This is a genomic window from Cryobacterium sp. N22, from assembly GCF_002929555.1.
In the GTDB taxonomy this organism is placed as follows: domain Bacteria; phylum Actinomycetota; class Actinomycetes; order Actinomycetales; family Microbacteriaceae; genus Cryobacterium.
Window position 1 is genome coordinate 1 of sequence record NZ_PJJP01000017.1, and the last position, 54,445, is coordinate 54,445.

Consider the following 54,445-nt stretch of genomic DNA (forward strand, 5'->3'; position numbering starts at 1 on the left):
GCCTACGACCGGATCAACGGCATGGCCGGGAGCCTGAAAAAGACAGGTGACCCGACGCCAGCGGGCGCCGACTCAGAGATCGACGAGGAGCAGAGCAAGCGGAGCCTGGACCAGCTCCGCGCGGACATCACCCGGGCGCTGCTGCTGGACGGCATCACCCCCGACGGGATGGGAGCCGGGATCCGCGGCACGGTCATGATCACCGTGCCGGTGCTCACCCTGCTGGGCCTGAACGAGGAACCCGCCACCCTCGAAGGCTACGGGCCCATCTCACCTGAGGCTGCGAGAGAGATCGCCGGACACGCACCGAGCTTCACCCGGCTGCTGACCCACCCGGAGACCGGGGTGGTGCTCTCGCTGGGAAAGACCCAGCACAAGAACACCAAGGCCATGAAGAAATGGCTCCGGGTGCGCGACGAGACCTGCCGGTTCCCCGGCTGCTCCCGCCCGGCGGTCACAAGCGACGTCGACCACACCGACCCCTGGGCCGGCGGCGGCAGAACCGACTGCGACAACCTCGCCCACCTCTGCGAACCCCACCACCGGCTCAAGCACCTCAGCCAGTGGCGGGTGACCCAGGAACCCGGCGGCGTGCTGCTGTGGACCTCTCCCGGAGAACGCAGCTACCGCACTGACCCGGCCAACCCAATGGGACCACCCCGACCCCGGCCACCGGTGGTGGGGCCCAAAACCCGGAAGCCGACACCACCGGTACCGGACAACCCGCCGTTCTAGAAGCTAGAGGAGCAGCTTGAAACCCACATGGGAGGAGGCGAAGCCTAGGCGCTCGTAGAATCGGTGAGCGTCGAGGCGGGAGGCGTCGGAGGTGAGCTGCACCAGCCGGCATCCGCGCCCGCGCCCGTACTCAACCGCCCAGGTCAGCATCTCGCTGCCGAGGCCGTTGCCGCGCAGGGCCGCACTCACCCGAACGGCCTCGATCTGCAACCGAGTCGCCCCGGACCGGGCGAGCCCGGGCAGCACCGTGAGCTGTTGGGTGGCCACCACCTGCCCGGCGGGATCGTCGACGACAACGAGCAGCTGGTCGGTTGCTTCGTTGATCGCCTCGAAGGCAGCCAGGTAGGGCGCGAGATCCTCCGCCGCGGTGGATTCCTCAGCGGATCGCAGCTGGTCGTCGGCGAGCAGGCCCACTATCGCGGCCACGTCCTCCGCGCGAGCCCGTCGCAGGGTGAATGGTCCGCCGGGTAGGTCGAAAACAGCCTCAGTCATCCATCCAGCATGCCAGTGAGGCACGCCATTGCGCGCAGGAAACCGGCCGAAGCGCGGCCGCGTCCCAGCGTGCCGACAGGCAGGCGCCCGGATCGCCACCGCCCACCAGAGGTGGGTTGCGGCGATCCGGGCGCATGTGCCGGCTTCTCAGCCGATCAGTAAAGGCTTGAGAAGACCGGGGCGCCGTCGACCATTGTGACGTCCCCATCGATGTAGAAATCCACGGTGGCCTTTTCCGGTGTCGCCTGACCCCGGTAATCGGTGTTCGTGTAGGTCACGGTCGCCGAGCCACGTTTGTCCGTGGAAAGGTCCCACTCATCGTCGTACATACTGCCCAACGACGTCACGGCAGGTTCGTCGATGGTCCAGACGACATCGGTGATGGTGCCGTAATCGTAAACGCGGATCGGGCAGTCATCGGGGTCGAGGATCTTCTGAGCCGCACAGCCGGCCAGGTATTCCGCCACCTGCTCATCGACGCTCGAGGTGAACTTCGCGGTGGGTTCGAGGCTCAGCCGCGCGTCGCCTGTCACAGCAGAAAGTCCCGCCTGAACCGTCTGCGGCTCGGCTGAAAGCCACTCATCATCCCCGGCATTGGCGATGACATAGTCTCCGGGGAAGACCAGAAGATCGACGTATCCGATTTCCTGAGCATCGCTGCTCAGTTCGACCGTGGTGCCGTTGACGTCGATCTCGTCGATACCGGGCGAGACACCAATAGCCACGCTCGGCAGCCAGACCGGTTCCAGGTTCCAGTTGTCGAAGAACAGGGCCGTCGTGCCGGACTTCGTCAGCTCGTAGGCCGTTTCCTCCGTCACACCGTCCTGATCGATGTCCGCCGTCACAATAGCGGTGTCGCCGCTGGAGCCGAATTGGGTGATCGTGTACCCGGTGATCCTGCCCTCTGTCGCCTTGAGCACCGCGTCTGTGAGCAGAACCCGCTCGCCAGTTGACTCTTCGACGCCGCCGATAGCCAGGGCATCCGATGCGTCGCCGGCCACGATCGCGTCCAGGTAGCTTTCCACCTGGTTCTGCGGGCTGAAGACGACCTGGTTGATGATCGAAACGGCGACGGATGCCCCGAGAATGACGACGACACCACCACCGACAGCGGCGAGCACAATCCACACTCGACGCTTCTTCTCCGGGGTCATCGGCACGATGGCGCCATCGGCCTGCGGCTGCACCGCTGTCGGAGCGGCGCCGGCCGCCACGACGACGGGCTCTCCGGCGACGACGGGAGCGTCACTGACGACGGGCACCTTGACCGGTTCCGGCGGCACATACGTGCCGGGCACCGCGAACGGCACGCCGACCAGTCCGGTGATCCTGGCTGACCGGGTGAGGACGGCGGCGGGCAGGAGCTGCAGCAGAGTCGGGGCCACGAAGACCGCGACGACCTCGACGAGGGCACCCAGCGCAGCGAAGACGATGAACGTCCACGCGGCCAGCCCGACAACACCGGATGCGGCCGCCGCACCTTCGATCAGGGAAGCGGCACCCCCGAGAAGACCGTCGAGGCTCTCGCCGGCGCCAGCCGTGTCGACGCTCGTCCAGCCGGCGATGGCACCCACAATCGAGACGACGATGCCCACTACCGCAAATGACACCACCGTGGTCACCCACGACATGGCCGCCGACAACCTCAGCTGCTCGCGACGAAGACGCAGCACGGTACCCGTCACCAGGATGAGCAGCAGGTTGACCACCAGGATCAGCACCGTGGCCCAGCCGGGTAGCTCGGTGGGCATCCAGAAGCTGTTCGACGAGCCGGTCAGCCCACCCAGGGCGGCCAAGGAGCCGCCGACCGTGAGCGGTGCGAGGTTCACGAAGCCCAGGCCGTCGACCACCGCGGTCGGAAGCCAGAAGAACGCCGTCAGGAGCGCGTTGACGCCGCCGTTCACCACGGACCAGACCAGCAGCGCCACGGTGACCAGCACGGCGAGCACACCGAGGTGCAGCCCGACGACCGGCAGGGTCGACCGCACGGATGCGAACACCGAGGCGGCGGCCGGTGCCACGATGGCTGGCGTGATGCCGGCAGCAGCGCGGGCCACCCGGGCCCGGGCCACGTACGACGCGAGAGTACCCAGAACGAGTGCGCCGAGGAACGCCGTGAACGACGCCGAAGACGCCGTTCCGGATCCGGTCAGAAATCCGAAGTCGGTGTCGGATCCGTCACCGAGGGCATAGGTGAGCGGCGTGACGGCCGCGACGATGACCACAAGAAGCGCCAGGACCACACCGCTGAGTGCCGACAGCAACCAGCGGATGCCGCGCGTCCGGCTCGGCGCTATCCGTTCGTCCCTGCGGGCCACGAAGGCTGTGGCGATGATGAGGAAGGCGGTGACCAGCAGCGGAAGCCAGACCACGGAGACCGCGGCCGAGATTCCCATCACCGTGGCGCCGACGGTGAGCGTACCGGCGACGGCCAGGCCCACAATCTGAGCGGGCGCCTGGAAGGCCAGTCCCCAGTCGAGGGAGGCGTCAGCGGCGGCGACGAACACCAGCAGGGTGAACACCAGCGCCAGTAGCCAGGTAGCGGCGTAGACGACGACCGGGGCGACCGCTGCGGCGATGAACCGTTCGGCCGGGATGCCGCGCACCAGTGAGGCGACGCGGGTGCCGACGGTCGGGCCGGTCGGCGCCGGTGCGGTCGGCAGTGCGGCACCCGGAGTGCCGTACGGAGCCGCGACCGGGTCAGCGGGCGCGAGCGGCTCAGCGACCGGCTCCACGGCCGGCTCTGCGGCAGGTTCTGCGGCAGGTTCTGCGGCAGGTTCTGCGGCAGCGGCCGGTTCAGTGGCCACCGCGCTCTGGCCCGTATTGTCTGTGCTCGTTCCGGAATCGTCTCCGGAATCGGGTTTCCCACCCAATTGTGAATTGTCCATGCTTCCCCCAGTTTTCGTTTCGAAGCGTATCGCAAAAAAAATAGCTGGCCAGCGGCCAAGTCTGATCCCCGTGTAACGATCGGGACACCACTCGGCACGGGCACAATGGACGAATGCACATCACCGACGTCACCCTTGCCGATCTCGAGGCCGTCACCACGCTGTGGGAGGACGCCGGCCTCACCCGCCCGTGGAATCCCCCAGCCACCGACCTCCGTCGCGCGTTGGACGGAACAACATCCACAGTGCTCGGCGCCTTCCGCGACGGCAGGCTGGTCGGCACCGTGATGGTCGGCCACGACGGCCACCGCGGCTGGGTCTACTACCTCGCCGTCGCCGTGGATGAGCGCGGCACGGGCCAGGGCCGCCGGCTGATGGCGGCCGCCGAAGCCTGGCTCGTGGAACGCGGCGCCGTCAAGCTGCAGCTCATGGTGCGAGAGGCCAACACCGCCGTCACCGGCTTCTACGACCGGCTCGGCTACGCGGATGCCGACGTGCGGGTCCTCGCGAAACGGCTCGACTGATCTGACTCACCGATGGTCCCGGTGCTTGGTTTTCCACCGGGAGCGTGATTCGCTGGGGTCATGTCGAATCAGGGGAACCCACCCGACGAGCCGGTCGGCGCCACCGGCCTGCCGATGTTCCCGCTCGGATCGGTGCTCTTCCCCTACATGCCGTTGCAGCTGAGGGTGTTCGAGGAGCGCTACCTGATGATGCTGGCCAGCATCCTCGAATCGGAGCCCGCCGAGTTCGGTGTGGTCCTGATCGAACGCGGCCAGGAGGTGGGCGGTGGCGAGCACCCGTTCAGCACGGGTACCGTCGCGCAGGTGCTTGAGCTGGTGGCACCGGAGGGGTTCGTCGGCCTCGTCGCGCAGGGAGACCGGCGCATCGAGGTCGTCGAGTGGCGCCAGGACACCCCGTACCCGCAGGCCGTGGTGCGGGAGCTGCCCGCCCTGGTCTGGGACGACGCCCTCACACCGCTGCGGGTGCTCGCCGAGCAGACCGTGCGCCGCACCCTGTCCCTGGCCAGCGAGTTCACCGACGACGCCTGGTCGGCCAACGTCGCCCTGTCTGAGGACCCCGTCGAGGCCGCCTGGCAGCTGGCCGGTATCGCCCCGGTGGGTCCGCTCGACCAGGTCGCAATGCTGCGGTCCACCAGCATGGCCGGCCTGCTGCGCGCGATCTTCGACCACACCGAAGCGGCCGCCGACGCGTTCAGGGTGCCCGGCCCCGGCGAACTTGATGCGGATGACCTGGACACGGATGACCTGAACCCTGACGACCTGGACCCGGACGACCCGAACGCCTGAGGCTCGGGAGCGAGAAATTCGGCCACCAGCGGCCGACCGGCACCACGCCCGGTGCGACGCTGACCGCTGTTGAGCGCGGGAGCATTCCGGGGCAGCATGGGGGCATGCCCTCTCAACCGTCGTCCCCCTCGCCCTCCCGGTCCGTCGGCCTACCGGTCCCCCGCCACGACCGCTTCCCCGATGGGTCGGTCAAGGCCAGCGGCTTTGAACTCGACGGCAAACTCCACGGACACTGGGAGTGGTTCCGCATCGACGGTTCGCTGATGCGCTCAGGGGAGTTCGACCTGGGGCACCAGGTGGGCCTGTGGCGCACCTGGGACCGCACCGGGCGGCTCGTGAAGGAGACCTCGTTCGGCCCGTCCACCCCGGGCACCAGCCCCGCGGACCCCGCCACCCGTTGATGACATGGCCGGCATCGGAATCGGCACCGGCACCGCGTTCGACGCCGATGTCCTGATCGTGGGCGCCGGGCCCACCGGGCTCGCCCTCGCCCGCGAGTTGCACACCCACGGGGTCACCGCGATGATCGTCGACAGGGCGCCGGATGCCGTGCACGAGTCCCGGGCTCTGGCCATCCAGGCGCGCACCCTCGAGGTCCTCGCCCGCAACTCTCTCGCGGACGACCTCGTGACCGCCGGCAACCCGACCGGAACGCTGCTGTTGCACGGGCGCGCCCGACGCCGCCGCGGCAGCCCCAGCGCTGCGCCGGTACACGCCGCACCCGCTCACGCCGTGCCCCTGTTCGACGAGGCGCTCGGCGACACACGCTTCCCGTTCCTGCTCTTCCTCTCCCAGGCCGGCACCGAACGAGTGCTCGTCGATCGCCTGGCCGGCGCGGGCGTCGGCATTCGCCGGGGGCTCACCCTCACGGGCCTGACCCAGGACACTGACGGGGTCACCTGCACCCTCGACTCCCCCGGAGTTCCCACTCGGACCGTGCGCACCCGCTTCGTGGTGGGTTGCGACGGCGCGCACAGCGCGACGCGGCACCTGGCCGGCATCGGTTTCTCCGGTCGAGCCTTCCCGCAACGCTTCCTCCTGGCCGATCTGGAGGCCGACGGCCTGGAACCCGGCCGGGTGCACGTCTACCTGGCCGGAGCCGGTCCGCTGTTCCTGTTTCCACTCGGCTCGCCGGCCAGCTGGCGGCTGCTCGTGATGCTGCCACCGGGCAGCCGCACCGGCCCCGTCACACTGGCGCTCGCGCAGGCCGCCGTCACCCGCTACACCCGTGACACCATCAGGGTTCACCACCCGGTCTGGCTCACCGAATTCGCCATCAGCAGCCGGCTCGCCGACACTTTCGCCCGCGGCCGCGTGTTCCTGGCCGGCGATGCGGCCCACATCCACAGCCCGGCCGGCGCCCAGGGTATGAACACCGGCATCCAGGATGCGGTGAACCTGGGCTGGAAACTCGCCCTGGTCTGCCGGGGCGCAGCCGACCCGGCGCTGCTCGGGAGTTACGAGCGGGAACGGTTGCCGGTGGCCCGTTCGGTGTTGGCCACCACCAACCGTGCCTTCACGGTGGCGACCAGCCAGCACCCGGTGCTGCGGGGCCTGCGGGCCGGGCCGGCCGTGTGGGCGGCCGCGCTGCTGCTACGCAGCCGGGCGGCGCGACGCACCGGCTTCCGGCTGATCTCCGAACTGGGCATCCACTACCGGGGCAGCCCGCTGTCGGTGGAAGGAGCCCCGGCCGAAGGTGCACCGCAACGAGCACGCCCGCGCCTCGGCCGGGGGCCGCGGCCGGGCGAGAGATTCCCCCAACCGGGGATGGGGGTGGCGCCGGTGTCCCTCATCGGGACCGCAGCCGCCGGACCCGGCGCAGCACCGGGTCCGCCGGTGTTCAGGATGCTGCTCTGCGGACCGGCCGCGGAGTGGCCGGACACCCGGGTACGGGACTTCCAGGCACGCTGGGCACACCTGCTCACCGTGGAGCTGACCCCGTCCGCACCTCGATCCCGCTGGTCGGCCGCCCCACGCGCCGCCGCCACCTCGCGCCGGCGGCCCGGCCTCGTCCAGTACCTCGTGCGCTGGGACGGCTACGTCGGCTACCGGGCCGCCGGCACCGACCTCGACGGCGTCACCGCCTACCTCCTGGCGCTCGGCGCTCGGCCGCTCCCACCCTGACTCGGGGCCGCCTCGGCGGGGTCTGCACCGCGTCCGATGAACCAGTAGTAGCCATCGGCGTCCCGCCGCACCAGGTCGCCCGTGAGGTACCAGCCCCCGACGAAGCGTCGCCGGTACCGGGCGTCGTCCCGCAGGTAGCCGCGGAACATCGACGGCCAGCCGGCACGAAAAGCGAGCTCGCCGAGGGCATCCGGTTCGGTGACAAGGATCACGTCGCCGTCGTCACCGAGCACGACCCTCCCGTCGGCGTCGGTGGCCAGCACGGCGGCCTGTACCCCGGGCATCGGTCGGCCGAGCGCCCCGGGCCGAATCGGGCTACCCGGGAAATTCGCGAGCATGATCCCGCCGGTCTCGGTCTGCCGCCAGGTGTCGTGCACCGGCCGCCCGAAGGTTTCCTGGGTCCACTCCATGACCTCCGCATCGTGCGGTTCACCGCCACTGGCCACGTGGCGCAATGCCCGTAGGTCATGGGCGGCCGCCAGTGCGGGGCCGGCCGCCATGAGCATCCGCAGCACCGACGTTGTGGTGTACCACACCGACACCCGCTGGTCGGCGAGCACGCTGTAGATGCGCTCGGCGTCGGGCTCCCCCTCTACGATCAGCACGGTCGCGCCGTGGACCAATGGGGTGATCACACCGTGCGAATTGCCACTGACCCAGCCGGGGTCCGCGGTACTCCAGTAGACGTCATCCGGGTGCAGGTCGAGAGCGTAGAGCCCGGCGACATAGAGCGACGCGACGGCATCGTGCACGTGCACCACACCCTTGGCCGGACCAGTTGTGCCGCTGGTGAAATGCAGCATGGCCATGTCCTCGGACTGCATCGCCACGATGTCGCCGTACGGCGGGGCCTCGCGCATCAGTGCGACCAGGTCGACGGTGCCGGGGTCCGGTTCTCCGTCGGCATCGATGAGGAGCACCTGCACCAGCTCGGGCAGCTCTGACCGCACCGGAGCGACGGTCTCCCGGTACAACGCGCGCGTGGTCACGAGCGCCCGTCCCGAGCCGAGCTTCAACCGCTGGCGCCCCTGCTCGGGGTCGAAGCCGGAGAACATCGGGCAGAAGACGCTGCCGTTCTTGAGGGTGCCGAAGGCGGCCACGACGAGTTCGGGGATGCGACCACACAGCGAGAAAACCCTGTCGGCACGCTCGATACCGAGCCGCTGCAGCACACTCGCGAAGCGTCCGGTCTGCTCGGCAAGCTCGGCGTAGCTGAGCGCCTGAGCGGTGCCGTCGGTGCGCACGAACCGCAGCGCATCGTGTCCAGCGAGCGGTCCCGCCGCGTGGCGGTCCACGGTTTCGTGGGCGATGTTGACACCCCGACCGCCAGGCAGTCCCGACAGCGCCTGTCGCGCCCGATCCCAGCTGAACTCGGAATACACCCGCCGGTAGTCGCCCAGATTCGGCCGCACCTCGGACGACGCGGAAGGTTGGTCAACCGGACGCCGCGTCGGCGCGGGGTCTGAGGCGTTCGATCCTGCCGTCATGTCCCCATGAAACTCCTGCTCGGCCACCCGGCATAGGGGCTGTGTCGTCAGAGCAGCAGTGCGGTCAGCGCAGCAGGGTGAGGACGATCTGCAGCGCCACCAGGGCGAGCGTCGCTCCGGCCAGGACCAGCGCCGCGACGGAAAGGCCCCGACCTCTGGCTCCAGCGGGAATGACCCTGTAGGCCTGCAGGGTGAAGAAGAGACCGACGGCGCCGACGACCAGCGCGGGAACCGGGTATACGACGGCGACGATGAGCCCGAGCAGCGCGACCCAGAAGCCGGGCACCCGGCCGGGCGCCTTCGTCCAGTCTGCCTGCGGGGCGCCCATGGCAATGAGGCGGTTGCCGTCCATCTTGGCTCGGGGATCGTTCACTCTGGAGCTCCTTCGAGGGCCCGTTGGACCGGTTCGGCCGCGACCACTCTTCGCTGCCATTCTCCTGTATCCGGCGGCCCGGCGGGCGACAATCAGCCGCGGCGTCGTCCGGCGGCCGCTTCCCGCTCCAGAGGGGTGACGGTCGCCAGCGGAATGTTGAGGAAGTCGACCAGGGGTGCCAGTGCCCTGAACCGATCCACGACGGCATCGATGAAACCGTCCGTGAGGGCGACTTCTCCAGGCAGTCGGGCGAACAGCGCCCAGCTGCGCAGCCGCAGCAGGTCGGCGGCCGGATGCTCGGCGGGAAACCCCTTGGGGCCGCGGATGAGCGGCCGGCCGTCCAGCGGCTCCGCCAGCCGGGCCAGCGATGCGTCGGCGAGCAGGCTGCGCATCTCGTCATGGTGGTCGAGCAGGTACTCGCGGATCGCGTGCAGCTGGGGCGAGCCCGGCGCATAGGCACCGGCGGCCACCATCACGCCATGCACACCCACCTGCAGGAAGAATCCGGCACCGCCGACCTTCTCCAGGCCCTGCCGGGGCCAGTTCGCCGCCAGATGGGTCTTGTACGGGGTCTTGTCATTCGAGAACCGCACATCGCGGTAGATCCGCAGCATCGCCTTCGGTGCCGGACGCAGATAGTCGGCCGCGAACCCCGCCAGCTGCAGGTTGACCGCGTCGATCACCGCGAGCATCCGGGCCTTCAGCTCGGTCTCGTAGACACCCTTATGCTCCTCGAACCACTCACGGTTGTTGCGGTGTTCGAGCTCCTCGAGGAAGTCAAACGCCTGCTCGCTGAAATGGGGACCCACCTGCACGCTCCTTCGGTCACGTCCGACCATTCTCTCGCGGCCGCATCCGAGCGTGAAGAACTCCGGCACCGCCCACAGCCGCTGCGCGGAGCCGGCCTGGCGGTTATTTGGCCGCGGCGTCCTTGGCCGCGGCCTTAGCCGCCCGTTTGCTCTCCCGAACTTTGCCCAGCGACTCCGGGTCGACGATGTCGGCCACCGACCGCAACGACCCGTCCTCGCCATACGGGGCGGATGCCTCACGCCAACCGTCCGCGGTGACACCGAGCCGTTTGCCGAGCAGCGCGAGGAAGATCTTGGCCTTCTGCTCGCCGAAGCCCGGCAGGCCCTTCAGCCGGCGCAGCACCTCGGCACCGTCGGGGACCGCACCGTCCGCACCGGCCGCGGTCCAGATGGCGGCCGCGTCACCGTTCCAGTCCTGGGCGACCACACCGGCCAGGGTCTGCACCCGCGCGGCCATCGAGCCCGGGAAACGGTGCACCGCCGGGGTCTGCTTGAAGATCGCGACGAACTCTTCGGGGTCGTACCCGGCGATCACCGACGGGTCGAGGCCGCCGATCCGGTCCCGGATCTTCGCCGGACCGGCGAACGCGGTCTCCATGGCGATCTGCTGGTCGAGGAGCATGCCGAGCAGGAGCGCGAACGGGTCGTCGCTGAGAAGGGCGTCTGCGGCGGTATCGCCGGTGAGGTGCAGCGTCATCAGCCCAGTCTCGCACCGCCAGGGCAGATCCGCAGGGTGGGCTGCGGGTTGGCAGCGCGGCACCGGGGGGCCACGATGGCGACAACCGGAGTACCCCATCCGAAAGCACCGTGCAGCGAAGGGCCACCGGCAAGAGGAGGCAGACATGTTCGACATCCCCGCGGGCAGCGTGATGCGCAGCTGGACCGGTTGGATCCGGCCGGAGGATCGCGCCGCCTACGCGAGCTACATGGAACGCACCGGGCTGGCCGACTACCGGTCGACCCGGGGCAATCTCGGCGCCGCCACGCTGTTCCGCGACCTGCCGGACGGCCGGTGCGAGGTGCGCACGGTGTCCTTCTGGCGCCAGTACGCCGATATCGTCGCCTTCGCCGGCGACGACATCGACATGGCGGTGTTCTATCCGGAAGACGACGGCTTCCTCATCGAGCGCGAACTCACGGTGGCCCACTTCGACGTGGCCTGACCCCGGTTTCTTCGACGCACGGGCTCCCGTTTCTGCCGGTTCGGGCCGATCATGGCTGCATGGATTCCGTCGACGCCCTCTCCGAGATCGCCTTCTGGCTGGAGCGCGACCTTGCCCCGACCTTCAAGGTGCAGGCGTTCCGGCGGGCCGCCGCCCTCATCGGCGATCTGGACCCCGCCGAGCTGGCCGATCGGGTGCATGACGGCCGGCTGCGGGCGATGAAGGGCATCGGCGGCCGCACGGCCGAGGTGATCGGGCAGTCGCTGTACCGCCTGCCCGACTACCTCGACAACCTGCGCCAGCGCGGTGCCGAACCCCTCGCCGCCGGCGGCGCCGAGCTGCGCGGGGCGCTGCGCGGCGACCTGCACAGCCACAGCGACTGGTCGGACGGCACCACGTCGATCGAGCTGATGCGCTCCGCGGCGCGGCTGCTCGGCCGGGAGTACCTGGCGTTGACCGACCATTCACCCAATCTCACGGTCGCGCACGGTCTCAGCGCCGACCGGCTGGAGGAGCAGCTCGGTGTCGTCACCGAGCTCAACGCCGACGCGGCGGCCGGATCCGACCCGGTGCGGCTGCTCACCGGCATCGAGGTCGACATTCTCGAGAACGGCCGGCTCGACCAGTCGCCCGAGCTGCTCGGCCGGCTCGATCTGGTCGTCGCCAGCGTGCATTCGAAACTGCGCGAGGACTCCATCACGATGACCCGGCGGATGCTTGCCGGTGTCCGCGACCCGCACACCAACGTTCTCGGCCATTGCACCGGCCGCCTGGTGACCGGGTCGCGCGGCACCCGACCGCCGTCGAGTTTTGATGCCGAGCGTGTTTTCGCCGCCTGCGCCGAGAACGACGTGGCGGTCGAGATCAACTCCCGACCGGAGCGGCAGGACCCGCCGGACGACCTGATCACGCTGGCGCTCGAGGCCGGCTGCCTGTTCAGCATCGACAGCGACGCGCATGCCCCCGGCCACCTCGATTTCCTGGCCTACGGAGCCGAACGCGCCGCGGCCAACGGGGTGCCCGCCGAGAGGATCGTCAACACCTGGCCGGTCGAGAAGCTGCTGGCGTGGTCGCGGGCCGGCCGCTGAGCATCCGGCGGCACGCCCGGCGTTGGCCGCGCCAGCACCCGGTCAGGATGCTTCGATAGGTTGGATGCCTGCCAATCGGCTGCCCCGGCAACTCACGAGGAGCTCCATGCCCATCACCGTTCAAGGCGCGATCGCCCGCTCCAAGGGGGCTCCCGTGGAGCTCACCGACATCGTCATCCCCGATCCCGGACCCGGCGAGGTCGTCGTCGACATCGACACCTGCGGTGTCTGCCACACCGACTTCCACTACAAGGAGGGCGGCATCAACGATGACTTCCCCTTCCTGCTCGGCCACGAGGCCGCCGGCCGGGTGAGCATCATCGGCGACGGCGTCACCCACGTGGCCGTCGGCGACTTCGTCGTGCTCAACTGGCGCGCCGTCTGCGGCGACTGCCGGGCCTGCAAGCGCGCCGAACCCTGGTACTGCTTCAACACCTTCAACGCCAGCCAGAAGATGACCCTGGTCGACGGCACCGAGCTCAGCCCGGCGCTGGGCATCGGCGCGTTCGCCGAGAAGACCCTCGTGCACGCACAACAGTGCACCAAGGTCAACCCGGATGCCGACCCCGCCGCGGTCGGACTGCTCGGCTGCGGCATCATGGCCGGCATCGGCGCCGCCATGAACAGCGGCAACGTCACCGTTGGCGATTCCGTGGCCGTGATCGGTTGCGGCGGCGTGGGCGATGCCGCGGTGGTCGGTGCGAAGCTGGCCGGTGCGAGCACCATCATCGCGATCGACCGTGACGCCAAGAAACTGGCCAAGGCCACCGAGTTCGGCGCCACGCACACGATCGACTCCGCCGGGCTCGACGAAGACGGCGTGGTCGCGGCCGTGCAGGCCCTCACCGGCGGCTTCGGCGCCGACGTCGTCATCGACGCCGTCGGTCGTCCGGAGACCTGGCGGCAGGCGTTCTACGCCCGCGACCTGGCCGGCACCGTGGTGCTCGTCGGCGTGCCGACCCCCGAGATGATGCTCGAGATCCCGCTGCTGGACGTGTTCGGCCGCGGCGGTTCGCTCAAGTCCTCCTGGTACGGCGACTGCCTGCCAGAGCGGGACTTCCCGATGCTCACCGAGCTGTACCTGCAGGGCCGGCTGCCGCTGGCCGACTTCGTCAGCGAACGCATCGGCATCGACGAGATCGAGGCGGCCTTCGCCAAGATGGCGTCCGGCGACGTGCTGCGCTCGGTGGTGGTGCTCTGATGACCGCACGCATTGAACACCTGGTCACCGCGGGCACCTTCGACCTGGACGGCGGTAGCTGGGCGTTGGAGAACAACGTCTGGATCATCGGAGACGACACCGAGTGCGTCGTCATCGACGCCGCCCACAACGCCGAGACGATCCTCGCGGCGGTCGGCGACCGTACGTTGCTCGGCATCCTCAGCACCCACGGGCACAACGACCACATCGGCGCCGCCGGTGCCGTGGCCGCAGCCACGGATGCGCCGGTGTTCCTGCACCCCGGCGACCGGATGCTCTGGGACGTCGTCTACCCGGCTGCCGCGCCGAGCCGGGAGCTCGCCGACGGCGACCGTATCGCCGTGGCCGGCATCGAGCTGGAGGTCATCCACACGCCGGGTCACTCCCCCGGCTCGGTGTGCTTCTACGCGCCCACGTTCGACACGCTGTTCAGCGGCGACACGCTCTTCCACGGCGGACCCGGCGCGACCGGCCGCTCGTACAGCGACTTCCCGACGATCATCGAGTCGATCACGACGAAGCTGCTCACCCTGCCCGGCGCGACCGTGGTGAACACCGGCCACGGCGAGTCGACCTCGATCGGCGCCGAGGCCCCCGACCTGCCGGATTGGATCGCGCGCGGGCACTAGCGAACGCTACGGGCGGCCGCCCTCGGACTCCCGGGCCCTGGACCCGAAATACTCGCCGGCGGTCACCGCGCGAAACGACGCGGTGACCATCTGCTCGAGCACCTCGAGGTCCACCTTGCCCAGGTCGGTGAGATACAGGCAGCCCACCCCGATCTTGTGCGGTCCGAGCCGGGCGAGCTCGTCGGCGTAGGCGCCCACGCCGTCGGGAAAATAGATCGACATCGACGCCTTGCGCGGTGAGAAGCCGGCCGCTCCGGCATCACCCTCCCGACCGCTCGCGTACTTGTAGTGGTACCTGCCGAAGCCGATGATCGAGGAGTACCACAGCCGCGCCGGCTCATTGGTGATGCGCCCGAACATCGCGAGCAGTGTCTCCGCGTCCCGCCGGCGGGTCGCACCGGTCACAGTGTCGAGGAAGGCGCGCACGGCGTCATCCGCAGCCTGGTCGTCGCTCTGATCGGGAGGGGTCTGGGTTGCCATGCCCCTACGGTAGCGCCGGTCCGCCGACACCGGCAGGTGCCGCCGCCGTCAGGCATGGATTCGCCGACCGACGACGACGACTTCCTTCGTCATACGGCTCTGATGAGGCCTTTTCTCGGCAAGGCTTGTCATGAGGACATCGAACCTCCAACGGTTCGACATCCCGATCGCGGTGTGCCCGAGAGGCCAGGGAGCAGCCTGCAAAGCTGTGTACGCGGGTTCGATTCCCGCCATCGCGTCGCGTGCGCGCCGGGGCCTCTGGAGCGACCCCGGCGTGCGCCCGCGACGTGTGGGTCAGGCGTGCTGCTCGGTTTTCGCCAGCTGCCGGGCAAGGTCGTCCGGCGACAGGTTGGCGTCGCGGAACGCATCCGTCAACGGCAGCTGCAGGCGCAGGTCGGTGCCCAAGCACAGCGCCGCACTGCCGCTTTTCAGCTTGAAGTCCAGCACGTGGCCGCCGCCGGTGCGGTCGTCGGTGATGAAGTGGGTGTGGCAGCCCGGCACGCCGATGCCCTGCTCGTAGAGCGGGGTGCGGAAGCCGACGAGGGAGCCGGACACGTCGTGCAGCTCGACGATGGCGTCTTCGTCGGTGGCCTCCACCATCGGGCGGTACGGCTTCTGCTGTTTCACGACGGTGCGCATCCGGATCCACTCGAAGTCGCCGTCGATGCGCAACGCGTACATGTAGTTCTCGGATGCCGTCATGTGGTCGATGAACGCCGATGCCTCGGCGCGCACCACGTTGTCGGGCAGTCGGCTCTCGATGTGCGGCACGAAGTTCGTCACCACGGCGTACGGGGTGTACGCGCCCAGGTCGGCCTTGGTGACCCCGCCGTCGGCGCGCAGCTGGTAGCAGCTGCCGTCGACGATGAGCATCTCGCCGTCGAGGCCGTTGAAGGTGCCGATGCCGAAGCTGCCGTGGCCGAGCAGGTCGCGCACCGTCATTTCGCCCTCGTAGACGCCGTCGAGCAGCGCGCTCATCAGGCTGGTCTGGAAGATCTCGTGCCTGGACACCGTGAAGGCGGGTGCGGTGGAGTCGCTCACAGCAGCACGTCGCTTTCCAGATCGGCCATGAGCTCATCCCTGTTGTTGCGGTAGTCCACCCGCACGTCGATGATGCTCGGGCCGTCGTCGTTCATGGCCTGCTCGAGCACCGCGGCGAAGTCGTCGAGGTGGGTGACCCGGTAGCCGTGGGCGCCGAACGACTCGGCGTACTTGACGGCGTCGTAGTCGCCGAGCTGCACGCCGGAAGTGCGGCCGTACTTGCCCTGCTGCTGGAACGCGACCATGTCGTAGGTGCCGTCGTTGAAGATGATGTGGGTGAATTTCGAGCCGAGCCGCACCGCGGTCTCCAGCTCCATGGCGGAGTAGAGGAACCCGCCGTCGCCGGACACCGAGACCACCGGGGTGCCGGGGCGCACCAGGGTCGCGGCGATAGCCCAGGGCAGCGCCACACCGAGGGTCTGCTGACCGTTCGAGAACAGCAGGGTGCGCGGGTGGTAGGTACGGAAGTGCCGGGCCATGTAGATGTAGTGCGAGCCCACGTCGCAGAGCACCGTGGTGTCATCGGGCAGCAGGGCCCGCATCGCCAGGGTCAGCTCGGCGGGGTGCACGCCCTCCGACTCGTCGTCACGGTGAATGGGCTGGTCGGCCTCGGCCAGCCGGGCACGCTCGGTGGCGACGACCGCCGAGGCGGATGCCGACAGGGTAAGGCCGTCGATCTGGCGGGCGAGGGCATCCATGGTCTCGGCCACGTCACCGCGCAGTTCGACGGTGGGGCGGTAGTAGTCGTCGAGGTCGGCCGACAGCTCGTCGAGGTGGATGATGCGGCGCAGGTGGTCCTTGTTCCACTTCGAGGGTTCGTACTCGACGAAGTCGTAGCCGATGGCCAGGATCAGGTCGGCCTTGTGCAGCAGCACGTCGCCGGGCTGGTTGCGGAACAGGCCCACCCGGCCGAGGTAGTGTTCCTCGAGTTCGTGGGAGAGCACACCGGCGGCCTGGAAGGTCTCCACGACGGGCAGCGCGGCGGCGCCCAGCAGTCGGTGCAGTGCGGCAACGGCCCGGTCGGAGCCGGCGCGGGCACCGGCGAGGATTACCGGGAACTGGGCGTCTTTGAGCAGTTGGGCGGCCTGCTGGATGCTGGCGGCCGGGGCCGCACCGAGCTGCGGCACCCAGTGCGGAGTGGTCATCGACACAGTGGTGGAGTCGGTGAGAACGTCGTAGGGCAACACCACGGCCGCGGCGCCCTTGGGCTCCTGTGTGGCCTGGCGGAACGCGTTGGCGATGGCCTCCGGCACGTTGTCGGCGACGCTCACCTCGCCGGCGGACTTGGTTACGGCGGAGAGCATGCCGACCGCATCCATCGACTGGTGGGTGCGCTTGAGCCTGTCGCCGCGGGACACCGCGCCGCAGATCGCGACCAGCGGGTCGCCCTCGGTGGTGGCGGTGAGCAGGCCCGTGGCGAGGTTCGCGGTTCCGGGTCCACTGGTGACGAGCACAACACCGGGTTCGCCGGTGAGCCGGCCGACGGCGGCGGCCATGAAGGCGGCGTTCTGTTCGTGGCGCACCACGATCAGCTGCGGGCCGCCGTCGAGGAGGGCGTCGTAGACCGGGTCGATCTTCGCGCCGGGAACGCCGAAGATCCACTTGACGCCGTAGGCCTCGAGGCATTCGACGACGCGGTCGCCGGCCCGGCGGGGAGAGCCGAGTGCACCGGAGCCGAATGCGCCGCCCCCGACCGTCTCGTCCAAAACCGATGAATTCTGAGCCATGCCGTGCCTCCTGTAGTGCGTGTGACGCCGTGATGTGAACCGGCGTCTTCCTTCATCGTGCCCGCTCAACCGATAACGAACAACGCCGATACCGGATGCGAATCATCTGCACAAGAGATGAGTCAGTGAGAGGATGGGGAGATGGACCTCAGGCAGCTCGAATTCTTCAGCGCCGTCGCCGGCGAACTCAACTTCACCCGGGCGGCCGACCGGCTCACCATCGCGCAGTCCGCGGTGTCTTCCGGGGTGCGCTCGCTCGAGAGCGAACTCGGCGTGGAGCTGTTCGACCGCAGCCGCCGGCAGATCCGGCTCACCTCCACCGGCGAACTGCTGCTGCCGAAGGTGCGCGAGGCCCTCGACGCCGTCAACGAGGTGCGGGATGTCGCCCAGCAGTCCACCCAGGCCATCACCGGCTCCATCGTGATCGGGCTGATGACCTCGGTGACGCTCGTGAACGTGCCCAGGCTGCTCGGGCTCTACCGCACCGGCCACCCGGGCGTTGGCGTGCGGCTGCGCGCCGCCCGGCGCGGCTCGGCCGACCTCGTCGACGAGCTGGCCAGCGGCGAACTGGACCTGGCCTTCCTCGCGCTCAGTGGACCGGTGCCCGCAACGCTGTCGGCGGTGCCGATCGCCTCCTCCCCCATGGTCCTCGTGGTGCCGGCCGGGCATCCGCTCGCCGCGGCCGGCACCGTGGACCTGGCCGACGTCGGCGACGAGGAGTTCATCGATCTGCCGCCGGGCTATGCGAGCCGGCAGATCGTCGACGACGCCTTCGCCGCCGCCGGGGTGGAGCGGCGGGTGATGATCGAGGTCTCCGACATCGGCACCGCCGCCGAATACGTGACCAACGGCCTGGGTGTGGCGCTGCTGCCCGAGTTCGCCGCGCACGATGCGCTCAATGTGCGCCGCATCCCGGTCGCGCATGTGCCCGACTTCACCGTGTACCTCGCCGCCTCCCGCAAGCGCCGGGCCTCAGCGGCCGTGCGCGCCTTCGTCAACCTGGCCCTCTCCGGCGAGTAGTCCCGCCGCCCGGCCCACCGATGCCCGCCCCACCCGGCCCACAAACTGTTCCCGAAGCGGACATCTGCGCCCGGCGCACCGGGCGCACATGTCCGCACGGGCAACAGTTGCGGCGCGCTCGCCCACTCGTGGTGACCTGTGTGATGCGTTGTGCCCCAGGATCGGGACGACCAGCTGGCCGGCTGACCGCCCATGCCGCGGCCCTCGTTAGACTTGGCGCAAGGGGGAACAATGATGAAAGCTTTTCGCCACCTGACCGGGGACAACGCGCACCAGCAGAATTCCGGTGTGCTGAGGGTGGGCGCCCCTCGCGCTCAGTACCGAGCGCCCGCGGGCGCGCTCCTGGTCTCGGCGGTCCTGGTCCTCACCGGCTGCGCCGGTGCGGCACCCGTCGCGGAGGCCCCGTCCACCACCACCCCGTCCCCGGCCACACCGGTACCCACCGCCGTCGGCGCCTGCCCGGAGTCCGACGGACAGGGGCCCTGGGGTGATGTCATCGCCAAGGAACAGGTCGCGGATGACGCGGGCAGCTATTGCCACACGACTCTCGACCCGGCGTCAGCCGGCGCCCGATTCGACCCCGCGGTCGTGGATCTCGATTCGTTGGCGACGTACGGCTTCACCATCGAGGAGGCCGAGGCCGCACAGCGTGCGGCGCTCATCTACGTGACGGAAGCAGGGCTGGACTCAGCCCTCCTGGACGACTCCGCGACCGCCGACGCTACCTGGTTCGAGAGCGCCTCGCCGTGGTTCACGCCTGCCGCCCACGCCGCCCTGATGCCACAGGTGGCCAGCTATGGGCTCAGGGATGCCGGTGTCATCGTGTCTCAGAGCCTGCCGTCGCCGCTCACCAGGGACGGCGGTCCGCGTGCCGTCAACACGGCCGTCGGCGTCGACAAGATCTTCGGCACCCTGAGCGTGGACCAACAGACTCCTCTGCTTCTGGTCCGTACGACCGTCACCGTCGACTACGCCGCCACCGATGCGGCCATCGTGGAAGCGGCCATCCGTGACGAGCGCGGGACCACGAGCCTGAGCGAGGACAGCCTGCGGGCGAGCACACCCACCCTGTTCGACGGTTCAGACGACGAAGGACTTGTGCTGGTCGGCGGCTTCAACGTGGGCTTCGCCTCCGGCGATCTGACGGCGATTGAGTACATCAGCGCGGCGTGGACCCTGTCCACCGGCGATGGAGCACTGCAGATGGACGCCGTCGAGCCCGAGCTGGACCCGAGCCTGCGGTAGACCCGAGTTCGCCCGGAGTCGCCACGCGGCGGTCGCCCGCCCATTCCGCCCTCAACTGTTGCCGGTGCGGTCAAATGCACCCGGCACACCGGGACCAGTTGTCCGCAGCGGTAACAGTTGCCGCGCCCTCGCACGCTCTTCCCCGCCGCCGTGGCAGGTGCCACGATGGGTCCACGTTGAGCATCCACACGAGGAGCATCAACACGAGGAGCGAGGAACGAGGAAAGAGGGGACGATGACGATCGAGGTGAGCCCGGCCCACGACTTCGACGAGATGGCCACCATCTTCGCGCCGAAGAACCCCGATTCGTCGGTGTGCTGGTGCCTGTCCTGGCGCCTGAGCGCCAAGGAGAACCGGGCGCTCACGGGCACGGCCCGGGCCGACACGGTGCGGGAACTGTGCTCCCGCGATCTCGCTCCCGGCGTACTCGCCCACATCGACGGACAGGTCGCCGGCTGGGCGGGCATCGCCCCGCGCTCCGATCTGCATCCGTTCGCGAACTCGCGCAAGATCCCACACCTCGACGACCTCCCGGTCTGGTCACTCTGGTGTCTCCGGGTGCGCCCGGGATACCGAAAACGGGGCGTCACGCCGGCGCTCATCGCCGGTGCCGTCGAGTACGCGCGAGCATCGGGCGCACCCTGTGTGGAGAGCTACCCGGTCGACAACGACGGCCGGCGGGTGGACCTGACGATGGCCTTTGTCGGCACGCGCAGCATGTTCGAGCGGGAGGGCTTCACCAAGGCCGCCGACACGGATTCCATTGCCGGAGGCTTTCCTCGTATCCTCATGCGGCGGATGCTCGACTGATCGGCTCCGGGAGGGCACAATCGAACGATGACGCCCTCTGAGCCGGAGATCGATCCCACGGTGAAACCCAGCGGCCCCGGCTGCGTGGAGTGCGAGAGCACCGGCTCGTGGTGGCTCCACCTGCGCCGCTGCGCCGCCTGCGGGCATATCGGGTGCTGCGACGACTCACTGAACAGGCATGCGACCGCGCACGCCGCACACACCGACCATCCGCTCATCCAGAGCTTCGAACCGGGCGAGGACTGGTTCTGGAGCTACTCCCTGAATGCCGTTGTCCGGGGACGGCGGCTGGCCGACCCGCAGCACCATCCCGCGAGCCAGCCCGTCCCCGGCCCCGCCGGGCGTGTACCGGCGGACTGGCGGGAGCAGCTGGCCGATTAGTCAGCCTCCGAGGGCGGGCGCTGGAGGCCGTGAGCAACAGGAAGGCGGCCGCGAATTTGTGCGAGCTCGAAGCCAGGGTCTCGCTCGATCCCATCGCCGAGTCGCCGGCGCCGTCGCCGAGCAGCGAGGCCAGAAAGGCCCGGTCCCGTACGAGGTGGAACGCCAGTTCGCCCTCGAATCGCGCCAGCGTGCGCTGCAGCTCGTCCCCCGCACCACCCAGGCGGCGCGCCAGGGCCCGTTCCAGCACCGCATCGTCAACGCCGATCAGGGCGCTGAGCCGGCTGGTCGGGCGTTCGTCGTCGCCCGGCCGGCGAGCCGGCGCCACAGCCGTCGCGGGCAGCGGCAGCGCGAGAAGCGCGGCCGCGTCCAACACGCCGGCGCCCCACTGCGACGCGTCCCAGCCGCTCGGCACCCGGCAACCGCCGGAGCGGAGGAGGTGCAGGAACACGGCCTGCAGCTCTGCCCCGTAGCGGTTGCGCAGCGCGTCTGCCCCGTGATGCGCCAGCCAGAGGGCCGCAACACCGGCCAGGTGGCCGGCCGAGTAGGACGTGCCGGAGGTCTGCTGCACCCCGAACACCGGTCGGCCGTTCTGCCAGCTGACATCCGCAACATGCACCCCCCAGCCCGGTGCGCTGAGATCCACCGCCGGCCCCCGGGACGACTCGGGCCAGGGCCGGTCATCGGGCCCCGTTGCGGCAACCGCGAGGCAGTTGGGGTACGAGGCGGGTGCCACCACGATCCCCACGTTGTTGCCGGCGGCGGCGAGAACTATCGAGCCGGCATCCACCGCTCGCTGGATTGCCGTGCGCAACCCGAAGAAGCCCTTGCCGCCGAGGCTGATCGAGATGACGTGAGCGCCCTGGGCCCTGGCGTAGTCCACACTGCGCGCCACATCGCTGTCGAAGAGTTGCACCACGCTCTCGACGGTTCGCAGCGGGATGAGGGTCGCTTCCGGAGCGACTCCAACGATCCCGGCCGCTTCATTACCTCTGCCCGCGATCACGCTCGCCGTCGAGGTGCCGTGGCCGGGATAGGCCAGCGGCCAGCGTGACTCGTCCGGCGGCACCAGAGGGTCGAGTGCATCGTCGTCGTCGTCGATAAAGTCCCAGTCCCTGGCCAGGTCGAGGGCGGCAACACCCAGGTTCGGATGCAGGGTGTATCCGGTGTCCGGATGCCCGACCACGATCCCCCGCCCGCGCGAGGCTCCACCAGGGTCGGGAGGGAGCGCCCAGGCCTCCGTGCAGCGCATTGCGTCCCGTGCCCAACGGCTCGCCTCGCTGCCCGGCGGGGAGTTCCCCGGGCCAGGGGGTGCGGCGGCGGGCTCGGGCCCGATGAAGGCCCTGACGGGAATGTCGGCCTCGGCACGGCTGATCCCCGCGACGTCGATGAGTTCCTGCACCACGGCGTGCGCCCGGCGCGCGTAGCCTGACGAACCGACCTCCTCCGACACCTGCGCCGAAATGAGCCAGATATCGGTCTGCTCCGCAGGCACGTCTCGCTCAGTGAAAAGGGGTGCGGCCTGCCATCTGCCCAGCCGGGCGCGAAGGATCTCGGTCACCGCGAGCGAGGATTCCGGCGCCAGCGCGCTCTGCACCGCGATACGCATGGCGTGCGTGCGCGTGCTTGCCGGTGATGCCGCCTCTTTCATCGGTCACCTCCGCTCGCGGACGACGCTAGTTGGCTAGCCGCAGTACTCGCTGTCGATCTGAGCGCTGTCACGCACGACGATGGTGTCGACGAGCCCGTCGGCGCTCAAGCCGAAGTTGATCCAGTGTCCGCTACCGTCGGGCAGGGAGTAGAACGGGGCGTACTTGCCTTCGTTCTGCTCGATGTCGGGGTAGGCGACCGTGACCTGGTCCAGGGTGGCACCGATTCCGATTCCGGCGCTGGTCTGCGGGGAATTGGCGGCGACGGTGGGCACGGATCCCCAGGCCTGCAACACGATCTGCTCGACGACTCCGGAGTCCGACGGGTCGGGGAGCCAGATGCTGGGGAAGTCAGCCTTGTCGAGGGCGGTCACCCACGGGCAGCCATCCTGGACCGTGGTGGTGAACGCAGTCGTCGAGGTGGACTGGTCGGCCAGTTGGCCCTGCAGGGTCAGCGGTCCGATGGCTGTGTAGCCGATGAGCCATGAACTCGGATCATCCAGGTTCGGCTCGGCCGGAGCCGGCTCCGGCGTCGCGGTGGGAGCGGTGGTTGCCGCCCCGGCTGCCGGTTTCTCGCTGGCCGGCTGCTCGCTCGCCGGCTCGCCGGCGCATCCCGCTACGAGCAGCACGCCAACTGCGAGTGCAGCAATCGAGCCATGCCTGTGGAGCACCGATGCTTTGCTATTCATGTCTATCCCCCCGGATGTCAGTACCACAGAGCGTACTCGCCCAAGCCAGCTAATTACCAGATCGGCCTGCGATTTTTTCCCGCAACCACTCGGAGGTCAGTCGCGCGCACCGGTGGCGGCAATGGCGAGGTAGCGCGCGGCGAGGCCGCCGAAGGCGGCGGAGAGCTCGGGCGGGCCGACGACCTCGATGGTGGTGTCGAACCGGCCCAGCGATGCCGCTAGAGCCACCCACGACCAGGAGCCGACCTCGTAGCGGCAGCGGTCGGGTCCGAGGTCTTCGACGATGCCGTCGGCGGCGAACGGCAGCACCGCGCTGGCGGGCAGTCCCAGGATGACGGTGCCGCGGCAGGGCCAAGAGTCCTCCTGTGCCGAGCCCTTGAACCGCGCGGACACGTAGTCGCGCACGTTTCCGCCGGGGAGTTCGCGTGGGGTGAACCGGGGCCCGGTGGGTGCGCGCGGAGCAACGCGGTCGGCGCGGAAGATCCGCCAGTCACCCAGGTCGAGGTCCCAGGCTACGAGGTACCAGCGCCCGCTCGAGGTGACGAGGTGATGGGGTTCGACACGGCGCGGCGGCGGCGAGCCGGTGTCGCCGGGTCGCCTCGCGTAGTCGAAGCGCAGAACCTCACCGGCACGGATGGCGGTGGACAGCGCGATGAGCACATCCGGGGACACCGGGTCGGTGCCGGCGTTCCCGGCGCGGGTGGGGATGGTCGTGAACTCGAGGGCGTCCAGACGGTGGCGCAGGCGGGCGGGCATCACCTGCCGCATCGTGGTCAGCGCCCGCACGGCGGCTTCGTCGATGCCGACCCCGGTCACGGTGGCGGCTTGCAGGGCCACGGTCAGGGCGATGACCTGGTCGTCGTCGAACAGGAGCGGCGGCAGTTCGTTGCCCGCGTCGAGCCTGTAGCCGCCGTCCGGTCCTTTCATGGCGTGGATGCTGTAGCCCATCTCGCGGAGGCGTTCGACGTCCCGACGCACCGTGCGGTGGCTGATCTCGAGCCGCTCGGCGAGGAGTGCACCGGGCCAATCGCGCCGGGTCTGTAGAAGCGAAAGCAACAGCAGCAGTCGCGAAGTGGTCGACGTCATGTTTTTCACTCTAGGTGCAGTAGAGGACGAAAGCTGTCCTCTACTCCTGTAACCATGGCTGGTATCCGGGACGAACCCGGCGCATCCCCTCGAATCTAGGAGCAGACATGACCATCCACACGACCGCCCACCTCAACTTCCGCGGAGATGCCCGGGCCGCCCTGGCCTTCTACCAGGGTGTCTTCGGCGGCCAACTGGTCGCCATCAGCTACGCGGACGCCCACCGGGCAACCGACCCCGCCGAGGCCGATCAGATCGTCTTCGGCTCGGTCACCTCCGACGACGGCTTCCGCATCATGGCGTACGACGTGCCGCGCCAGAAGGCCTACGCGCCGGGCACGATCCCAGCTTTCGTCTCCGTCCGTGGCGCGGACGCGTCGGAGATCACCGGCTACTGGGAAAAGCTGGTCGAGGGCTCCGAGGTCGTCGAACCCCTCGCGACGTCGCAGTGGTCACCGCTGTACGGCATGCTCACGGACCGCTTCGGGGTCACCTGGGTCCTCGATGTGGAGGTGGCGTGGGACGCGGCCTGATCTGACTTCCGGCGGGGCGGGCGGATTCGCTCGTCCCGCCGCTACCGGGAAGACCCTACGACAAGCCCCGAGCGCAGTTCGGCGGCATCCCGGCGGGCGCCCGCGACCCGGGTTTCCTCGCTCGGGTCCAGTTCGATCTCGTCGAGGGCGTCCAGGGTGACCAGCGCCGACGGCAGGGAAGGATCGGAATCGTGCGTTCGCCCATGCCCCGACCCTCAGTCGGCCTCTGACGAGGGATAGAGGAAGACGTCCACCGAGTCTCCGCGGTAGTGGAACCGGATGATGCTCCCGTTCGGGAGACCTCGCATGAAGTCGTCCCCAAAGAGAGGCCACGCGCCGATGTCGGCGAATAGATCGACCCCAGGCGGTACACAATTGGCGCCGTCGAACGTGCCACTCGAACGGTCGATGATCATGAAGCACTGAAAACCCTGCGCATCCACGGCAAACCACGGCTCGAAGCCCCGATACGGTTCGTAGCCGCGGATGCTGGTGAGTTCGGGCTCCGTTCCGAGGAATCCCAGCATCGAGAGCACCACGCCGTCTGGCTCGTCCGGGATTCGATGCACTGTGGCATCGGGATGCGGTCCGACGAGCCCCGCCACGGTGTACGCGAGGGCAAGAAAGGCCACCAACACGCTGGCCAGCAACGCGCCACGGCGGGCGCGTGAAGCAGTGAGACGCTGCCACAGCGACCGCGACGAGCCCTCGCCGGACGCCGCCGAGTCCGACGCATCGGCTCCGGACGCGGTCCCGGCGGGGTCAGCGGCCGGCGCGTCATCCCCGGCTGCAGCGGGTTCGCCGATCTCGGCGTCGGCGCCATCGGGCGGGCTCGCGGTGCGTGCCGCTTCCAGTTCCGTCAGCCGCGCCATCGCGGCGGGGTCGGCCTGGATATCGGGATGTGGACCATACGCCCTCCTACGGAGCTCATCCAGTTCGCGCTCAGCATCTGACGGGGGCGAGGATGCGTCCATCAGTCGGCCTCCGGCAGGAGGTAGACGTAGGCATCCACTGTGTCGCCATGAAGCATGAACCTGATGATGCCGTCACCGGCGACCCCGTCGAATCCTTCGAACCCATCCCCGGTCGACGAGACGTCCATGATGAGGTCTGCCGCAGGCGGAGCACAGCTCGATTCTGAGAGGTTGTCGTTTGCTCGGTGCACCGCCACGAGACACGGCGAGTCGAACGCGTTCACCCCGGACCAAATCTCGAGGCCGAGGAATGACCCGTAGGCGATAAGGGTTGAGGCATCGATCTCGTGCCAGGGGGCTTCCTCGACCACCAGTCTGCGGACCTGGTCGTCGGCCTCGGCCGCGGTCGGATGCAAAGTAGCGTCGGGACGAGGCGCGGATACGATCAGGACCGTCGCGACGATCCAACCCGCGACGACCAGTGCGCCGACCGACCATGCGACCCGACTCCACCGCGTCGCCGTCGCGCGTTGTATGAGCGACCGCCACGAGCCCGTTTTCACTGGCGGCGACGGCGCGACATCCGTGCCGGCTGCGCTCGAGATCGTGGGGGCATCCGCCCGGCTCTCGACATCGGCGAGGTGCGCCGCCTCGAGTTCGCGCAACCTCGCCAGAGCCGCCGGATCGCCACCGATATCGGGATCCGGCCCGTAGGCCCTCGCGCGCAATTCATCCAACTCGCGGTCGGCGCCCGAAGGGTGCGTGAAGCCTTCCACAGCTGAAAAATACACCCGGCTGCCGGGGCGTGGCTATACGCGCTCCCCCGGGATCACTGCTGAGTTTTGTTGCCAGGGAACGTAGTCGGTTCGACCTTCCCACGAGCCGTGCTCCGACAGCGGCCTGAAGCGCAGCGTCGTGAACTCGTGGTGGAAATCTCGGCGGTCGCGTTCGGTCATCGCGTCAGCATGGCGGCGAGCAGCCTCACCATCATCGCGGCCGAACACCATCCCTGTCATCGCTTGGGTGCTGGTCCAGATCGAGAACGTCGACACCGTCCGCGGCAATCGGATGGCCGCCATGGCCAGTGTTGCCTCGGGATGGTCCCGGATCTGGCGCTCGACGGGGCGGCCCCAGCGGATGAATCGGGGTAGTTCGGGCAGACGCATGCGGGCCAGTGTTACGGCAACCACGGGCTCATCGTGCTCTAAGCGCTCTGCCGTGCCTGGCATCGGGGCCAGCTCGCGCACTTCACCCCAACGGCGCACGAACTCAAGCCTGACATGCCAGCCCTCGTTCAGCTTCCGGCCGAATGGGTGCTGAGCGAGAAAGTCGAGAAGGGCTGCCTCGTCCTCCCACTCCGCGAACACCGCCATCCGCTGCAACTGCATCCGGCGCGGGGAGATCACGGCTGCCCCCAACTGCATCCCGGCGAGCACTTCGATGTGGCGCAGGCCAGGAGCCTTCGGCGCCGAAAGGAGCGCACCGGCAGCCCTGAACAGTGGCATGTGCGCGAGGTGGAAGGAGTAAAAGGATGTCAACGAGACCACTTCTGCATCGAATTCGGGCTGGCTATGCGTGGGGCCCAGACTATTCCTGCTCTGTGTCAAGCATGACTGGGCTTCATTCCACGCGGCAGTCAGGCCACTCCGACGCGAGTTTGGCCAGAGGTTTCTGTGCGGTCCCCCGTAGAATTGATTCGTGACCTGAGGCGTCCCCCCACGCCAATTGTCACGTTGCGTCCCGCCGCGTCCCCCCACGCGGCGGGACGTTTTGGGTGGAAGGTGATCCACCACAAACCAGTTGACTACGAAGCGCGCCGGCCCCCCAAAATCCTGCCCCCTGGTTCCCGGCGCACCATTGCCCTTATCCCCCCTTGGACATGTCTAACCCTACCTCTATCGGAACGGTGATCATCGCCCTGCGTGCCGACCAGTCAGCCTTTTGTTCGTAGGTTTGCGGTGGAAGGTGCTACTCGGACAATCCGTCCTCCAGCAGCTTCGTGATCTTTCGAAGTGCTTCCGGTGACGTATCCCCGAGGGTTCGGGCCGCGAAGTTGATCACTCGCTTGACTCGGATCATGCGGACCAACTCCAACTGGGAGTCGATACGCTCCGGCAGGTCATCGTCGGAACCGAGCAGGTACTCCGGTGCAATCCCGAAGAAGTTTGCGATCTCAGTGAGAAGCAGGACGTCACTGACCAGTGGGCCTTCCCCCCTGACCATGTACTGCCATCGGGCCCGCGAGAGCGAAACCTTCCTGGCTTTGAGACCGGCGGCGATCTCACGGTAGGTGTACGGGGTGTTTCCTTCGGCCACGACTACGTCGAGCAGCAGGTTCAGCTTGCGTGCAAGCTCCAGTTGCGGAGTGGGCAGCGGGGTCCCTGTCCCATCCGCATCATTGGGCATTTTGGTACTCATCGGTCCTCGAGTCGTTTGCGGTCCCGCGAGATGTATCTGACGCCTGACGAATATGCTCTTCGATCCTCTGGATGAGCTTGACTTCGCGAGCTGAGAGTGACTGGTCGGGGTGGAGAAGGAGAGCGTCACGAACCTCGACGTAGCGGCGGTGGAGGTGTAACGCGTGGCTCCCCCGGAAGAAGAGCGCTACCCGTGATATCGGTGCTTCAATGCTGAGCTCAGGTCGGTCAGCCAGCAGCCGCTCCCAGAGTGGGGTGACCTTCCACAGCAGCCGCCGGCTTCTGCCTGCGTCGCTCAGGGTCCTGGAAACTCCGACCAGCAGACGGAGACCGAGACCAACCGAGAGGAGAACGGGTGCGAGGAGCGGGCACGCCACCGATAAGAAATCAACTATTGCGCTGACGTGGGTGCCACCTGTCGCCCTGTTGATCGCTACACCCATCTGAATGACGACGTAGAGCGACACGACTGCACACCCGGCAGAGATGATCACGAGTGCCGTCTTGAGCGTTGTGTCCGACTGACGTTTGTAGTCCGTCGAGCAAGCGACCATTGTCGAGATCGCGAGAACGATCAGCGCAATCCAGGTCGTGAAGCTGTAGACCAGCTGGCTCCAGTCGCCAGGGCCGATGAACTGGATGTTGTCAATGTTCCAGTCGCTGCCGAAGAAGAGGGCAGCCTGAACGAGGATGAGTCCGGTCGCTCCCCACACGGCTAGTCGCTTGCGCGTCGAGGTGAGTCCGGCTTTTGAGACAGCTGTCTGAATGAGGCAGTCGAACAAGGCCACACAGATGATGGCCGTCGCGTGGAAGATGAAATACGTTGTGTCGACTCCGCCCAAGAGCTCGTCGACGAATGCATACGGGCCGTCGGCGATCAGCGACATTGTGACAGCGAAGGCCACCATGAACCAGAAAAGCAGACGCCGTTTCCCGCGGAGCGCGCTGGGCAGCAGGAGAAGTGTCGTGCCCCAGAGGGCCGCGAGCACCGCGTATTCGATCAGGGCGAACATCAGAGAACCTGCCCGAATCCGGTCTCGGCTCCGCGCCTGCTTATCGACGCGTCCTTCCGAAGAATCATCGCAAGCTCGTCCCCGATAGCCTCCGCCATTGCTTCTTCCTCATCGGTGAAGCTGTTTCTGGACAGAGCCGAGACGATTGCGTTCATCGGGATGAGCGGTGCGAGAAGTGCGACCCTGTCGGCCGGAACGATCATTTTCTTGTGGTTGAGGATCATGTGTCCGAATTCATGATTCAGGAACTGCTGCCGATGGACGGCCGAATCTGTTGGCGCGCAGTAGATCCGCTCAAATTCTTCACCGGCCACCTCGAGCCAGAGCGCGCAGATTCCACTGTCGATCATTCCCTGAGGCGCCTGCACGATGACGATCTTTTTTTTGCGAATCTGCTCCATATGGTGGTGCAGAATGTCCGAGTTCAGGGGGCGTGGGAGGTCCATCTCCTGCACCAGTTGCTGAGCGCGTTGTTGCCGTGCTGCGTAGTCCACTATGGATCCGATTCTCGTGTCGATCCGCTGCGTCTCCCCTAGCCGGATCCAGCGCATCTGAGACAGGGATGACTGCCGTCAGCATGGGATTACTCAAGGTCTCCATGATAGCCACGAGCCAGCGCCAGTGGCGCCTGCAAGGCTCAGGCGGGTTTCCCGATCAGCCGATAATCCCGCGCCGACTGAATTCCGTTCTTGAAGAACGTGCGGCTGAACCAGCCGATGTCGAACTCATAGGTCGCCCCGGGTATGAAGCTGGCTGCGATCTCGTCCTGGTTATCGCTGGTCACGCCCCAATGAACTGCGAGCGGACCGCAGTCCTGTGTCTTCACCAGAACGGATACGGTCGTAACTGACCCTCTCAATCCGCTTGAGGTCGTTCTCGGCTCGGCGGACACCACCTCGCACCGAATGGACTGGACATCCCTCGTGTCCAACCACGGACTGGCAAGGATGACCACGCCGAAGACGACCATGAGGATAACCAGCACAACCGACAACCGGCTCATCACCGTCGGTTTCTTGGGCGGTGGCGGCGTCCACGGAGTGGGCGGCGGAACCGGGCGGAGCCCGAGTTTGCGCAAACAGGCATTGAGCATCCGGATATGCTCCACACCCGACCGGCGAGCGTCATCGGCCCTGCACTGCGCCGTCGTCCAACCGGCCTGCCGGTGTGCTGCCCACCGCCGACGGGCAGGCGCCGAGCGCACGAAGAGGGTTACAGCCACGGCGAAGGCAATAACCTGGCCTAGGGCTCCGAATATGAAGCCGGTGACGGCCATGTCGACGACCATGCCCTGATCGGTATATGCGGGGTTGCCGGCGCCTCCCACAATCCCCCAGTACGTTCCCCAGCCACCGATCAGAACGACAAAAAGCAGAGAATACCGCCACAGGTAGGACCAAAACAGCCAGTGGGACGGAGGCCCGCCGGCCACGACCGGAAGGGTACTTCCCGGCACGGTTCCCGCAGCTGCCCCGCTAGTTTCGGAATCTTGATGTGAAATCAGTCCCATTCCGACTACCCCCATCCCACGCGCGCCGGACCCCCCGAGCAGCCCCATGCTAGCTTGCCTACGTCACACCAGATGCCGCCCTGAACAGGCAATCTTTTGACCAGGGGTCGCCACAGAAGCGCAAAGCCGCTCAGAACAGGTGTTCTGAGCGGCTATCGCAGAAGTCCTTGGGGGTCAGGATCTAGACGTTGAAGCGGAACTCCACGACATCGCCGTCCTGCATGACGTATTCCTTGCCCTCGATACGAGCCTTGCCCTTGGCACGGGCTTCCACCACGGAGCCGGCGTCGATGAGGTCCTGGAACGCGAAGACCTCGGCCTTGATGAAGCCCTTCTGGAAGTCGGTGTGGATGACTCCGGCAGCCTGCGGGGCGGTCCAGCCCTTGTGGATGGTCCAGGCCCGCGTTTCCTTGGGGCCGGCGGTGAGGTAGGTCTGCAGGCCGAGGGTGTCGAAGCCGATGCGGGCGAGCTGGTTGAGTCCGCTCTCCTCCTGGCCGGTGGAGGCCAGCATCTCGGCGGCATCGTCTTCGTCGAGCTCGGCGAGCTCGGACTCGAGCTTGGCGTCGAGGAACACGGCGTTGGCCGGAGCGACGAGAGCGGCCAGCGTGGCCAGCTTCTCGGCATCCTGCAGCACAGCCTCGTCGACGTTGAAGACGTAGATGAACGGCTTGGTGGTGAGCAGGCCGAGTTCGCGGATGGGCTCGACGTCGATCTTCGACGCCGACAGCGGCTTGCCGGTGTCGAGGAAGGTCTGCGCCTCGAGCGCGGTCTTCAGAACGCTCGGGTCGAGCTTGCGGCCCTTGGTCTCCTTCTCGTACCGCACGATCGCCTTTTCCAGCGTCTGCAGGTCGGCGAGAACGAGCTCGGTGTTGATGGTCTCCATGTCGCCGGCCGGGTTGACCGCACCGTCGACGTGCACCACATCGGGGTCGGCGAAGCCTCGGATGACCTGCGCGATGGCGTCGGCCTCACGGATGTTGGCGAGGAACTTGTTGCCCAGGCCCTCACCCTCGCTGGCGCCGCGCACGATGCCGGCGATGTCGACGAACGACACCGGTGCCGGCAACAGACGCTCGCTGCCGAACACCTTCGCCAGCTTCGCCAGGCGGTGGTCGGGCAGGTTGACGATGCCAACGTTGGGCTCGATGGTGGCGAACGGGTAGTTCGCCGCGAGCACGTTGTTCTTGGTCAACGCGTTGAAGAGGGTGGACTTGCCGACATTGGGCAGTCCGACGATTGCAATAGTAAGAGCCACGAGAGTCCATGGTACCGGCTCAGACTCTGCGGACGCGTCGATTCACGGCACGCACCGGCCGGCGGATGCCCACGGCACGGCAGCGTCGGTGGCGCGTGAGACCATGAGGCGTGCCCGTCAACTTCACCGCCATCGATTTCGAAACCGCCAACTCCTCGGCCGCCTCGGCCTGCTCGGTCGGGTTGGTGAAGGTGCGCGACGGCGTGGTCGTCGACAAGATCGGCTGGTTCATCAAGCCGCCGCTAGGCCACGACGCGTTCCAGGAATGGAACATCCGCATCCACGGCATCTACCCCGAGCACGTGGCGGGCGCGCTGAGCTGGTCGCAGCAGCTGCCCAACCTCGTCGACTTCGCCGACGGCGACCTGCTCGTGGCGCACAACGCGGGCTTCGACCTGGGCGTGATCAAGACCGCATCCGCGATCACAGGCATGACGGTGCCCGACTTCCGCTACGTCTGCAGCCTGCAGGTGGCCCGCAAGACCTACCACCTCGACTCCTACCGGCTGCCCGTCGCGGCGATGGCCGCCGGCTTCGAGGACTTCTCGCACCACAACGCCCTGGCCGACTCCGAGGCCTGCGCCGCGATCATGATCCACGCCGCCGATCGGCACGGCGCCGACACCATCGAAGACCTCGCCCGTATCTGCGGGGTCAACGTGGGCGTGATCGGCCCGGTCGCCACCCTGGAACACCGCGCTACGCACGGCCCGATGGCGCTGAACTAGCCGGCACCTGGCTGAGTCGGCTTCTCCGGCCGCACGGCGCGCGCCGCGGCTCCCGGCGGTGTCGGTGGCCGCTGTCAGACTGGCCGCATGGATCTCAGCGCCCTTCTCCTCGGCCTTCTTCTCGGTGTGCTCCTCGGTGCCCTCGTGAGCGCCGTGTTCTTCCAGCGCCGCCGGTCGGCCGCCCCCGCGGTCGACGATCCGGCCGTGCTCGAGGCCCGGCACCAGGTGGTGCTCGCCGACACCCGCGCCAGGGAGGCCGGCGTGCAGTCGCTGCTGCGGGAGGAACTCGCCTCGATGCAGGCCACCGCCGACGGCCTACGTGACCAGATCGCCGACCAGCGGCGGCAGTACCGGGAAATCGTCGACCGGCAACGCGACGACCAGGCCGCCCGCACCGAACGGGACCGGCAGGAGAGCCAGGTTCTGCAGGCGTTGGCCCCGGTGAAAGACAGCCTGGCGAACATGCAGCAGAAGGTTGCCGAGCTGGAGCAGCAGCGCAGCCTGCAGCACGGTGAGCTCACCGAACAGCTGCGCTCGGCCACCGAGTCCGAGGAACGGCTGCGCAGCACCGCGGAATCCCTGGCGTCGGCGCTCCGCGCGAACAACACCCGCGGCGTCTGGGGCGAGACCCAGCTGCGCAGCGTGGTGGAGGCCGCCGGGCTCATCGAACGGGTCGACTTCGACGTGCAGTCCAGCATCACCTCGGATGCCGGCGCGGGCCGGCCCGACATGGTGGTGCACCTGCCGGGCGGCAAGAACATCGCCGTGGACGCCAAGGTGCCCTTCACCGCGTTCCTCGAGGCAAGCCAGATCCCGGCGACCGCGACCGGCGCGGATGGCGCCCAGCGCGCCGTGTTCATGAAGGCGCACGTGAAGGCCGTGCGCGACCACGTCACCGCGCTGGGCAGCAAGGCGTATTGGCAGGGCCTGGCGGCCTCCCCCGAACTCGTGATCGCGTTCATTCCCAGCGAGTCGCTGGTGTCGTCGGCGCTGGAGGCCGACCCGTCGCTGATGGAGTTCGCGTTCAGCAAACGGGTGGCGCTGGCCTCCCCCGTCACCCTGTGGTCGGTGCTGAAGACCGTGGCGTTCAGCTGGCAGCAGGATGTGCTCACCCACGACGCGCAGGTGCTCTTCGACCTCAGCCGCGAGCTGTACTCCCGGCTGGCCACCACCGCCACCCACATCGAGAAGCTCGGCCGGGCGATCGAGCGCACCGTGAAGGACTACAACGGTTTCGTCGGCTCAATGGAACGCCAGGTGCTGCCCACCGCCCGCAAGCTCAGCGCCCTCGACGAGTCGAAGGTGCTGGCCCCGCTGGCGGGCATCGAAGAGACCCCGCGCGAGCTGGTGGCCTACGAGTTCGTCGCCGCTCTCGAGACCGACGCCCTGGAAGCCATCCCCACTCGGGACTGAGCCGCGCGGCTCACCCGCACGGTCTGCACCCGAGTTGCCAGTTCCGGCCCCCTCCGGAGCCCTGAGGGGGCACTAACTGCCATCTCGCCGGCGGCCGTGCACCCGAGTTGCCAGTTCCGGCCCCCTCGGGCATCCCGAACGGGCGTGAAGTGGCAACTCACCCGGCCGCCGTCACGCCGAGCCGCCGCAAAGTGCCCCTTCCGGAGAGTTGAAGGGGCTGTTTGCGGCACGTCGACGTGGGGTGCCTCCTCGACCTGCCGCCAAGTTCCCCTTCAGCGCCCGCGAAGGGTGCTTTCGCGGCGAGTCGGCAGGGGCCGCCGTCTACGGGATGGCGCGGGCGGTGCGCTCCAGGTCGGAGACCGGCTGTTCGCGCTGGGTGGCGATCGCCGCGCCGGCGGCAGCGCAGACCACGACGATGGCGATCTGTTGCTGCAGCAGCAGCGTCTCGCCGAGCACCAGCACCCCGAAGACCGCCGCGACGACCGGGCCGAAGCTCGTGATGATCGCGTAGAGCCGCGGGGTGATCCGGCGCAGGATGAACGTGTCCAGCGTGTACGGGAACGCCGACGACAGCACTCCAACGGCGACGAGCAGGCCGATCACGCCCCAGTTCAGCTTCGAGTAGTCCACGGTGACCAGCGCCAGCGGAACGAGCAGCACCAGGCTGACCAGGCTGGCGATGGTGATGCCCTCCAGGCCCGGCAGCTGGGTGGCCACGCGGCGGGTGAGCAGGATGTAGCCGGCCCAGGCCGCCGCGGCGGTGAGCGCGAGGGCGATGCCGAACGGGTCGAGCGTGCCATCCGACCAGGTGAGCAGGAACACCCCGCCGGCGGCCGCGGCCGCGCAGACGAAGTCGAGGAAGCGGCGGGACGCAGCCAGCGCCACGGCGAACGGGCCGAGGAACTCGATGGTCGCGGCCACACCGAGGCCGAGCCGGTCCACCGACTCGTAGAAGGTGAGGTTCATCACCGCGAGCACCACGCCCAGCAGCAACGCCGGCCACAGCCGGGCCCAGGTGAAGGTGACGAACTTGGGCCGGTAGAACGGCAGCACGGCGATCGCCATCACGAGCTGGCGCACCGCCACGACGACGGGCGAGCCGACCACGGGGATGAGCAACCCGGCCAACGACGAACCGTAGTTGATGGTCACCTCGGTGACGAGTTGGGCTCCGGCGCCGGTGATGCGGTCACGCTTGGCTGTCACTGTTCTCCCCCGCCGACCGGATGCGGCACTCCGACGACACTACCGGCCGTCAACCTGCTCGTGGCGTGGGGTCAGCCGCGTCGGTAGCCCAACCGGCCCAGGGCGGCCGGGTCGTCCTCGATCTCGGCGACGCCGTCGAAGGCCGCATCGGCCGGGTACACCAGCAGCGGCACGCCAGACACCACCTGGATGGTGACGTCAACGGTTCGGGCCGGGTCGGTGGTGTAGCAGCGCACCGGGAAGAACTCCCCCAGCGGCTTGCCCGCGGTCACGGCGTCGTTGAGGTAGCTCACGAGCGCGTCCGCGAACCGGTCGGAGACGGTGAAGCTTCTGCCGTAGTAGTCGATGCGTTTCATGTTTGGAACTCTACCGAGCCCGGCTGACGACGGCGAAGGCCGCCCCGGTTAGGAGCGGCCTTCGCTGGTTGTCGGGCAGCCGGCCCGAACGGCTTTCGGCTAGATGAGGCCGTGCCGGCGACGACGGACCGCGATGAGCACGCCGCCCGCTGCCAGCAGCAGCGCGGCTGCGCCCACCAGCGGAGCGATCTGTGCACCGGTGGACGCGAGGACGCCGCCGATGGCCGCGGCGACTCCCGCCGCCACGGTGTTCGTGGGGCCGGCGCCGGTGACCGCTCCGGCAGGCGCTGCCGTCGGAGCAACCGTCGGCGCCGGGGTCGCCCCCGCCGCGGCGACGGTGAGCGTGGCCGACACCGAGACGCCGGTCTGGGCGCCGGTGAGGGTGACCGTGTACTGTCCGGGGGCGGTCGGCGCGGTGCCGGTGAACACGGCCTGACCGTCGATCACGTCGGCGACGCCCAGCGGGTCGGTCGAAGCGGAGGTCGTCACCTCGCTGGTGGCCCGCCAGTCGGCGGCCAGCCCGGCACCCGTCGCGGTGAAGTCCGCACCGGGCGCCACGGTGGCCTGGTCGAGGGTGAGAGTGGCGGCGGCGCTGAGGGACTTGAGGTCCGTGTTCAGGGCGAGCGCGTTGGACGAGGTGAAGAACAGGTCGGTCTGGTCGGTCAGGCCGAGCACGTTGGCCGCGCCGGGGCCGTAGCCGGCGATGCGCACCTGGGATCCGGTGTGCTGCTGTGACTCGCCGGCTTTGGCGGTGCCGTAGCTCACGAGCATCGGCGAGCCTTCCTCGGTGGTCAGGGCGACGCTGAGGCCGGGCGGAGTGGAGCCGACGATCTGGCTGGTGTGGGCGTGGTCGGCGGTCACCACGACGAGAGTGTTGCCGTCGGCCTTGGCGAAGGCGAGGGCCGACTGCACGGCCTCATCGAGGTCGACGGTCTCGCCGATCTGGCCGCAGGCATCCGCCGCGTGGTCGCGCTTGTCGATGCTGGCACCCTCGACCTGCAGGAAGAAGCCCTGCTCGCTGTCGGCCGACAGCAGGTCGATGGCCTTGTCGGTCAGTGAGGCCAATGACAGGCCGGTGTCCAGACGCGCGGGGTTCGCGGTGCAGGAGACCGGGGCGAGGTCGGCGCCGCCGACTGTGGCTTCCGGGCCGATCCAGCGGGTGGGGAAGTTGCCCGGGGTGAAGAGTCCGAGCACCGGGGCGCTCTGGTCGGCCGCGGCGACGGAGGCCAGGCCGGCCGCGTCATTCACCAGCTGGTAGCCGCGGTCGGTGGCCTGCTCGAAGAGCGTCTGACCGGCCCAGTCGCCGGCGACGGCCTTCTCGTTGAAGGTTGCCGAACCGCCGCCGAGCACCACATCGGGGCGCAGCGTGAGCAGTTGCTCGGAGATGGAGCCCAGCCCGCCGTTCTCGAGAGCCTCGGAGGCACAGTTCGCCGTGGTCTTCACCGGTCCGTAGCAGCCGCGCGCGGAGACGTGGGCGACCTGGGCGCCGGGGGTGGCGTCCTGGATTTCGGCTGTCGACACGTTGCCGGTGCGCAGCCCGTTGGCCTTGGCCAGTTCGAGCAGCGTCGACTGGGGGGTGCCCGCGATGTCGACCGAGAGCGCGCCGTTGTTGGTCTTCGTGCCGGTGGACCAGCCACTGGCGGTGGAGGCCGACTCGGAGGCGTAGTTCGGGGTGCCGTCCTTGTTGAGCGCGTAGGTCGTGTACTGGCCGGTCAACGGCAGCGCGTCGATGCCGGCGAACGCCCCTGCGGCGCCCTCGGCGTAGTTGCGGGCCACCGTGATCTCGCTGTCGCCCATGCCGTCGCCGATCAGCAGGATGACGTTCTTGGCCGGCCCGTCGACGATCGACTCGCGGATGGCGGCGGTCTTGTCGCCGGCGTTGCGGGCGGCCCCGCCGTGGTCGTCGGTGGCGGCGTACGCGGTGAGCGGGGCGAAAATGCTGGCGCCGGCGATGAGGCCGGTCGCTGCGACCATGAGCGCGCTGCGCCCTGTTCGGCGGATGGGTGACTTGGACGCACGGTACACGGTGTTTTCCCCTTGGAATTGGTGGGTGGCTGGCCCTGGACCCGGACCGACACGACGACGCTAACCGGGCAGCGCAGAGCGGCGGTGAACCCCCGGTGAACGGCAGGAAACCCACGGCACCGGTCAGTGGAACACCGACCGGGCCACCGCCGTCACCTCCACGGGCAGGCCGTCGGGCACGAACAGGGTCAGCACAGGCGGCCGCCACCAGGCCCGCAGGGTGATCGTGGCGCTCTGCCCGTCCGCCGTGTCGGCTCGGGCCAGCAGCAGGCTGTCGATGCCCGGGTGCGGTGCCGCGGCCAGGTATGCGGTCGCCGCGGCCCGGATCTCGCCGGTCGTCAGGGCCGCATGCAGTTCACCGGCCTCGATCGCAACAGCGTCGAGGGTGAACGATTCCGCCGCGGCGAGCGCCGCACCATCCGCCAGCGTGAACAGCTTCTTGCGCTCGAGGTAGAGGCTCGTGGCAGCCACCACGATCAGCACCACCAGGAGCGCCAGAAAGCCGTAGAAGATGGTGAGCAGCAGGGTCGATCCGTCCTCGTTCCGGTCGCCGCGGCCGATGCCACGCTGGGTCCTCTGCGCCATCGGGGTCACCCCTCGTGCCAGAATCTGGACACCGTCTGGGTGGCCGAGGCTTGCAGCGGGATGTTGCCGCCGTGCGACTGGGTGATGACGGCGGGCACGAAGGGCAGGTCAACGACCACCCGCACCGTCACCGTCACCACGCTGCGCCGGGACAGGCACACGGCGGACCCCGCGCAGGTGATTGTCACCTCGGCGTCGGCCGCATCGATGCCGTAGTCGGCCAGCCCCACCAGCACGGCACGCTCGGCGCGGGCCTCGGCGTCGCCGGAGGTGGGCGCCTGAACGTAGACCCGGGCCGCCTGCCGGGCCGCGCCCTCAACCGCGAACGCACCGCCCTGCACCACCGACATCGTCAGGACCAGGTAGACCAGCGGCACCAACAGGATCAGGCCGGCGGTGATGAACTCGAGCGATGCCGACCCGCGCTCACCGGCCGGCAGCCACCGCCGGTCACTCGGTTTCCAGCCCCTCCACGGCCGCATGTCCCCTCACCTCCAGGCCACGGTCCACGCCCAACAGACCGAACATCGGCAGCGGGGCCACCACCCGCACCTGCACGCCCGCCTGCCCGGCGACATCGGCGTAACTGGCCGTGACATCTGCGGCGTAGGCCGGTCCCAGCGCCGCCGTGATCAGGTCGCGGCTGCGAGCGGCGCCCTGCTCGAGGCCGCTGTCGGCCAGCGCGGCGTACCGGGCGCCTTCCGCCGCCGCATCCAGCACCGTGTTGCGGATGTGCAGGGCGAGCGCGAGCTGCAGGACCGCCAGCGTGAGCGCGGTGAGCAGCGCCGCCACCATCACGAACTCGGCCACCGCCGTGCCACGCTCGGCGTCGCCCGGTGCACACCGCCAGCTGCGGATCATCTCGGTATCAGGGCATCCGCTAGATACTGCTGACCCGATCGATGGCCTGCTCGAAGATACCGCTGAGCGCGGGGCCGGCCAGACCCCAGATGATCATGACCAGCCCGGCTGTCATCAGCGTGATCAGCACCCAGCCCGGTACGTCTCCCCTCTCGTCGTGCAGCCCTTCGCGGATACGGTTCTGTAGTTGGATGAGGCTCACGGTGTCCTGCTTTCTCTCGGGTGATGCACGGATGGGACGCCTAGAAGCCGGCCTGCAGAACGAACAGCCCGGGGAAAATCGCAAAAAGGATGGTCATCGGCAGGATCAGGAAGACCAGCGGCACCATCATCGCCACCTCCTTTTTGCCCGCCGCCTCGAGCAGATGCCGTTTGGATTCCTCCCGGCCGTCCTGGGCCTGGGCCCGCAGCACTTCGGCGAGCGGGGAGCCGCGGTCGATCGCCCCGACGACCTGGTCCACGAACCGGGTCAGCGACATGAGGCGCATCCGGGTGGACAGTTCGGTGAGCGCCGTGCTGAGCGACACCCCGGCATGAACGTCACCGATCACCCCGGCGAACTCGCGGGACAACTCCCCCGAGGTGCTGCGGGACACGCGGCGCAGGGCATCGAGGATGCCCTCGCCGGCCGCCAGGGACAGGGTGAGGAATTCCAGGATGGTGGGCAGCTCGCTGTCGATACGGGCCAGGCGTGCCGTCGCCGCCCGTTTCAACACCGTGTCCCGCAGCAGCACCCCCGCCCCCGCTGCGAGCACGGGCGCCGCGATCTGCACGATCAGCGGCCAGCTGCGACCCAGCGGTGAGCCGAGCGCAAACAGCAGTGCGCCGGCGGTGCCGATCAGCGCCCAGACCAGTTGCTCGGAGCGGAAGGCGTCGACGGTGCGGGAAGAGCCCGACTGCCGGAGACGACGCTCGATGACGTCGGCGCCGCCGAGCGCACTGGCCAGGGCCTGCGCGAGGGCCTCGAACACCGGCGAGAACAGGGTGCCCAGGACCGGGATCGGGTCGACGGAGCGGCGGCCAACGAAGACCCGGGCCTCGGCCGACACATCGAGCAGGTATGGCGCCAGCCGGTTCGCGAGCCGGGGCCGGCTCAGCCGCGGGGTGAGGCTCACCAGCGACCACAGTCCGATGCCCAGCACCGACCCGAAGAAGGCACCCCAGGCGAGCGCCGTCACTGGAACCACCGACGTTCCTCCGGCAGCCGCCCCACTATGAGCATCACGCGGTAGGCCAGGACGGAAACGGTGAGTCCGCCCAGGATGACGACGGTTCCGGCCGGGGTGTTGAAGGCCTGAGCCGCCTCCGGTCGGCTGCTGATCAGCACCAGAACGATCCACGGTGCTGCCACGCCCAGCCGGGCGGCATTCACCACCCAGGACTGCTTGGCCTCGACCTCGGCCCGCACCGCGGCTTCCTGCCGCAACCAGTTCGACAGGCTGCGGAGCACCACGGTGAGGTCGCTGCCGCCCACGTCCCGCGCCATCCGCAGCGTCTCGATCAACCGGTCCGCGAAGGGGTCGGCGAGGGAGGCCTTGAGTGTGTCGGCGCTGTAGCCGAAGTTGCCGGTGGCCCGGTACTCCCGCTCGAACTCGGCGAACGCCGTGCGGGTGACCACCGGCCCGGCCTGGGCCAGGCTGCTCACGGCATCGGGCAGGGCCAGCCCCGACCGCACGGCGGAGACCAGGTGGTCGACCACATCGGGCCAGACCGTGCGGTTCAGCCGCCGCCTGGCCCTGGCCCGCCACAGCACGATGAGGGTGGGCAGCACCAGCCAGACCACACCCACCACCAGCGTGAGCGCTTGTACGCCCAGCACCGCCTCGGCGAGCGCGGCAGCGGCCACCGCGAGCACCGCGGACAGTGCGGCGAACACCGACACCGGCACCGCCCCGAAGCCGGCCTGCGCGAGCCGGGCCCGCCAGCCCGACACCAGCCGGCCACCGCGGGACGCGCCTCCGGTGGCCGGCCACAGCAGCGGTGCGCTCAGCAGCACCAGCCCCGCACCGAGCAGGCTGCCCAGCACCAGGGTCATGACGCTCCCCTCCGCAGCACCTCGGCCGGGTCGAGACCGGCGGCCCGGAACTTGGCGAGTTTGGTGGGGAACCCGCCGGTGTGCTCCAGCACCCCGTTCTTCATGAGGAACAGCGGGCTCGCTTCGATGGTGGCGCCGGTGAGCTGACCGCTCGGTGCGATGATCTCGGTCACCCGCCGGCGCCCGTGCCTGTCCATCTCGCAGTGCAGCACGATGTCGATACAGCCGGCCACGGTGGGCAGCACAAACGAGGAGTCAATGTTGCGCCCGGCCAGCAACGGCAGCGTCGACAGCTTGGCGAGGGCGTCCCTGGCGCTGTTGGCGTGGATCGAGCACATGCCGGGCAGCCCGCTGTTGAGCGCGATGAGCAGGTCCAGGCTCTCCGCTTCACGCACCTCGCCCACAACCAGCCGGTCGGGCCGCATCCGCAGTGATTCCTTGATCAGCCGCCGCAGGGTGATCTCCCCCGCGCCCTCCAGGCTGGGCTGCCGGCACTGCATGGCCACGACGTCGCGCGCCCCAACGCTCAGTTCAAAGGTCTCCTCCACAGTGATGATGCGTTCGGTGCGGCGCGTGGCCGACAACAGGGCGTTGAGCATGGTGGTCTTGCCGGTCTGGGTGGCACCGGAGACGAGGATGTTCTGCCCGCCCCGCACGCACACCCGCAGAAACTCCGCGGCCGGCTGGGTGAGTGCACCCAGCGCCACGAGCTGGGTGAGATCCCGGATGCGCCGGGTGAACTTGCGGATGTTGACCGACCAGTACCGCTGGGTGATGTCCGGGATCACGACGTGCAGCCTGGACCCGTCGGGCAGGGACGCATCCACGAACGGCGAGGACAGGTCGACCCGGCGCCCGGACGCTTGCAGCATCCGCTCGACCAGGTCGCGCACCTCTCGCTCGGTGAGCACCATCGGGGTCAACTCGGGCACACCGTCACGGGCGACGAACACCCGGCTGGGCGAGTTGATCCAGATCTCCTCGATGTCGGGGTCGTCGAGGAACGGTTGCAGGGCACCGAACCCGGTGAGCGCGGCGACCACCTCCCTGGTGGCCTGGAACTCATCGGTGAGCAACGGCAACGACCCGCCGAGGGCCCGCTCGCTGTACCGGCGCACCTCGTCGCGCACGTATTGGTCGGCGAGGGTGTCGTCGGCGGCCAGGTCGACGCCGTCGCGGCGCACGCGCAGCCGCACCTGCTCGGTGATGATGCGCACGGCCTCGGTCATGAAGGAATCCTGCTGCACAACCGGACTCGCGCGTGCGAGTTATCCACAGCCCGGCCCGGCCGGGTGACCGCCTCACCACTCCGCCGCGAACCGGGGCACTCTAGACTGGACCAGCACTGCGGGAGTGGTGAAATTGGTATACACGCAGGTTTTAGGTACCTGTGCTTTCGAGCGTGAGGGTTCAAGTCCCTTCTCCCGCACCAACGGGCACCGGCTGTCGGCACTCAGATGCCGTCCGGCTCCGCTGCAACCGAGAATTCTCTCCGATTCTGGCCACCCTGGATGCGCTCTGGTTAGGATTGCCTTACTCGTCTCCCAGCAGATCGGTTCTCATGACCGCGACCCCCATCTCCGCGCAGCACCCCCTGGACCAGCAGCAGACTCTGGCCGACTACCTTCGCGCCAGCTCGAGCAACCAGCATCGTGATACCGAGACCCGGTCCTTCATCACCGAGCTGATGAGCGGCGAGCTCTCGCTCGCGGACTACACCCGGTACCTCGGGCAGTACGCCTGGGTCTACGAGGCCCTCGAACAGCTCGTCGACCGGGTATCCCAGGTCGACCGTATCGACGTTTTCGACCCCGCCCTCGACCGGCTGCCCGCCATCGAAAGCGACCTCGCCGCGCTCGGCGTCATCGACTGGCGCCGGGAACATCCGCCGTTGGCCGCGACCACCGAGTACATCGCCCACCTGCAGTCCCTCACCAGCGCCGACCGGGTGCGCTGCCTGGCCCACCACTACACCCGCTACCTCGGTGATCTGTCGGGCGGCCAGGCCATCGCGGCACTCGTGGCCCGGCACTACGGCGCCGTGCCCGAACAGCTGGGCTTCTACAGGTTCGACGCGATCAACAACATCGTGCAGTACAAGCGTGCCTACCGCGACCGGTTGAACGCCATGTCGCTCGCACCAGCCGAGGTTGACGCCCTCGTGGCCGAGGTCGATGCCGCCTTCACCTACAACGGTGCCGTTTTCGACGGGTTGGCGCGCTAGCCGATGGTCCGCGCCGCGGCCCTGGACGGCCAGCTCAGCGACTTCCTCTCCAGCGCGGGTGTCGTGGTGTTCTACCTGCTCGTCTGGGCACTCGTGTTCGCCGGCACCGCCCTGTTCCTGGGGGTGTTCATCCCGTTCATCACCGGCGACTCGCTCCTGTTCGGCGCCGGCCTGGTGGCCGCGTCCACGACGAACCTGAACATCGTGGTGCTGGCCGTCGGCGTCGGCATCGCCGCGTTCCTCGGCGATCAGGTGGGCTTCCTGCTCGGGCGCCGATACGGTCGTGGCTATCTCGACAAACGCGGCGGCCGGCGCACCCAGCAGATGATCGTGAAAACGGAGTCCTTCTACCTCAAGTACGGCTGGTGGGCCGTGGTCGTGGCCCGCTTCATGCCCTGGGCCCGGGTGTTCGTTCCCGTGGTGGCCGGAGTCGGCCGCATGAACTACTACAGGTTCCTCTCCAGCAACATCGTCGGAGCCCTGGCCTGGGGTGTCGGGATCACCCTGACGGGCTACTACGCCGCGGCGATCCCCGGCGTGAAGAGCGCCGCCTACGTCATCGCCGGTTTTTTCATCACGGCGTCGATAGTGTTCGGCCTGCGCACCTGGTTCGCCGACCGTGCCCAGGTGCGCCTCGGCGCCCGCACGAGCACCGGATCTCACAACACATTGGGGGGTTAGCCCACCCCTTCATCAGGCCTTCAGGTGCCAGAACGCGCTAACCTGTAGCGACGCAAGCGATCACCGCCGACTGGCCGATCTAGCCGCCGACGACTGGAGTTTTCTTCGTGATTAACACAGCACTCATCCCCTGGCTCGACCCCGAGATCCTCATCAACGGTTTCGGTCCCTGGGCGTTGCTTGGTGTGTGCGCGATCGTCTTCGCCGAGACCGGTCTGCTGATCGGTTTCCTGCTCCCCGGCGACACCCTTCTGGTGATCACCGGCCTGTTCGTCTTCTTCGACATCATCACCATCGACATCTGGTGGGTGGCTTTGGCCATCGGCGGTGCCGCCTTCATCGGCGGCGAGGTGGGCTACCTGATCGGCCACCGGCTCGGCCCGCGGGTGTTCGAACGCAAGGAATCCGGCCTGTTCAGCGTGAAGAACGTGCAACGCACGAACGCTTTCTTCGTGCGCTTCGGCGGTTTCGCCGTGATCGCCGCCCGCTTCGTGCCGATCGTGCGCACCTTCGCCCCGGTCGCCGCGGGTGTCGGGCACATGGACTACCGCAAGTACAGCCTGTACAACTTCATCGGCGCCATGATCTGGGGTGCCGGTCTCACCTTCTTCGGTTACTTCCTGGGCTACATCCCACCGCTGGCCGACTTCGTGCGCGACTACATAGACCTGATCCTGCTGGGCGCCGTCGTGCTCACCCTGCTCCCCACGATCTACCACTACGTGCAGTCAACCGTGAAGGCCCGCCGCGAGGCCCGCGCCGGCGTGACCATCGACCCGAAGAAGCTCGTGCTCGACCCCGAGACCTTCAACACCGACAACGACGGCAAGCACGAGGCCTGACACCCGCCTGCCCGCTCAGCGGTGCGAGTGGTGCTCGTGTTCGGCATCCGCCGCGTGATCGGCCGGCTCGAGCTGGAACGTGGAGTGCTCGACGTCGAAGTGGTCGGAGAGGCATCCGGACAGCTCACGCAGCAGTGCGCCCGACTTCCCGGCCGCCAGCAGCTCCGGTTCGACCACGATGTGCGCGCTGAACACATGCGAGCCCGAGGTGATCGCCCACACGTGCACGTCGTGCACGGCCACCACACCTGCGGTGCCCTCGAGGTGTTCCCGGATCGCCCGCACGTCGGTGTCCGCCGGGGCCGACTCGCTGAACACCCGCACCACGTCGCGCAGCAGCCCGAAGGCCCGCGGCACGATCATCGCGGCGATCACCAGTGAGGCGATGGCGTCGGCCTGCGCGAAGCCGGTCAGCAGGATGACGACCGCGGCCACGATCACGGCCACCGATCCCAACGCATCGCCGAGCACCTCGAGGTAGGCGCCGCGCATGTTGATCGACCCGGCCGCGGCCGGACGCAGCAGCAGGATCCCGACGATGTTGGCCAGAAGGCCGACCACGGCCACGACAAGCATCGGGGCCGCCAGAACCTCAGCGGGGGCGCCGGAGGTCAGCCGGCTGATCGCGCCGACGACCACGAAGCCCGCCACCACGAGCAGGATCAGGCCGTTGAGCAGCGCACCGAACACCTCGGCCCGTTGGTAGCCGAAGGTCTGCCGGTCGGTGGCGGGGCGGGCCGCGACGACGGTGGCCGTGAGGGCGATGATCAGACCGGCCAGGTCGGAGAACATGTGGCCGGCGTCGGCGAGTAGGGCCAGGGATCCGGTGAACCAGGCGCCCACGATTTCGACGACGAGTACCGCCGCGACCAGGCCGATAACGATCGACAGGCGCGAGCGATTGCTCGTCGAAGCGGATGCGTGATCGTGGCCCATGCTTCAACGCTACGAGCCCGCCCCGGCGAAAGCCAGCCCGGCGGCTAGTTGGGAATGAGTGCCGTTCTCAGCAGCTCAGGTTCGCCTAACCAGGCGAACGATATTCGCCGGTCAGGCGCCCAAAAGCTCGGATAGCACCGGCCCTAGCGCCGCGAACGCGATGGCCCGGTGGCTCACGGCGTTCTTCACGTCTGCGGGCAGCTCGGCGGCCGACACGGTGTGGCCGTCCGGCTGGAAGATGGGGTCGTAGCCGAACCCGCCGGCGCCGGCCGGTTCACGCAGGATCCGGCCGGGCCACTCCCCCGTGACCGCCCGCTCCACGCCGTTCGGCAACGCCAGCGCGGCCACGCAGGTGAAGTGGCCGGCCCGGTGCTCGTCGGTCATGTCGCTGAGCTGCCAGAGCAGCAGACGCAGGTTCTCCTCGGAGTCCCGCGCCGGTCCGCCCCACCGGGCCGAGAAGATACCGGGTGCGCCGCCCAACACGTCCACGCAGATGCCCGAGTCATCCGCGATCGCGGGCAGGCCGGTGTGCGCGGCGGCGGCGCGCGCCTTGATCAGCGCGTTCTCGGTGAACGTCGCACCGTTCTCGACCGGCTCCGGACCGTCGTAGGCCAGCACCTCCAGGCCCGGCAGCATCGGCGCCAGGATGCGACGCAGCTCCTCGACCTTGTGGGCGTTGTGGGTGGCGAGAACGACGCGCATGTCAGCGGCCCAGCGTGGTCTTCTGCAGATCGGTGAGCGTGATCGCCCCGCCGAGTGCCAGGTCGAGCAGGGAGTCCAGCTCGCTGCGGTCGAAGGGAGCGCCCTCGGCCGTGCCCTGAACCTCGATGAACTTGCCGCGGCCCGTGACGACGACGTTCATGTCGGTCTCGGCGCGAACGTCCTCGGTGTAGGCGAGGTCGAGCATCGGCACGCCGGCGATGATGCCCACCGAGACGGCGGCGACGCTGTCGGTGAGCGGCTGCGCCTTCTGGGCGATGAACTTCTTCTCGCGTCCCCATTCGAGGGCGTCGGCCAGGGCCACGTAGGCGCCGGTGATGGCGGCGGTGCGGGTGCCGCCGTCGGCCTGCAGCACGTCGCAGTCGATGACGATGGTGTTCTCGCCGAGCGCCTTCATGTCGACGACGGCGCGCAGGCTCCGGCCGATCAGCCGGCTGATCTCGTGGGTGCGGCCGCCGATGCGGCCCTTGACCGACTCGCGGTCCATGCGGGAGTTCGTCGAGCGGGGCAGCATCGAGTACTCGGCGGTGACCCAGCCCTTGCCCTTACCGGCCATCCAGCGCGGCACTCCGTTGGTGAACGACGCCGTGGCGAGCACCTTGGTGCGGCCGAAGGAGATCAGTGCGGATCCCTCAGCCTGGTCGCTCCAGCCGCGTTCGATGGTGACGGGGCGCAGCTGGTCGTTGGTGCGGCCATCGGCGCGCAGGATGTCGGTCACGGGTTCTCCTTGGAAGGACGGGGGCTGAATAGGCGGGATGGGGCGGTCGAGGCGGCCAGTCTGGTCACCTCGCTGAGGCTGATGGTGCCGGTCGCGACGAGGTCCACGTGGGAGATCTCCGGGCCGAGCAGGCGGTGGGCGAGTCGGAGGAAGTCGTCGGCGCTGTCGCCGGTGGCCTCGTAGCGGTAGCTTGGCGGGGCGGCATCCACCCGTTCGAGGCCCTGGCCCACCAGCACCCTGTAGACGTCGTTGGCGGTCTCGGTGTGGCTGGAGACCAGCGTCACCGCGTCACCCATGACATAGGAGATGACGCCGCGCAGGAACGGATAGTGGGTGCAGCCGAGCACAAGGGTGTCCACGTCGGCGGCCTTGAGCGGTGCGAGGTATTCCTCGGCGACGCGCAGCACCTCCGCGCCGGTGGTGACGCCGGATTCGACGAACTCCACGAAGCGCGGGCAGGCCTGCGAGAACAGCTGGATGTCGGTGGCCGCGGCGAACGCGTCGTTGTAGGCCCGGGAGTTCACGGTGCCCGCCGTGCCGACCACACCGACCCTCTTGTTGCGCGTGGTGCCCACCGCACGGCGCACCGCCGGCTGGATCACCTCGATCACCGGAACGCTGTAGCGCTCCCTGGCATCCCGCAACACGGCGGCCGAAGCGGTGTTGCAGGCGATTACCAGCAACTTCACATCCTGGGACACCAGGTCGTCGAGCACCTCGAGTGCGTACTCGCGTACGTCGGCGATCTTCTTCGGCCCGTAGGGCGAATGAGCGGTGTCGCCGATATAGAGGATCGACTCGTTGGGCAGTTGGTCCTTGATAGCCCGGGCGACGGTTAGTCCGCCGACCCCGGAGTCGAAAATCCCAATCGGTGCATCAGTCACGTCGATCAAGCCTAGCCGGGTTCGGCCTTCGGCCATGCTGGACACCGCCATATGCCCAGAACGGCCCAACGTACGTGGGGCGGAATATAGCCGTAACTACACTCGGCATATGGGCCAGGCCAACCAGGCAGAGCCCGCCACCGGAGACGTCCCTCGCGCCGTCTGAGGAGATGATCGTCATGAATGATCGAGTCGTAATCACTGGCCTGGGTGCGCTGACGCCCCTCGGTAATTCGTGGACTGAAACCTGGGACGGGCTGACCAACGGTCGCAGCGGCGTGGCCCGCATCACGCAGTTCGATGCCACCGACCTGCCCACCCAGATCGCCGGAGAGGTCACGGGCTTCGACCCGGCCACCCGGATGTCGATCAAGCAGGTCAAGCGCGCCTCCCGTGCGTCGCAGCTGGCCATCGCCGCCGCTCGCGAGGCCGTGGCGGACGCCGGCTTCGGCCCCTCGATGGAGGGCATCCACACCGGCGTCATCGTCAACAGCGCCGTGTCCGGCTACGCCGAGATCCAGGATGCCACCGAGCACGTCAACGCCGGCAGCCCCCGCCGCATCTCCCCCCGCTTCGTTCCGCAGTCGCTGATGAACATGGCCGCCTGCGAGATCGCCATCGACCTGGGCGTGCACGGCCCGGTGAACGCCAGCGCCCTGGCCTGCGCGAGCGGCGCCTACGCCCTTCTCGAGGCCCGCACCATGCTCGTCACCGGCGACGCAGACGTCGTCATCGCCGGCGGGGTCGAGGCCGCCATCACCCCGGTGATGTTCGCCGGGTTGAACGCCATGCACGCCGCGTCCACCCACAACGACGAACCCACCGAGGCCAGCCGCCCGTTCGACGCGAACCGCAACGGCCTGGTCTTCGGCGAGGGTGCCGTGGTGTTCGTCATGGAGCTGCTCTCCCACGCCCGCGCCCGCGGGGCCCGTGTCTACGCGGAGGTGCTCGGCGGAGCCCTCACCAGCGACGGCTTCAGCATCGTGGCGCCCGACCCGTCGGGCACCTACGCCAGCCAGGCCATCACCCGCGCCCTGGACCGGAGCCGGCTCAACCCGGCCGACATCGACATGATCGTGGCCCACGGCACCTCCACCCAGGCCAACGACAAGGCGGAGACCCTGGCCATCCGCAATTCGCTGCGCCACTTCGCCGACAAGATCTCCATCACCGCGCCGAAGTCGATGACCGGGCACATGATCGGCGCCGCCGGAGCCCTGTCCGCCCTGGTCGGCGCCCTGTCGATCAAGAACGGCATCGTTCCGCCCACGATCAACCTGCGCACTCCCGACCCGGATTGCACCCTGGACTACACGCCGCTCACCGCGCGCATCCAGCCCATCAAGCACGCGCTGGTCAACGCGTTCGGCTTCGGCGGCCAGAACTGCATCGTCGCCTTCGGCGCCCTGTAGGCCGCACCAGGCACCGCGAATTGCCGAAAACGGCCCCTTCGACGCATGTGAAGGGGCCGTTTCGCGCATCTCGGCGGCGGGAGAGTGTGCACTGCCCGGGCCGCGGCGGGCAGCTAGGCTTCTCGCGTGACCGAGACTTCTGCCTTTCGAACCGACCGCTACGAACTCACCATGGTGGATGCCGCGATCCAGAGCGGCACCGCGAACCGTGAGTGCATGTTCGAGGCCTTCGCCCGGCGGCTGCCCGCGGGCCGGCGGTACGGGATCGTGGCCGGCACCGGCCGGCTGCTCGAGCTGATCCGTGATTTCAGGTTCGGCGACGCCGAACTCGACTGGCTGCGCGCCAACAACGTGGTGCGCCCGCCCACCCTCGACTGGCTGGCGGACTACTCCTTCAGCGGCAACATCTGGGGTTACCGGGAAGGCGACGCCTATTTCCCGGGCTCCCCGCTGATCCAGGTCGACGGCACCTTCGCCGAGTGCGTCGTGCTCGAGACCCTGATCCTCAGCGTGCTCAACTACGACAGCGCCGTGGCCAGCGCCGCCGCCCGCATGGTGTCGGTGAGCCTGGGCCGGCCGCTGGCCGAGATGGGATCCCGTCGCACGGGCGAACACTCCGCCGTGGCCGCGGCGCGCGCCGCGTACATCGCCGGGTTCGCCTCCACCAGCAACCTCGAAGCCGGCCGCAGCTGGGGAATTCCCACCATGGGCACCGCCGCCCATTCCTTCACGCTGCTGCACGACACCGAAGAGGACGCGTTCCGCGCCCAGGTGGATGCGTTCGGCGCGTCGACCACGTTGCTCGTTGACACCTACAACATCGAGCGCGGCATCGAACTGGCCGTATCCGCGGCCGGCACCGGGTTGGGCTCGATCCGCATCGACTCCGGCGACCTGCCCACCGTCGCCGCCGCCGCGCGCGCCCAGCTGGACTCGCTCGGCGCCGTGAACACCCAGATCACCGTCACCAGCGACCTGGACGAGTACTCGATCGCGGCGCTCTCGGCGTCGCCGGTTGATGCGTTCGGGGTGGGCACCTCGCTCGTGACCGGGTCCGGCGCTCCGGCGGCCGGCATGGTCTACAAGCTGGTGGCGCACAAGAACGCGGCAGACGAGTGGGTCTCGGTGGCGAAAACCTCGGCCTCGAAGGCGTCGGTCGGCGGGCGCAAGAGCGCCCTGCGACTGCTGGACGCGACCGGCACCGCCCGAGAAGAAATTGTCATGGTGGCGACGAACGGCCCGACGGACGCACCGGTTGCGGCCCACGAACCCAGCAGCGCCGGTGCCACGGAGCGGCCGCTGCTGGTGCCGCTCATGGAGGCCGGGGTTGTCGACGAGCGCTACCTGGGCGCAGCCGGGACCCGGCTGGCCCGCGAGCAGAACGCCGCGGCCATGCGGGAGCTGCCGATCGACGCGTTCAGGCTCGGCCGCGGCGACGCCGTCATCCCGACGGCGTACCGCTAGCGACCGGTTAGTCCTGCTTCATCTTTTCGTAGATGGACTTGCAGGTCGGGCAGACCGGGAACTTCTCCGGGTCGCGGCCCGGCAGCCACTTCTTGCCACACAGCGCCTTGACCGGTTTGCCGGTCATCGCCGACTCGAGAATCTTGTCTTTGGGCACGTAGTGCGAAAAACGTTCGTGGTCGCCGGGCTCGATCTGCTCCTGGTTGAGCAGTTCCTCGAGTTCACGATCGAGGGTGGATGTTCCGCCACCAATTTCGGGGCCGCGGCCGGGCTCTGCGATGCTCGCGCGAATGTCGTGTGTCATGGAATCAAGTGTATGCAGCTACGCGCGCAATGCGGAGGAGAGCATTTCCGGGCCACGCCTTTCGAAGGTACGCGAGCCCAGCCACACCCCACCGATCAGCATGACGAAACCGATGCCGAGCCCCCAGTACAGAGCCGGCAGGTTCCACAGCGGATCCACGAAAACACCCAGCACGGCGCACACGATGGCCGGCAGGGCCACGACGATCGACCCGACGAAGGTGAATGACTGGATGATCGCGGCGGCGGTATCCGACGATTGCGGCTGCGCGAATGGGCTGTCACCGGGCTTTGTCGCCGGGTAGGGGAACCGGGCCGAGGTGAAGCTGGAGAAACCCAGACCGGCGAGCAGGATGCAGGTGCTCACGCCGAGCAGCCCGGGAAGCACCGCCCAGTCACCGTGAATGCTGACGCTGCCGGCCGAGCCGAGCCCGATCAACGGGATGCCCACGAAGAGCGCTGGAACGAGCCGGCCGACGCGGTCGGCCACCCCGCGCGGTCCGGAGACCACGTGCAGCCAGATGGCGGTGTGGTCATAGGCGACGTCGTTGTGCAGCGTCCAGCCGAGGAAGACGCACATGAGCGGTACGGGAACGAGGACGAGGTATTCGAAGGGCATCCCGGCGAAGACGAGAGGCAGGATGACCAGGACCGGCACGATCGGGATCATGATCAGCGAGACCCAGTACCGCGGGTCGCGGCCCCAGTAGGTGATGCTGCGGGCGGCGATGGCACCGATCGGGTTGTGCGGCATCCGGTCGAACCAGCCCAGACCGCCGTAAGCCTTGGCCTGCGCCTCGCGGCCCGGCGTGACGAGCATCCGGGCCACCAGACCCTGCCAGGCGAGCCAGAGCAGGTACACGGTCGCCGCGGCGATGAGGAGTTTGAGGAAGGCTATCCCCCAGTCCCCGACAGCGGCGTCACCCGGCACGGCCCAAGCCGCGCCCAGCGGCGTCCAGCCGAGGATGCTCGCGAAACCGCCGAGCATGTCCAGCCCGTACTTGCTCCAGTCCACGTTGACCAGCAAGACCACCACAGGGGTGATCATGACGATCAGCAGGATGCCGAGGATGCCGGTGAACTCGCGGGCCCGGCGGGTGGAGAGCAGGAACGCGGAGATGGACGTGCTCACCCTGGAGGCGAGCATGCAGGTCGCCAGCAGCAGCGCGGCCGCCGCAGTGGCGAACAGGATCTCCCCCCCTCCCCTGGACCAGGTCACGATGGTGCCCAGTAGCACCAGCGCGAGCGTGGTCGCCGGAACGCCGACCAGTGCGGACACGGCGAGGCCGAATGACAGCTGCTTGTTCGGGATGCCCAGGGTGGCGAACTTGCGCGGGTCCATGCTGTCGTCGACGCCGAAGACGAGCGGCACGAGGAAGAATCCGAGCACCACGAGCGAGCCGGCGACGGTGAGACCGTCCCGGATGGCGCCGATGTCGTCGACGAACCGGAACGCGATGAGCATGGCCACCAGGGCCGCAGCGACGAGCAGCCCGTAGAGCAGACCGAGCACCACTCCCACGACCTGCCAGGGGCTACGCCGGAACAGATTGGCGAGGAGCCTCAGTTTCAGTCCGAGAAATTGTGCAACCACTCCAGGCCCTCCGCAACCTTTCGTCCGCCGGCCAGGTCGACGAAACGCTCTTCGAGTGACACGTTGCCGCGCACCTCGTCGATAGTTCCCGCGGCCAGCACGGAGCCCTGCACGATGATCGCCACGTGGTCACAGACCCGCTGGATGAGGTCCATACCGTGGCTGGAGAGAATAACCGTTCCACCGGCCGCGACGTAGCGCTGCAGGATCTCGGTGACGTTCACGGCCGACACCGGGTCGACCGATTCGAATGGTTCGTCGAGCACCAGCACGCGCGGCGAATGGATCATCGCGCAGGCCAGGGCGATCTTTTTGGTCATGCCCGCCGAGTAGTCGGCGACCAGGCGGTTGAGGGCATCCTCGAGACCGAACGCCGCAGCCAGGTCCGCGGACCGGGCTCGCACCGTTTCGCTCTCGAGCCCCCGCAGCACGCCGGAGTAGTAGAGGAGCTGCGCACCGGTGAGCCTGTCGAACAGCCGAAGCCGGTCCGGGAGGACTCCGATGGTGCGCTTGGCGGCGAACGGGTCGGCCCACACGTCGATGCCGTGCACCTGGATCGAACCCGAGTCCGGCCGCAGCAGCCCGGTGATCATCGACAGCGTGGTGGTCTTGCCCGCACCGTTGGGACCGACGATGCCGTAGAACGACCCGGCCCGAACCTCGAGGTTGACGTCGGCGACGGCGACGTTCTGGCCGAAGCGCTTGTTCAGGCCGCTGACCGCGATCTCCACGGGTGTGAGCGCACCGATGACCGCGGATGCGCCGGTACGCGGGGCCAGCGGCTTGCGCACGACCGGCGGGATGCGCTGTGCCGTGGCACCGACGACGGGTTCCGGGACCGCGGTGGCATGGCTGGCGGTGTCTGCGGCCATGACGACGGGCGCCGTTGGCCGAGCAGGGGCGACAGCGGCCTCGGGGCTCGCGGGTGCCACGGCCTCCGTGCGCGCTGCTGCGCCGGGGTCGGTCGGGGCGGACCCTGCAGCGGGGTCCGGGGACACCGCCTCGGTCTGCTTCGGAGCGAACATGGGCAACCGCCAGAACGGTCGCCTCGACTGCCGGTCAGGCTCGGCGGCACGGGCGTTCGTCGCCGGTGCCGCGGTCAGCACCACGGTGTCGTCGGAATCCGGCGTTGCCGGCGTCGTCAAGACGGCGGTCTCGTCGTCGCCGGAGGGTGCGGGGGTGGCAGGGGCGATTGGCAGCACCATGGTGGCGTCGACGGCGGGCTCTGCCGGGACGGGCCTCTCAGTGACGGGCTTCACGGTGACGGGCTTAACGGCGACGGGCTCCACGGCGGGCTTCACGGCGACTGGCTCGGCAATAGCGGGCTCGGCAACGGCGGGCTCGGCGACGGCGGGCTTCGCAGCGACGGCACCGGCCGGTGCGTCGTCGAC

57 protein-coding genes, 2 tRNA genes and 1 pseudogene are annotated in these 54,445 nt (G+C 68.5%); 23 read left to right on the forward strand and 37 right to left on the reverse strand.

Annotated elements, in window-relative coordinates:
- Positions 1–735 (forward strand): HNH endonuclease signature motif containing protein (locus tag CXY76_RS01365; RefSeq protein WP_146073330.1); only part of this gene is annotated, 735 nt, incomplete at its 5' end.
- A 3-nt stretch (positions 736–738) separates the two neighbouring features.
- Here CXY76_RS01365 and CXY76_RS01370 read toward each other — a convergent pair.
- Positions 739–1,227: a GNAT family N-acetyltransferase gene (locus tag CXY76_RS01370; protein ID WP_104162484.1), complete on the reverse strand. Its 489-nt coding sequence runs from the start codon at positions 1,225–1,227 to the stop codon at positions 739–741.
- Between the two features lie 155 nt (positions 1,228–1,382).
- Positions 1,383–4,034 carry a hypothetical protein gene (locus CXY76_RS01375; RefSeq protein ID WP_104162485.1) on the reverse strand — a complete coding sequence of 884 codons (2,652 nt, stop codon included), beginning with the start codon at positions 4,032–4,034 and terminating at the stop codon, positions 1,383–1,385.
- A gap of 194 nt (positions 4,035–4,228) precedes the next feature.
- Between CXY76_RS01375 and CXY76_RS01380 the strand changes: the two genes are divergently transcribed.
- From CXY76_RS01380 to CXY76_RS01395, 4 genes are all read left to right on the forward strand, one after another.
- Positions 4,229–4,639 (forward strand): GNAT family acetyltransferase, encoded by a 411-nt coding sequence (locus CXY76_RS01380; protein WP_104162486.1) that lies wholly within the window; start codon positions 4,229–4,231, stop codon positions 4,637–4,639.
- Positions 4,640–4,699: 60 nt separating this feature from the next.
- Entirely contained in the window at positions 4,700–5,425 is a 726-nt protein-coding gene (locus tag CXY76_RS01385) for an LON peptidase substrate-binding domain-containing protein (RefSeq protein ID WP_233199503.1), read from the forward strand.
- Positions 5,426–5,529: 104 nt separating this feature from the next.
- Positions 5,530–5,826, forward strand: a complete 297-nt coding sequence (locus tag CXY76_RS01390) for a toxin-antitoxin system YwqK family antitoxin (RefSeq protein ID WP_104162487.1) — start codon at positions 5,530–5,532, stop codon at positions 5,824–5,826.
- A gap of 4 nt (positions 5,827–5,830) precedes the next feature.
- Positions 5,831–7,549 (forward strand): FAD-dependent monooxygenase, encoded by a 1,719-nt coding sequence (locus CXY76_RS01395; protein ID WP_104162488.1) that lies wholly within the window; start codon positions 5,831–5,833, stop codon positions 7,547–7,549.
- Here CXY76_RS01395 and CXY76_RS01400 read toward each other — a convergent pair.
- From CXY76_RS01400 to CXY76_RS01415, 4 genes are all read right to left on the reverse strand, one after another.
- Entirely contained in the window at positions 7,510–8,961 is a 1,452-nt protein-coding gene (locus CXY76_RS01400; RefSeq protein ID WP_369826043.1) for an AMP-binding protein, read from the reverse strand. The genes CXY76_RS01395 and CXY76_RS01400 overlap by 40 nt on opposite strands.
- A 139-nt stretch (positions 8,962–9,100) precedes the next feature.
- Positions 9,101–9,409 (reverse strand): hypothetical protein, encoded by a 309-nt coding sequence (locus tag CXY76_RS01405; protein ID WP_104162490.1) that lies wholly within the window; start codon positions 9,407–9,409, stop codon positions 9,101–9,103.
- Positions 9,410–9,501: 92 nt separating this feature from the next.
- Positions 9,502–10,218: a DUF2461 domain-containing protein gene (locus CXY76_RS01410; protein WP_199190163.1), complete on the reverse strand. Its 717-nt coding sequence runs from the start codon at positions 10,216–10,218 to the stop codon at positions 9,502–9,504.
- Between the two features lie 103 nt (positions 10,219–10,321).
- A complete protein-coding gene (locus CXY76_RS01415) occupies positions 10,322–10,915 on the reverse strand; it encodes an HhH-GPD-type base excision DNA repair protein (protein WP_104162492.1) in 594 nt (197 codons plus the stop codon).
- Between the two features lie 145 nt (positions 10,916–11,060).
- On the opposite strand from CXY76_RS01415, the gene CXY76_RS01420 reads away from it, so the two are divergent.
- The 4 genes from CXY76_RS01420 to CXY76_RS01435 all read left to right on the forward strand — a co-directional run bounded on the left by CXY76_RS01420 (position 11,061) and on the right by CXY76_RS01435 (position 14,299).
- Positions 11,061–11,381 (forward strand): hypothetical protein, encoded by a 321-nt coding sequence (locus CXY76_RS01420; RefSeq protein WP_233199504.1) that lies wholly within the window; start codon positions 11,061–11,063, stop codon positions 11,379–11,381.
- 59 nt (positions 11,382–11,440) lie between these two features.
- Positions 11,441–12,469: a PHP domain-containing protein gene (locus CXY76_RS01425; RefSeq protein WP_104162493.1), complete on the forward strand. Its 1,029-nt coding sequence runs from the start codon at positions 11,441–11,443 to the stop codon at positions 12,467–12,469.
- A 106-nt stretch (positions 12,470–12,575) separates the two neighbouring features.
- On the forward strand, positions 12,576–13,670 hold the full coding sequence (locus tag CXY76_RS01430) for an S-(hydroxymethyl)mycothiol dehydrogenase (protein WP_104162494.1): 1,095 nt from the start codon (positions 12,576–12,578) through the stop codon (positions 13,668–13,670).
- Positions 13,670–14,299 (forward strand): MBL fold metallo-hydrolase, encoded by a 630-nt coding sequence (locus tag CXY76_RS01435; RefSeq protein WP_104162495.1) that lies wholly within the window; start codon positions 13,670–13,672, stop codon positions 14,297–14,299. The genes CXY76_RS01430 and CXY76_RS01435 overlap by 1 nt, the downstream gene beginning before the upstream one ends.
- A gap of 6 nt (positions 14,300–14,305) precedes the next feature.
- Here the strand turns inward: CXY76_RS01435 and CXY76_RS01440 are convergent, their stop codons facing one another.
- The gene (locus CXY76_RS01440) at positions 14,306–14,779 is read right to left on the reverse strand and encodes a DUF1801 domain-containing protein (RefSeq protein WP_104162496.1); all 474 of its coding nucleotides are present in this window, start codon (positions 14,777–14,779) and stop codon (positions 14,306–14,308) included.
- A gap of 168 nt (positions 14,780–14,947) precedes the next feature.
- On the opposite strand from CXY76_RS01440, the gene CXY76_RS01445 reads away from it, so the two are divergent.
- Positions 14,948–15,018, forward strand: a tRNA-Cys gene (locus CXY76_RS01445).
- A 55-nt stretch (positions 15,019–15,073) separates the two neighbouring features.
- On the opposite strand, the gene budA is transcribed toward CXY76_RS01445, so the two are convergent.
- Both budA and alsS read right to left on the reverse strand, forming a co-directional pair.
- Positions 15,074–15,820 (reverse strand): acetolactate decarboxylase, encoded by a 747-nt coding sequence (budA, locus tag CXY76_RS01450; RefSeq protein ID WP_233199505.1) that lies wholly within the window; start codon positions 15,818–15,820, stop codon positions 15,074–15,076.
- Positions 15,817–17,547, reverse strand: a complete 1,731-nt coding sequence (gene alsS / locus CXY76_RS01455) for an acetolactate synthase AlsS (protein ID WP_104162497.1) — start codon at positions 17,545–17,547, stop codon at positions 15,817–15,819. Before alsS ends, budA begins: the two co-directional genes overlap by 4 nt.
- A gap of 141 nt (positions 17,548–17,688) precedes the next feature.
- On the opposite strand from alsS, the gene CXY76_RS01460 reads away from it, so the two are divergent.
- The 4 genes from CXY76_RS01460 (at position 17,689) to CXY76_RS01475 (ending at position 21,004) form a co-directional block, all read left to right on the forward strand.
- Entirely contained in the window at positions 17,689–18,567 is an 879-nt protein-coding gene (locus CXY76_RS01460; protein WP_104162498.1) for a LysR family transcriptional regulator, read from the forward strand.
- Between the two features lie 231 nt (positions 18,568–18,798).
- Positions 18,799–19,812 (forward strand): hypothetical protein, encoded by a 1,014-nt coding sequence (locus CXY76_RS01465; protein ID WP_146073331.1) that lies wholly within the window; start codon positions 18,799–18,801, stop codon positions 19,810–19,812.
- A 235-nt stretch (positions 19,813–20,047) separates the two neighbouring features.
- Positions 20,048–20,623 carry a GNAT family N-acetyltransferase gene (locus CXY76_RS01470; protein ID WP_104162500.1) on the forward strand — a complete coding sequence of 192 codons (576 nt, stop codon included), beginning with the start codon at positions 20,048–20,050 and terminating at the stop codon, positions 20,621–20,623.
- Between the two features lie 27 nt (positions 20,624–20,650).
- A complete protein-coding gene (locus tag CXY76_RS01475; RefSeq protein WP_104162501.1) occupies positions 20,651–21,004 on the forward strand; it encodes a UBP-type zinc finger domain-containing protein in 354 nt (117 codons plus the stop codon).
- A 499-nt stretch (positions 21,005–21,503) separates the two neighbouring features.
- Here the strand turns inward: CXY76_RS01475 and CXY76_RS19795 are convergent.
- From CXY76_RS19795 to CXY76_RS01490, 3 genes and pseudogenes are all read right to left on the reverse strand, one after another.
- Positions 21,504–22,652 (reverse strand): annotated as a pseudogene (locus CXY76_RS19795) (S8 family serine peptidase); the annotation flags it as partial.
- A 33-nt stretch (positions 22,653–22,685) separates the two neighbouring features.
- On the reverse strand, positions 22,686–23,339 hold the full coding sequence (locus CXY76_RS01485; RefSeq protein WP_146073332.1) for a hypothetical protein: 654 nt from the start codon (positions 23,337–23,339) through the stop codon (positions 22,686–22,688).
- A gap of 96 nt (positions 23,340–23,435) precedes the next feature.
- Positions 23,436–24,425 (reverse strand): YafY family protein, encoded by a 990-nt coding sequence (locus CXY76_RS01490; protein ID WP_104162504.1) that lies wholly within the window; start codon positions 24,423–24,425, stop codon positions 23,436–23,438.
- A gap of 107 nt (positions 24,426–24,532) precedes the next feature.
- On the opposite strand from CXY76_RS01490, the gene CXY76_RS01495 reads away from it, so the two are divergent.
- Entirely contained in the window at positions 24,533–24,958 is a 426-nt protein-coding gene (locus CXY76_RS01495; RefSeq protein WP_104162505.1) for a VOC family protein, read from the forward strand.
- 215 nt (positions 24,959–25,173) lie between these two features.
- Here CXY76_RS01495 and CXY76_RS01500 read toward each other — a convergent pair whose 3' ends face one another.
- The 8 genes from CXY76_RS01500 to ychF form a co-directional block, all read right to left on the reverse strand.
- The gene (locus tag CXY76_RS01500) at positions 25,174–25,932 is read right to left on the reverse strand and encodes a hypothetical protein (protein WP_104162506.1); all 759 of its coding nucleotides are present in this window, start codon (positions 25,930–25,932) and stop codon (positions 25,174–25,176) included.
- Positions 25,932–26,648 carry a hypothetical protein gene (locus CXY76_RS01505; protein ID WP_104162507.1) on the reverse strand — a complete coding sequence of 239 codons (717 nt, stop codon included), beginning with the start codon at positions 26,646–26,648 and terminating at the stop codon, positions 25,932–25,934. The genes CXY76_RS01500 and CXY76_RS01505 overlap by 1 nt, the downstream gene beginning before the upstream one ends.
- A gap of 33 nt (positions 26,649–26,681) precedes the next feature.
- On the reverse strand, positions 26,682–27,419 hold the full coding sequence (locus CXY76_RS01510) for a hypothetical protein (RefSeq protein WP_233199506.1): 738 nt from the start codon (positions 27,417–27,419) through the stop codon (positions 26,682–26,684).
- A gap of 421 nt (positions 27,420–27,840) precedes the next feature.
- On the reverse strand, positions 27,841–28,278 hold the full coding sequence (locus CXY76_RS01515; RefSeq protein ID WP_104162508.1) for a hypothetical protein: 438 nt from the start codon (positions 28,276–28,278) through the stop codon (positions 27,841–27,843).
- Positions 28,268–29,302, reverse strand: coding sequence for a DUF6545 domain-containing protein (locus CXY76_RS01520; RefSeq protein WP_104162509.1), 1,035 nt, complete (start codon positions 29,300–29,302; stop codon positions 28,268–28,270). The genes CXY76_RS01515 and CXY76_RS01520 overlap by 11 nt, the downstream gene beginning before the upstream one ends.
- Positions 29,302–29,796 carry a hypothetical protein gene (locus tag CXY76_RS01525; protein WP_146073333.1) on the reverse strand — a complete coding sequence of 165 codons (495 nt, stop codon included), beginning with the start codon at positions 29,794–29,796 and terminating at the stop codon, positions 29,302–29,304. Before CXY76_RS01525 ends, CXY76_RS01520 begins: the two co-directional genes overlap by 1 nt.
- Positions 29,797–29,939: 143 nt before the next feature.
- A complete protein-coding gene (locus CXY76_RS01530) occupies positions 29,940–30,590 on the reverse strand; it encodes a hypothetical protein (protein ID WP_104162511.1) in 651 nt (216 codons plus the stop codon).
- 403 nt (positions 30,591–30,993) lie between these two features.
- The gene (gene ychF, locus CXY76_RS01535; protein ID WP_104162512.1) at positions 30,994–32,067 is read right to left on the reverse strand and encodes a redox-regulated ATPase YchF; all 1,074 of its coding nucleotides are present in this window, start codon (positions 32,065–32,067) and stop codon (positions 30,994–30,996) included.
- Between the two features lie 110 nt (positions 32,068–32,177).
- Between ychF and CXY76_RS01540 the strand changes: the two genes are divergently transcribed.
- Positions 32,178–32,795 carry an exonuclease domain-containing protein gene (locus CXY76_RS01540; RefSeq protein ID WP_104162513.1) on the forward strand — a complete coding sequence of 206 codons (618 nt, stop codon included), beginning with the start codon at positions 32,178–32,180 and terminating at the stop codon, positions 32,793–32,795.
- Between the two features lie 87 nt (positions 32,796–32,882).
- Entirely contained in the window at positions 32,883–34,208 is a 1,326-nt protein-coding gene (gene rmuC / locus CXY76_RS01545; RefSeq protein ID WP_104162514.1) for a DNA recombination protein RmuC, read from the forward strand.
- 321 nt (positions 34,209–34,529) lie between these two features.
- On the opposite strand, the gene CXY76_RS01550 is transcribed toward rmuC, so the two are convergent.
- The 10 genes from CXY76_RS01550 to CXY76_RS01595 all read right to left on the reverse strand — a co-directional run bounded on the left by CXY76_RS01550 (position 34,530) and on the right by CXY76_RS01595 (position 42,505).
- Positions 34,530–35,414 carry a DMT family transporter gene (locus tag CXY76_RS01550; protein WP_104162515.1) on the reverse strand — a complete coding sequence of 295 codons (885 nt, stop codon included), beginning with the start codon at positions 35,412–35,414 and terminating at the stop codon, positions 34,530–34,532.
- Between the two features lie 71 nt (positions 35,415–35,485).
- Positions 35,486–35,770: a hypothetical protein gene (locus tag CXY76_RS01555; RefSeq protein ID WP_104162516.1), complete on the reverse strand. Its 285-nt coding sequence runs from the start codon at positions 35,768–35,770 to the stop codon at positions 35,486–35,488.
- A 99-nt stretch (positions 35,771–35,869) separates the two neighbouring features.
- Entirely contained in the window at positions 35,870–37,744 is a 1,875-nt protein-coding gene (gene phoA / locus CXY76_RS01560; protein ID WP_104162517.1) for an alkaline phosphatase, read from the reverse strand.
- A gap of 174 nt (positions 37,745–37,918) precedes the next feature.
- On the reverse strand, positions 37,919–38,380 hold the full coding sequence (locus CXY76_RS01565) for a pilus assembly protein TadG-related protein (RefSeq protein ID WP_104162518.1): 462 nt from the start codon (positions 38,378–38,380) through the stop codon (positions 37,919–37,921).
- Between the two features lie 5 nt (positions 38,381–38,385).
- On the reverse strand, positions 38,386–38,862 hold the full coding sequence (locus CXY76_RS01570; protein ID WP_104162519.1) for a hypothetical protein: 477 nt from the start codon (positions 38,860–38,862) through the stop codon (positions 38,386–38,388).
- Complete coding sequence (locus CXY76_RS01575) at positions 38,831–39,241, reverse strand: TadE/TadG family type IV pilus assembly protein (protein WP_104162520.1); 411 nt, start codon at positions 39,239–39,241, stop codon at positions 38,831–38,833. Before CXY76_RS01575 ends, CXY76_RS01570 begins: the two co-directional genes overlap by 32 nt.
- Before the next feature lie 19 nt (positions 39,242–39,260).
- Positions 39,261–39,443 carry a hypothetical protein gene (locus CXY76_RS01580; RefSeq protein WP_104162521.1) on the reverse strand — a complete coding sequence of 61 codons (183 nt, stop codon included), beginning with the start codon at positions 39,441–39,443 and terminating at the stop codon, positions 39,261–39,263.
- 40 nt (positions 39,444–39,483) lie between these two features.
- Positions 39,484–40,428: a type II secretion system F family protein gene (locus CXY76_RS01585; protein ID WP_233199507.1), complete on the reverse strand. Its 945-nt coding sequence runs from the start codon at positions 40,426–40,428 to the stop codon at positions 39,484–39,486.
- Positions 40,416–41,276: a type II secretion system F family protein gene (locus CXY76_RS01590; RefSeq protein ID WP_104162523.1), complete on the reverse strand. Its 861-nt coding sequence runs from the start codon at positions 41,274–41,276 to the stop codon at positions 40,416–40,418. Before CXY76_RS01590 ends, CXY76_RS01585 begins: the two co-directional genes overlap by 13 nt.
- On the reverse strand, positions 41,273–42,505 hold the full coding sequence (locus CXY76_RS01595; RefSeq protein WP_104162524.1) for a CpaF family protein: 1,233 nt from the start codon (positions 42,503–42,505) through the stop codon (positions 41,273–41,275). The genes CXY76_RS01590 and CXY76_RS01595 overlap by 4 nt, the downstream gene beginning before the upstream one ends.
- A gap of 118 nt (positions 42,506–42,623) precedes the next feature.
- On the opposite strand from CXY76_RS01595, the gene CXY76_RS01600 reads away from it, so the two are divergent.
- From CXY76_RS01600 to CXY76_RS01615, 4 genes are all read left to right on the forward strand, one after another.
- Positions 42,624–42,708, forward strand: a tRNA-Leu gene (locus CXY76_RS01600).
- 129 nt (positions 42,709–42,837) lie between these two features.
- Positions 42,838–43,500, forward strand: coding sequence for a heme oxygenase (biliverdin-producing) (locus CXY76_RS01605; RefSeq protein WP_104162525.1), 663 nt, complete (start codon positions 42,838–42,840; stop codon positions 43,498–43,500).
- A gap of 3 nt (positions 43,501–43,503) precedes the next feature.
- Positions 43,504–44,181, forward strand: a complete 678-nt coding sequence (locus CXY76_RS01610; RefSeq protein WP_233199508.1) for a DedA family protein — start codon at positions 43,504–43,506, stop codon at positions 44,179–44,181.
- Positions 44,182–44,291: 110 nt separating this feature from the next.
- Entirely contained in the window at positions 44,292–45,023 is a 732-nt protein-coding gene (locus tag CXY76_RS01615; RefSeq protein WP_369826045.1) for a DedA family protein, read from the forward strand.
- Positions 45,024–45,038: 15 nt separating this feature from the next.
- Here the strand turns inward: CXY76_RS01615 and CXY76_RS01620 are convergent, their stop codons facing one another.
- The 4 genes from CXY76_RS01620 to murI all read right to left on the reverse strand — a co-directional run bounded on the left by CXY76_RS01620 (position 45,039) and on the right by murI (position 48,281).
- The gene (locus CXY76_RS01620; protein WP_104162527.1) at positions 45,039–45,959 is read right to left on the reverse strand and encodes a cation diffusion facilitator family transporter; all 921 of its coding nucleotides are present in this window, start codon (positions 45,957–45,959) and stop codon (positions 45,039–45,041) included.
- 111 nt (positions 45,960–46,070) lie between these two features.
- Entirely contained in the window at positions 46,071–46,661 is a 591-nt protein-coding gene (gene rdgB / locus CXY76_RS01625; protein WP_104162528.1) for an RdgB/HAM1 family non-canonical purine NTP pyrophosphatase, read from the reverse strand.
- A gap of 1 nt (position 46,662) precedes the next feature.
- Positions 46,663–47,397: a ribonuclease PH gene (gene rph, locus CXY76_RS01630; protein ID WP_104162529.1), complete on the reverse strand. Its 735-nt coding sequence runs from the start codon at positions 47,395–47,397 to the stop codon at positions 46,663–46,665.
- On the reverse strand, positions 47,394–48,281 hold the full coding sequence (gene murI, locus CXY76_RS01635) for a glutamate racemase (RefSeq protein WP_104162538.1): 888 nt from the start codon (positions 48,279–48,281) through the stop codon (positions 47,394–47,396). Before murI ends, rph begins: the two co-directional genes overlap by 4 nt.
- Positions 48,282–48,460: 179 nt before the next feature.
- Here murI and CXY76_RS01640 point away from each other — a divergent pair, with 179 nt between their 5' ends.
- Entirely contained in the window at positions 48,461–49,693 is a 1,233-nt protein-coding gene (locus tag CXY76_RS01640) for a beta-ketoacyl synthase (protein ID WP_199190164.1), read from the forward strand.
- A 126-nt stretch (positions 49,694–49,819) separates the two neighbouring features.
- The gene (locus tag CXY76_RS01645; protein ID WP_104162531.1) at positions 49,820–51,157 is read left to right on the forward strand and encodes a nicotinate phosphoribosyltransferase; all 1,338 of its coding nucleotides are present in this window, start codon (positions 49,820–49,822) and stop codon (positions 51,155–51,157) included.
- Between the two features lie 7 nt (positions 51,158–51,164).
- On the opposite strand, the gene CXY76_RS01650 is transcribed toward CXY76_RS01645, so the two are convergent.
- The 3 genes from CXY76_RS01650 to CXY76_RS19800 form a co-directional block, all read right to left on the reverse strand.
- Positions 51,165–51,461, reverse strand: coding sequence for a DUF3039 domain-containing protein (locus tag CXY76_RS01650; protein ID WP_104162532.1), 297 nt, complete (start codon positions 51,459–51,461; stop codon positions 51,165–51,167).
- Between the two features lie 18 nt (positions 51,462–51,479).
- Positions 51,480–53,054: a hypothetical protein gene (locus CXY76_RS01655; protein WP_199190165.1), complete on the reverse strand. Its 1,575-nt coding sequence runs from the start codon at positions 53,052–53,054 to the stop codon at positions 51,480–51,482.
- Positions 53,030–54,445: ATP-binding cassette domain-containing protein (locus CXY76_RS19800; protein WP_369826044.1), on the reverse strand; the 1,416-nt coding region annotated here is incomplete at its 5' end. The genes CXY76_RS01655 and CXY76_RS19800, both read right to left, overlap by 25 nt.

Excerpts from the sequence above, each read along its gene's own strand:
- CXY76_RS01565 (WP_104162518.1), bottom strand. The coding sequence starts at position 38,380 with ATGGCGCAGAGGACCCAGCGTGGCATCGGCCGCGGCGACCGGAACGAG.
- CXY76_RS01420 (WP_233199504.1), top strand. The coding sequence starts at position 11,061 with ATGTTCGACATCCCCGCGGGCAGCGTGATGCGCAGCTGGACCGGTTGG.
- CXY76_RS01490 (WP_104162504.1), bottom strand. The coding sequence starts at position 24,425 with ATGACGTCGACCACTTCGCGACTGCTGCTGTTGCTTTCGCTTCTACAG.
- CXY76_RS01515 (WP_104162508.1), bottom strand. The coding sequence starts at position 28,278 with ATGCCCAATGATGCGGATGGGACAGGGACCCCGCTGCCCACTCCGCAA.
- CXY76_RS01435 (WP_104162495.1), top strand. The coding sequence starts at position 13,670 with ATGACCGCACGCATTGAACACCTGGTCACCGCGGGCACCTTCGACCTG.
- CXY76_RS01370 (WP_104162484.1), bottom strand. The coding sequence starts at position 1,227 with ATGACTGAGGCTGTTTTCGACCTACCCGGCGGACCATTCACCCTGCGA.
- CXY76_RS01640 (WP_199190164.1), top strand. The coding sequence starts at position 48,461 with ATGAATGATCGAGTCGTAATCACTGGCCTGGGTGCGCTGACGCCCCTC.
- CXY76_RS01380 (WP_104162486.1), top strand. The coding sequence starts at position 4,229 with ATGCACATCACCGACGTCACCCTTGCCGATCTCGAGGCCGTCACCACG.
- alsS (WP_104162497.1), bottom strand. The coding sequence starts at position 17,547 with ATGGCTCAGAATTCATCGGTTTTGGACGAGACGGTCGGGGGCGGCGCA.
- CXY76_RS01570 (WP_104162519.1), bottom strand. The coding sequence starts at position 38,862 with ATGCGGCCGTGGAGGGGCTGGAAACCGAGTGACCGGCGGTGGCTGCCG.
- CXY76_RS01415 (WP_104162492.1), bottom strand. The coding sequence starts at position 10,915 with ATGACGCTGCACCTCACCGGCGATACCGCCGCAGACGCCCTTCTCAGC.
- CXY76_RS01650 (WP_104162532.1), bottom strand. The coding sequence starts at position 51,461 with ATGACACACGACATTCGCGCGAGCATCGCAGAGCCCGGCCGCGGCCCC.
- CXY76_RS01390 (WP_104162487.1), top strand. The coding sequence starts at position 5,530 with ATGCCCTCTCAACCGTCGTCCCCCTCGCCCTCCCGGTCCGTCGGCCTA.
- CXY76_RS01430 (WP_104162494.1), top strand. The coding sequence starts at position 12,576 with ATGCCCATCACCGTTCAAGGCGCGATCGCCCGCTCCAAGGGGGCTCCC.
- CXY76_RS01620 (WP_104162527.1), bottom strand. The coding sequence starts at position 45,959 with ATGGGCCACGATCACGCATCCGCTTCGACGAGCAATCGCTCGCGCCTG.
- CXY76_RS01605 (WP_104162525.1), top strand. The coding sequence starts at position 42,838 with ATGACCGCGACCCCCATCTCCGCGCAGCACCCCCTGGACCAGCAGCAG.
- CXY76_RS01440 (WP_104162496.1), bottom strand. The coding sequence starts at position 14,779 with ATGGCAACCCAGACCCCTCCCGATCAGAGCGACGACCAGGCTGCGGAT.
- CXY76_RS01475 (WP_104162501.1), top strand. The coding sequence starts at position 20,651 with ATGACGCCCTCTGAGCCGGAGATCGATCCCACGGTGAAACCCAGCGGC.
- CXY76_RS01395 (WP_104162488.1), top strand. The coding sequence starts at position 5,831 with ATGGCCGGCATCGGAATCGGCACCGGCACCGCGTTCGACGCCGATGTC.
- CXY76_RS01495 (WP_104162505.1), top strand. The coding sequence starts at position 24,533 with ATGACCATCCACACGACCGCCCACCTCAACTTCCGCGGAGATGCCCGG.
- CXY76_RS01425 (WP_104162493.1), top strand. The coding sequence starts at position 11,441 with ATGGATTCCGTCGACGCCCTCTCCGAGATCGCCTTCTGGCTGGAGCGC.
- rdgB (WP_104162528.1), bottom strand. The coding sequence starts at position 46,661 with ATGCGCGTCGTTCTCGCCACCCACAACGCCCACAAGGTCGAGGAGCTG.
- CXY76_RS01610 (WP_233199508.1), top strand. The coding sequence starts at position 43,504 with ATGGTCCGCGCCGCGGCCCTGGACGGCCAGCTCAGCGACTTCCTCTCC.
- CXY76_RS01530 (WP_104162511.1), bottom strand. The coding sequence starts at position 30,590 with ATGGTCGTCGACATGGCCGTCACCGGCTTCATATTCGGAGCCCTAGGC.
- CXY76_RS01575 (WP_104162520.1), bottom strand. The coding sequence starts at position 39,241 with ATGATCCGCAGCTGGCGGTGTGCACCGGGCGACGCCGAGCGTGGCACG.
- CXY76_RS01555 (WP_104162516.1), bottom strand. The coding sequence starts at position 35,770 with ATGAAACGCATCGACTACTACGGCAGAAGCTTCACCGTCTCCGACCGG.
- CXY76_RS01465 (WP_146073331.1), top strand. The coding sequence starts at position 18,799 with ATGATGAAAGCTTTTCGCCACCTGACCGGGGACAACGCGCACCAGCAG.
- CXY76_RS01470 (WP_104162500.1), top strand. The coding sequence starts at position 20,048 with ATGACGATCGAGGTGAGCCCGGCCCACGACTTCGACGAGATGGCCACC.
- CXY76_RS01595 (WP_104162524.1), bottom strand. The coding sequence starts at position 42,505 with ATGACCGAGGCCGTGCGCATCATCACCGAGCAGGTGCGGCTGCGCGTG.
- CXY76_RS01590 (WP_104162523.1), bottom strand. The coding sequence starts at position 41,276 with ATGACCCTGGTGCTGGGCAGCCTGCTCGGTGCGGGGCTGGTGCTGCTG.
- CXY76_RS01485 (WP_146073332.1), bottom strand. The coding sequence starts at position 23,339 with ATGAATAGCAAAGCATCGGTGCTCCACAGGCATGGCTCGATTGCTGCA.
- CXY76_RS01520 (WP_104162509.1), bottom strand. The coding sequence starts at position 29,302 with ATGTTCGCCCTGATCGAATACGCGGTGCTCGCGGCCCTCTGGGGCACG.
- rmuC (WP_104162514.1), top strand. The coding sequence starts at position 32,883 with ATGGATCTCAGCGCCCTTCTCCTCGGCCTTCTTCTCGGTGTGCTCCTC.
- CXY76_RS01460 (WP_104162498.1), top strand. The coding sequence starts at position 17,689 with ATGGACCTCAGGCAGCTCGAATTCTTCAGCGCCGTCGCCGGCGAACTC.
- CXY76_RS01385 (WP_233199503.1), top strand. The coding sequence starts at position 4,700 with ATGTCGAATCAGGGGAACCCACCCGACGAGCCGGTCGGCGCCACCGGC.
- CXY76_RS01500 (WP_104162506.1), bottom strand. The coding sequence starts at position 25,932 with ATGGACGCATCCTCGCCCCCGTCAGATGCTGAGCGCGAACTGGATGAG.
- phoA (WP_104162517.1), bottom strand. The coding sequence starts at position 37,744 with ATGGTCGCAGCGACCGGCCTCATCGCCGGCGCCAGCATTTTCGCCCCG.